The sequence below is a fragment of the Glutamicibacter protophormiae genome, from assembly GCF_014647495.1.
GTDB lineage: Bacteria > Actinomycetota > Actinomycetes > Actinomycetales > Micrococcaceae > Glutamicibacter > Glutamicibacter protophormiae.
The window spans coordinates 113,799-169,522 of the sequence record NZ_BMPH01000008.1 but is presented as its reverse complement, the minus strand read 5'-3'; the positions used below and the strand labels follow the sequence as shown (position 1 = coordinate 169,522).

54 protein-coding genes and 1 pseudogene (1 of these 55 only partly in view) are annotated in these 55,724 nt (G+C 66.5%); 18 read left to right on the top strand and 37 right to left on the bottom strand.

Annotated elements, in window-relative coordinates; genetic code table 11:
• Positions 1–422 carry the 5' portion of an ABC transporter permease subunit gene (locus IEY43_RS11130; RefSeq protein WP_188948668.1) on the bottom strand. Its footprint begins 1,174 nt before the window's first position, so 422 of the gene's 1,596 nt are visible here — the first part of the coding sequence; the start codon lies at positions 420–422; its stop codon lies off the left edge, out of view.
• Between the two features lie 129 nt (positions 423–551).
• The gene (locus IEY43_RS11125; protein ID WP_188948667.1) at positions 552–1,814 is read right to left on the bottom strand and encodes a sugar ABC transporter substrate-binding protein; all 1,263 of its coding nucleotides are present in this window, start codon (positions 1,812–1,814) and stop codon (positions 552–554) included.
• 266 nt (positions 1,815–2,080) lie between these two features.
• Between IEY43_RS11125 and IEY43_RS11120 the strand changes: the two genes are divergently transcribed.
• Both IEY43_RS11120 and IEY43_RS11115 read left to right on the top strand, forming a co-directional pair.
• Positions 2,081–3,760: a glycoside hydrolase family 13 protein gene (locus IEY43_RS11120; protein WP_188948666.1), complete on the top strand. Its 1,680-nt coding sequence runs from the start codon at positions 2,081–2,083 to the stop codon at positions 3,758–3,760.
• A 112-nt stretch (positions 3,761–3,872) separates the two neighbouring features.
• Positions 3,873–4,886: a LacI family DNA-binding transcriptional regulator gene (locus IEY43_RS11115; RefSeq protein WP_188948665.1), complete on the top strand. Its 1,014-nt coding sequence runs from the start codon at positions 3,873–3,875 to the stop codon at positions 4,884–4,886.
• Positions 4,887–5,001: 115 nt separating this feature from the next.
• Here IEY43_RS11115 and IEY43_RS11110 read toward each other — a convergent pair whose 3' ends face one another.
• Positions 5,002–6,378 (bottom strand): MFS transporter, encoded by a 1,377-nt coding sequence (locus IEY43_RS11110; RefSeq protein ID WP_188948664.1) that lies wholly within the window; start codon positions 6,376–6,378, stop codon positions 5,002–5,004.
• A gap of 279 nt (positions 6,379–6,657) precedes the next feature.
• Between IEY43_RS11110 and IEY43_RS11105 the strand changes: the two genes are divergently transcribed.
• Complete coding sequence (locus IEY43_RS11105) at positions 6,658–7,353, top strand: IclR family transcriptional regulator (protein WP_188948663.1); 696 nt, start codon at positions 6,658–6,660, stop codon at positions 7,351–7,353.
• A gap of 93 nt (positions 7,354–7,446) precedes the next feature.
• Here the strand turns inward: IEY43_RS11105 and IEY43_RS11100 are convergent, their stop codons facing one another.
• The 3 genes from IEY43_RS11100 to IEY43_RS11090 form a co-directional block, all read right to left on the bottom strand.
• Complete coding sequence (locus IEY43_RS11100) at positions 7,447–8,676, bottom strand: MFS transporter (protein WP_229777360.1); 1,230 nt, start codon at positions 8,674–8,676, stop codon at positions 7,447–7,449.
• Between the two features lie 158 nt (positions 8,677–8,834).
• Positions 8,835–11,933 carry an AAA family ATPase gene (locus tag IEY43_RS11095; protein ID WP_188948661.1) on the bottom strand — a complete coding sequence of 1,033 codons (3,099 nt, stop codon included), beginning with the start codon at positions 11,931–11,933 and terminating at the stop codon, positions 8,835–8,837.
• Complete coding sequence (locus tag IEY43_RS11090; protein WP_188948660.1) at positions 11,930–13,096, bottom strand: exonuclease SbcCD subunit D; 1,167 nt, start codon at positions 13,094–13,096, stop codon at positions 11,930–11,932. Before IEY43_RS11090 ends, IEY43_RS11095 begins: the two co-directional genes overlap by 4 nt.
• 52 nt (positions 13,097–13,148) lie before the next feature.
• Between IEY43_RS11090 and IEY43_RS11085 the strand changes: the two genes are divergently transcribed.
• Positions 13,149–14,084: a hypothetical protein gene (locus IEY43_RS11085; RefSeq protein ID WP_188948659.1), complete on the top strand. Its 936-nt coding sequence runs from the start codon at positions 13,149–13,151 to the stop codon at positions 14,082–14,084.
• A 71-nt stretch (positions 14,085–14,155) separates the two neighbouring features.
• Here the strand turns inward: IEY43_RS11085 and IEY43_RS11080 are convergent, their stop codons facing one another.
• The gene (locus tag IEY43_RS11080; protein WP_188948658.1) at positions 14,156–14,566 is read right to left on the bottom strand and encodes a hypothetical protein; all 411 of its coding nucleotides are present in this window, start codon (positions 14,564–14,566) and stop codon (positions 14,156–14,158) included.
• Positions 14,567–14,662: 96 nt separating this feature from the next.
• Positions 14,663–15,664 carry a 3'-5' exonuclease gene (locus IEY43_RS11075; RefSeq protein ID WP_188948657.1) on the bottom strand — a complete coding sequence of 334 codons (1,002 nt, stop codon included), beginning with the start codon at positions 15,662–15,664 and terminating at the stop codon, positions 14,663–14,665.
• A 288-nt stretch (positions 15,665–15,952) separates the two neighbouring features.
• On the opposite strand from IEY43_RS11075, the gene IEY43_RS11070 reads away from it, so the two are divergent.
• Genes IEY43_RS11070 through IEY43_RS11055 form a run of 4 tightly spaced genes read left to right on the top strand, consistent with a single transcriptional unit; the run spans position 15,953 to position 20,225 of the window.
• The gene (locus tag IEY43_RS11070; RefSeq protein WP_229777365.1) at positions 15,953–18,103 is read left to right on the top strand and encodes an AAA family ATPase; all 2,151 of its coding nucleotides are present in this window, start codon (positions 15,953–15,955) and stop codon (positions 18,101–18,103) included.
• 27 nt (positions 18,104–18,130) lie between these two features.
• Positions 18,131–19,348 carry an NAD(P)/FAD-dependent oxidoreductase gene (locus IEY43_RS11065; protein WP_188948655.1) on the top strand — a complete coding sequence of 406 codons (1,218 nt, stop codon included), beginning with the start codon at positions 18,131–18,133 and terminating at the stop codon, positions 19,346–19,348.
• Entirely contained in the window at positions 19,312–19,587 is a 276-nt protein-coding gene (locus IEY43_RS11060; protein ID WP_188948654.1) for a hypothetical protein, read from the top strand. Before IEY43_RS11065 ends, IEY43_RS11060 begins: the two co-directional genes overlap by 37 nt.
• A 50-nt stretch (positions 19,588–19,637) precedes the next feature.
• Positions 19,638–20,225 (top strand): hypothetical protein, encoded by a 588-nt coding sequence (locus IEY43_RS11055; protein WP_188948653.1) that lies wholly within the window; start codon positions 19,638–19,640, stop codon positions 20,223–20,225.
• Here the strand turns inward: IEY43_RS11055 and IEY43_RS11050 are convergent.
• From IEY43_RS11050 to IEY43_RS11035, 4 genes are all read right to left on the bottom strand, one after another.
• On the bottom strand, positions 20,222–20,917 hold the full coding sequence (locus IEY43_RS11050) for a hypothetical protein (protein WP_188948652.1): 696 nt from the start codon (positions 20,915–20,917) through the stop codon (positions 20,222–20,224). The genes IEY43_RS11055 and IEY43_RS11050 overlap by 4 nt on opposite strands.
• On the bottom strand, positions 20,914–21,831 hold the full coding sequence (locus tag IEY43_RS11045) for an ABC transporter ATP-binding protein (RefSeq protein ID WP_188948651.1): 918 nt from the start codon (positions 21,829–21,831) through the stop codon (positions 20,914–20,916). Before IEY43_RS11045 ends, IEY43_RS11050 begins: the two co-directional genes overlap by 4 nt.
• A 38-nt stretch (positions 21,832–21,869) precedes the next feature.
• Positions 21,870–22,229, bottom strand: a complete 360-nt coding sequence (locus IEY43_RS11040) for a GntR family transcriptional regulator (protein WP_188948650.1) — start codon at positions 22,227–22,229, stop codon at positions 21,870–21,872.
• A 449-nt stretch (positions 22,230–22,678) separates the two neighbouring features.
• Positions 22,679–22,831: a hypothetical protein gene (locus tag IEY43_RS11035; protein ID WP_188948649.1), complete on the bottom strand. Its 153-nt coding sequence runs from the start codon at positions 22,829–22,831 to the stop codon at positions 22,679–22,681.
• Here IEY43_RS11035 and IEY43_RS11030 point away from each other — a divergent pair.
• Positions 22,819–23,040, top strand: a complete 222-nt coding sequence (locus IEY43_RS11030; protein WP_188948648.1) for a hypothetical protein — start codon at positions 22,819–22,821, stop codon at positions 23,038–23,040. The two genes, IEY43_RS11035 and IEY43_RS11030, sit on opposite strands and share 13 nt — an antisense overlap.
• Positions 23,041–23,341: 301 nt before the next feature.
• On the opposite strand, the gene rdgB is transcribed toward IEY43_RS11030, so the two are convergent.
• The 3 genes from rdgB to IEY43_RS11015 are packed head-to-tail and all read right to left on the bottom strand — an operon-like array spanning position 23,342 to position 25,413.
• A complete protein-coding gene (gene rdgB / locus IEY43_RS11025; RefSeq protein ID WP_188948647.1) occupies positions 23,342–23,977 on the bottom strand; it encodes an RdgB/HAM1 family non-canonical purine NTP pyrophosphatase in 636 nt (211 codons plus the stop codon).
• The gene (rph, locus tag IEY43_RS11020; protein WP_188948646.1) at positions 23,974–24,708 is read right to left on the bottom strand and encodes a ribonuclease PH; all 735 of its coding nucleotides are present in this window, start codon (positions 24,706–24,708) and stop codon (positions 23,974–23,976) included. The genes rdgB and rph overlap by 4 nt, the downstream gene beginning before the upstream one ends.
• Positions 24,709–24,753: 45 nt before the next feature.
• Positions 24,754–25,413 carry a helix-turn-helix transcriptional regulator gene (locus IEY43_RS11015; protein WP_188948645.1) on the bottom strand — a complete coding sequence of 220 codons (660 nt, stop codon included), beginning with the start codon at positions 25,411–25,413 and terminating at the stop codon, positions 24,754–24,756.
• A 90-nt stretch (positions 25,414–25,503) separates the two neighbouring features.
• On the opposite strand from IEY43_RS11015, the gene IEY43_RS11010 reads away from it, so the two are divergent.
• From IEY43_RS11010 to IEY43_RS11000, 3 genes are read left to right on the top strand one after another with little or no spacing between them, the layout of a single operon-like run.
• Positions 25,504–25,974 carry a DoxX family membrane protein gene (locus IEY43_RS11010; protein ID WP_188948644.1) on the top strand — a complete coding sequence of 157 codons (471 nt, stop codon included), beginning with the start codon at positions 25,504–25,506 and terminating at the stop codon, positions 25,972–25,974.
• Positions 25,974–26,636 carry a GTP cyclohydrolase I gene (gene folE, locus IEY43_RS11005; RefSeq protein ID WP_188948643.1) on the top strand — a complete coding sequence of 221 codons (663 nt, stop codon included), beginning with the start codon at positions 25,974–25,976 and terminating at the stop codon, positions 26,634–26,636. The genes IEY43_RS11010 and folE overlap by 1 nt, the downstream gene beginning before the upstream one ends.
• A 56-nt stretch (positions 26,637–26,692) precedes the next feature.
• Entirely contained in the window at positions 26,693–27,925 is a 1,233-nt protein-coding gene (locus IEY43_RS11000; RefSeq protein WP_188948642.1) for an NAD(P)/FAD-dependent oxidoreductase, read from the top strand.
• Between the two features lie 99 nt (positions 27,926–28,024).
• On the opposite strand, the gene IEY43_RS10995 is transcribed toward IEY43_RS11000, so the two are convergent.
• From IEY43_RS10995 to clpS, 6 genes and pseudogenes are all read right to left on the bottom strand, one after another.
• Positions 28,025–28,474, bottom strand: a complete 450-nt coding sequence (locus IEY43_RS10995; protein ID WP_188948641.1) for a PACE efflux transporter — start codon at positions 28,472–28,474, stop codon at positions 28,025–28,027.
• A gap of 231 nt (positions 28,475–28,705) precedes the next feature.
• Positions 28,706–29,320, bottom strand: a complete 615-nt coding sequence (locus IEY43_RS10990; protein ID WP_188948640.1) for a DUF6308 family protein — start codon at positions 29,318–29,320, stop codon at positions 28,706–28,708.
• Between the two features lie 201 nt (positions 29,321–29,521).
• Positions 29,522–30,316 (bottom strand): annotated as a pseudogene (locus IEY43_RS10985) (MBL fold metallo-hydrolase); the annotation flags it as partial.
• Positions 30,313–31,236 (bottom strand): glutamate racemase, encoded by a 924-nt coding sequence (gene murI, locus IEY43_RS10980; RefSeq protein WP_188948638.1) that lies wholly within the window; start codon positions 31,234–31,236, stop codon positions 30,313–30,315. The gene murI and the pseudogene IEY43_RS10985, both read right to left, overlap by 4 nt.
• 5 nt (positions 31,237–31,241) lie before the next feature.
• Positions 31,242–31,820: a DUF2017 domain-containing protein gene (locus IEY43_RS10975; protein ID WP_188948637.1), complete on the bottom strand. Its 579-nt coding sequence runs from the start codon at positions 31,818–31,820 to the stop codon at positions 31,242–31,244.
• Between the two features lie 2 nt (positions 31,821–31,822).
• The gene (gene clpS / locus IEY43_RS10970; RefSeq protein ID WP_188948636.1) at positions 31,823–32,107 is read right to left on the bottom strand and encodes an ATP-dependent Clp protease adapter ClpS; all 285 of its coding nucleotides are present in this window, start codon (positions 32,105–32,107) and stop codon (positions 31,823–31,825) included.
• Between the two features lie 143 nt (positions 32,108–32,250).
• On the opposite strand from clpS, the gene IEY43_RS10965 reads away from it, so the two are divergent.
• Positions 32,251–33,549 carry a nicotinate phosphoribosyltransferase gene (locus IEY43_RS10965; RefSeq protein WP_188948635.1) on the top strand — a complete coding sequence of 433 codons (1,299 nt, stop codon included), beginning with the start codon at positions 32,251–32,253 and terminating at the stop codon, positions 33,547–33,549.
• A gap of 90 nt (positions 33,550–33,639) precedes the next feature.
• Positions 33,640–34,233, top strand: coding sequence for an isochorismatase family protein (locus tag IEY43_RS10960; RefSeq protein WP_188948634.1), 594 nt, complete (start codon positions 33,640–33,642; stop codon positions 34,231–34,233).
• Between the two features lie 181 nt (positions 34,234–34,414).
• Here the strand turns inward: IEY43_RS10960 and IEY43_RS10955 are convergent, their stop codons facing one another.
• Both IEY43_RS10955 and IEY43_RS10950 read right to left on the bottom strand, forming a co-directional pair.
• Positions 34,415–36,181 carry a DEAD/DEAH box helicase gene (locus tag IEY43_RS10955; protein ID WP_188948633.1) on the bottom strand — a complete coding sequence of 589 codons (1,767 nt, stop codon included), beginning with the start codon at positions 36,179–36,181 and terminating at the stop codon, positions 34,415–34,417.
• A gap of 57 nt (positions 36,182–36,238) precedes the next feature.
• Positions 36,239–36,490 carry a DUF3039 domain-containing protein gene (locus IEY43_RS10950; RefSeq protein WP_047118761.1) on the bottom strand — a complete coding sequence of 84 codons (252 nt, stop codon included), beginning with the start codon at positions 36,488–36,490 and terminating at the stop codon, positions 36,239–36,241.
• 298 nt (positions 36,491–36,788) lie between these two features.
• On the opposite strand from IEY43_RS10950, the gene IEY43_RS18350 reads away from it, so the two are divergent.
• Complete coding sequence (locus tag IEY43_RS18350) at positions 36,789–38,825, top strand: HNH endonuclease signature motif containing protein (RefSeq protein WP_188948632.1); 2,037 nt, start codon at positions 36,789–36,791, stop codon at positions 38,823–38,825.
• A gap of 81 nt (positions 38,826–38,906) precedes the next feature.
• Here the strand turns inward: IEY43_RS18350 and IEY43_RS10940 are convergent, their stop codons facing one another.
• The 4 genes from IEY43_RS10940 to IEY43_RS10925 all read right to left on the bottom strand — a co-directional run bounded on the left by IEY43_RS10940 (position 38,907) and on the right by IEY43_RS10925 (position 43,981).
• On the bottom strand, positions 38,907–40,472 hold the full coding sequence (locus IEY43_RS10940) for a transporter (protein ID WP_188948631.1): 1,566 nt from the start codon (positions 40,470–40,472) through the stop codon (positions 38,907–38,909).
• Positions 40,448–41,212 carry an ABC transporter ATP-binding protein gene (locus IEY43_RS10935; protein ID WP_188948630.1) on the bottom strand — a complete coding sequence of 255 codons (765 nt, stop codon included), beginning with the start codon at positions 41,210–41,212 and terminating at the stop codon, positions 40,448–40,450. Before IEY43_RS10935 ends, IEY43_RS10940 begins: the two co-directional genes overlap by 25 nt.
• Before the next feature lie 139 nt (positions 41,213–41,351).
• Entirely contained in the window at positions 41,352–42,263 is a 912-nt protein-coding gene (locus tag IEY43_RS10930) for a co-chaperone YbbN (RefSeq protein WP_188948629.1), read from the bottom strand.
• 2 nt (positions 42,264–42,265) lie between these two features.
• Entirely contained in the window at positions 42,266–43,981 is a 1,716-nt protein-coding gene (locus IEY43_RS10925) for a hypothetical protein (protein ID WP_188948628.1), read from the bottom strand.
• A 161-nt stretch (positions 43,982–44,142) separates the two neighbouring features.
• Between IEY43_RS10925 and IEY43_RS10920 the strand changes: the two genes are divergently transcribed.
• Positions 44,143–45,564 carry an AI-2E family transporter gene (locus tag IEY43_RS10920; RefSeq protein ID WP_188948627.1) on the top strand — a complete coding sequence of 474 codons (1,422 nt, stop codon included), beginning with the start codon at positions 44,143–44,145 and terminating at the stop codon, positions 45,562–45,564.
• Positions 45,565–45,577: 13 nt separating this feature from the next.
• Here IEY43_RS10920 and IEY43_RS10915 read toward each other — a convergent pair whose 3' ends face one another.
• Complete coding sequence (locus IEY43_RS10915; RefSeq protein WP_188948626.1) at positions 45,578–45,958, bottom strand: Rv1322 family protein; 381 nt, start codon at positions 45,956–45,958, stop codon at positions 45,578–45,580.
• Between the two features lie 60 nt (positions 45,959–46,018).
• On the opposite strand from IEY43_RS10915, the gene nucS reads away from it, so the two are divergent.
• The gene (nucS, locus tag IEY43_RS10910) at positions 46,019–46,714 is read left to right on the top strand and encodes an endonuclease NucS (RefSeq protein ID WP_188948625.1); all 696 of its coding nucleotides are present in this window, start codon (positions 46,019–46,021) and stop codon (positions 46,712–46,714) included.
• A 76-nt stretch (positions 46,715–46,790) separates the two neighbouring features.
• Here nucS and IEY43_RS10905 read toward each other — a convergent pair whose 3' ends face one another.
• On the bottom strand, positions 46,791–47,435 hold the full coding sequence (locus tag IEY43_RS10905) for an SPOR domain-containing protein (protein ID WP_188948624.1): 645 nt from the start codon (positions 47,433–47,435) through the stop codon (positions 46,791–46,793).
• A gap of 235 nt (positions 47,436–47,670) precedes the next feature.
• On the opposite strand from IEY43_RS10905, the gene nagA reads away from it, so the two are divergent.
• On the top strand, positions 47,671–48,879 hold the full coding sequence (nagA, locus tag IEY43_RS10900; protein ID WP_188948623.1) for an N-acetylglucosamine-6-phosphate deacetylase: 1,209 nt from the start codon (positions 47,671–47,673) through the stop codon (positions 48,877–48,879).
• Between the two features lie 162 nt (positions 48,880–49,041).
• On the opposite strand, the gene IEY43_RS10895 is transcribed toward nagA, so the two are convergent.
• From IEY43_RS10895 to IEY43_RS10860, 8 genes are all read right to left on the bottom strand, one after another.
• The gene (locus IEY43_RS10895) at positions 49,042–49,470 is read right to left on the bottom strand and encodes a DUF2550 domain-containing protein (protein WP_188948622.1); all 429 of its coding nucleotides are present in this window, start codon (positions 49,468–49,470) and stop codon (positions 49,042–49,044) included.
• An 8-nt stretch (positions 49,471–49,478) separates the two neighbouring features.
• Complete coding sequence (locus IEY43_RS10890; protein WP_188948621.1) at positions 49,479–49,748, bottom strand: F0F1 ATP synthase subunit epsilon; 270 nt, start codon at positions 49,746–49,748, stop codon at positions 49,479–49,481.
• A 2-nt stretch (positions 49,749–49,750) separates the two neighbouring features.
• Positions 49,751–51,199, bottom strand: coding sequence for a F0F1 ATP synthase subunit beta (gene atpD / locus IEY43_RS10885; protein WP_188948620.1), 1,449 nt, complete (start codon positions 51,197–51,199; stop codon positions 49,751–49,753).
• Between the two features lie 33 nt (positions 51,200–51,232).
• Positions 51,233–52,126 carry a F0F1 ATP synthase subunit gamma gene (locus IEY43_RS10880; RefSeq protein WP_188948619.1) on the bottom strand — a complete coding sequence of 298 codons (894 nt, stop codon included), beginning with the start codon at positions 52,124–52,126 and terminating at the stop codon, positions 51,233–51,235.
• Between the two features lie 78 nt (positions 52,127–52,204).
• Positions 52,205–53,842: a F0F1 ATP synthase subunit alpha gene (atpA, locus tag IEY43_RS10875; RefSeq protein WP_188948618.1), complete on the bottom strand. Its 1,638-nt coding sequence runs from the start codon at positions 53,840–53,842 to the stop codon at positions 52,205–52,207.
• A 122-nt stretch (positions 53,843–53,964) separates the two neighbouring features.
• Entirely contained in the window at positions 53,965–54,777 is an 813-nt protein-coding gene (locus tag IEY43_RS10870; RefSeq protein ID WP_188948617.1) for a F0F1 ATP synthase subunit delta, read from the bottom strand.
• Complete coding sequence (locus tag IEY43_RS10865; RefSeq protein WP_188948616.1) at positions 54,777–55,331, bottom strand: F0F1 ATP synthase subunit B; 555 nt, start codon at positions 55,329–55,331, stop codon at positions 54,777–54,779. Before IEY43_RS10865 ends, IEY43_RS10870 begins: the two co-directional genes overlap by 1 nt.
• Positions 55,332–55,411: 80 nt before the next feature.
• A complete protein-coding gene (locus IEY43_RS10860; protein ID WP_013348621.1) occupies positions 55,412–55,624 on the bottom strand; it encodes an ATP synthase subunit C-like protein in 213 nt (70 codons plus the stop codon).
• Between the last annotated feature and the right edge of the window lie 100 nt (positions 55,625–55,724).

The following is a 55,724-nucleotide window of genomic DNA, read 5'->3' as shown; positions in this document are numbered from 1 at the left end:
CGGCTCTGGTTGGACTGGAGCAGCGCCGTGACGGCGTCGTCCTTGTCCGAGTTGTGCCCCGAGCCGTAGTTGGTGAAGGCGATGTAGCCGGTGTAGCCGATGACGAACACCTGGAAGATCAGCAGGAAGATAGTGCCCGGCAGCAGGTACTTGGCCGGCAGCCAGCCCCGCTTGAAATACACGACGTTGATCACCAGCGTGATCACGGCAACCACGGCGGCGATTGCCCAGGCCTCGCGGCCGATGGCGGTGAACAACGCGAAAATGGCGGTGGCGTCCACGATGCCGATCATCGCGATCTTGGCCAGGATCAAGCCGGTGGAGGTTGACGCTGCGGTGGCCAGCCGCTGGGCGGCCGGGGACAGGGCGCCGGCCTGCGCCGTGTCGCCGCTGCGCGGCGGCTTCTGGTGGGTTAGTGACATTTGTGGCTTGTTCCTGGGTCGGAGGTCGGCGAACGCGCGGTGCGAGGAGTGCCGCACCGCAGAGGGCTGGACGCGTCGGAGCGGCGGCTTGCCGCTCCGACGCGTCACGCACGCGGACGTGCTGCGGTGCTACTTTGAGATGGCCTTCTCGATATCGGCGGTCATCTGCTTCCAGCGCTTGGCCGGATCGGCCTTGCCGGAAATGATCTCTGCTTCGGCGACTCCCCAGAATTCCCAAACGGCCGCCATTTCAGGGATATTCGGCATCGGAACCCCGTCTTCGCCGACCGCGCCGAAGGCTGCGATGGTTTCATCGGACTTGGCCGCCTCGAAGGCTTCCTTGTTGGCGGGCGGACGGTTGCCCACTTCGTAGAGCTTGGTCTGGACCTCGGCGCTGCCGATGTAGTTGGTCAGGAACTCCGTTGCCGCCAGCAGGTTTTCGGTCTTGGAGGAAACGAAGAAGCCCTGGACTGCTACGAACGGCTGCGCCTCGTCGCCGCCGGCGCTTGGGATCGGGTCGATGGCCAAGTCGATCTTGGCGTCTTCGACGGCGTCCACATTCCATGGGCCGGTCAGCAGGAATGGCGAATCACCGGAAATGAACTTCTCCTTGGCGATATCCGCATCCACGGAGGTCTTCAACGTGCCGGCCTCGCCCTGGTCGGCAAGCCACTGGGCGAATTCAAGGCCACCCTCGTTGCCGATTCGAAGGTCGCTGGGATCGTAGGCGCCGTTTTCATCGGTTCCGAAAACCGGAGCGTCAAAGGACGTCTGGAATGGGTAGGCGTGGAACGGGTCGCCCAGCTCGGACACCTGGACCAGGAACGGGAAATCGGTGCCCGCCTTCTTGCCCTCGGCGATCATCTCGTCGAATGTCGCCGGGGCCTTGTCGGCCAAATCCTTGTTGCGCAGCAGCGCAAGGTTCTCCGTTGCGTATGGGACACCATAGGTGTTGCCTTCATAGCTCATCGCGTCAATGGCGACGTCCTGGAAGTCCGCGCTCTTGTCGCCCAGCTCGACCGGCTGGACTACGCCGTTGTTGACGAGGTTTCCCAGCCAATCGTGGGCGCCGATGGTGATGTCCGGTCCCTTGCCCGTCGGCACCTGCTTGAGGAAGTCCTCCTGGATCTTGGAGAAGTCCTTGATCACCAGGTCGACCTTGACACCGGATTTGGCCTGGAAATCCGCTGCAGCGTCCTTCAGGACCGGCTCGCGGTTGGCATCGACCCATACGGTCAGCGATCCTGCTTCGGCGGCGGCCGGCGAGGACTGTGCGGGCGTTTCGGAAGGCTGCGGGGCTGAACTGTTCGAACCACCGCAGGCGGTCAGGGAAAGCGCCGCAATTGCGGTCACTGCCCCACCCAGGAGAAGGGAGCGCTTGTTCACCATCATGGGGTGTCCTTTCGTGACAACTTTGTCCAAAGGACCGGGTTGACCGCGATGTACCGCGGTACGGCCCGGTCGGTTCCTTCGAGTGCGAGTGACGACTCGAATGTAAGCGTTTCCAGAGTGGCATAGATCATGCTCTTTGACAAGAAGTTCATGCAAAACGCTTATTTGTTGGCTGGGATTCGCATGAAAGGCCAACCAGAACGATGGGCACTCGGGCAATAATGTAAGCGTTTACATGTAACGAAATTTCGTTTATGGTTACCGTCATGACTGAAATCCGCTCCCTTGCAGAGACCCGAGAGCCCGAGGCCGCAGCCGAGTGGTGGCGTTCCTCGGTGATCTACCAGATCTATCCGCGTTCCTTCGCAGATGCGAACGGCGACGGCATGGGCGACCTGCCCGGAATCACTGCACGGCTGCAATCCTTGGCGGACCTCGGGGTCGACGCGATCTGGCTGTCCCCCTTCTTCACTTCCCCGCAAAAAGACGCAGGCTACGACGTCTCCGACTACTGCGACGTGGATCCGCTGTTCGGAACGCTGGAAGACTACGATGCCATGGTTGCCCGCGCCCACGAGCTGGGGCTGCGCGTCATCGTAGACCTGGTGCCGAACCACTGTTCGGACCAGCACCCATGGTTCCAGCAGGCGCTGGCCACCCCGCCGGGCTCCCCCGAGCGTGATCGTTTCATCTTCCGCGATGCGCCGGAGTCCGGCCTTCCGAACAACTGGGAATCGGTCTTCGGTGGTCCCATGTGGACGCAGACCGCCAACCCGGACGGCACTGCGGGGCAGTACTACCTGCACATTTTCGATTCTTCGCAGCCGGACTTCAACTGGCACAACGAGCAGGTTCGCGAGATGTTCCGCGGCGTGCTGCGGTTCTGGCTTGACCGGGGAACGGACGGTTTCCGGGTGGATGTGGCCCATGGGCTGATCAAATCCGATGGACTGCCGGATTACGCGGTTGACCCGGCCGCCGCGTCGATGGGCGGCACCGAGGAACTCGCCCCGTGGTGGGGGCAGGATGGCGTGCACGAAATCTACCGCGACTGGCGCAGGGTGCTGGATGAATACGATGGCGAACGCGTGCTGTGCGCCGAAGCCTGGGTCAGCCCGCTGTCCCTGATGGCCAAGTGGGTGCGTCCCGACGAAATGCACCAGGCCTTCAATTTCCCGTACTTGTCCTGCGACTTCAACGCCGCCCGGATCCGGGCCACGATCGACGAATCGCTGCGGGAATTCTCGGCCGTCGGTGCGCCGAGCACCTGGGTGCTCTCGAACCACGACGTGGTCCGCCACGCAACCCGACTGGCGCTGACCGAAGACAATCCACAGGGCGAGGGCATCGGCCCGTTGACTCCGAACCTCCCGGACACCGCCATCGGCCTGCGCCGAGCGCGTTCGGCCAGCACGCTGATGCTCGCGCTGCCCGGCGGAGCCTACCTGTACCAAGGCGAGGAACTCGGGCTTCCGGAAGCCGTCGAGCTGCCCGATGAGGCGCGACAGGACCCGACCTGGTTCCGAACGAACGGCGAACGCTATGGCAGGGACGGGTGCCGAGTGCCGATTCCGTGGGAAGCAGGGGTACCTGCCGCGGGCTTCTCCCCCACCGGCGAAAGCTGGTTGCCGCAGCCCGCGGGCTGGGAGGACTACGCCCGCGACGTCCAACGCGCGACCGCCGATTCCACGCTGAACCTCTACACCGCGCTGCTTCGATTGCGCCGCGGCCACGCGCTTGGGGCCGGAACGCTGGCCTGGTTGGAAACCGGGGACCCCGAGGTGCTGGCCTTCAGGAACAACGACGTGGTGGTGGTTTCCAGCTTCGCTGGCTCCGAGCGCGAACTGCCGGCCTGCACCACGGGCCTGGCTGTCCTCGCTTCCAGCGCACCGCAGCCCTCGGGGCGGCAGATCGCCGCCGAATCGACCGTATGGTTCCGCGCCTGAACACCCCAGCAGGTAATCTGGTGAACAGGGCGCGACCGACCTCAGGGGTCCCGTCGCGCCCAGTCACATCCCTATTCACCTTTTCATCCACCACTGCGTCGGAAGGAACTTCGTGGCCGGCATCAAGGATGTAGCCCGAGCAGCGGGCGTCTCCGTGGCGACCGTTTCGCGCGCGCTCTCCGGTCGGGGCAATGTCTCCCCCAGCGCATTGGCCGCCGTCCAGCAGGCAGCCCACGATCTTGGCTATGTGGTTTCTTCCACCGCATCGGGGTTGGCCTCGGGCCGCACCAGGAACATCGGCGTGCTGGTACCGGTCATCAACCACTGGTTCTACGCCAGCGTGCTGGAAGGCATCTGCACGGCCCTGATGCGCGAAGGCTACGACACGACGTTGTACCAGTTGACCAAGGATCCGGACCAGCGGCATCAGATCTTCTCCGATTTCCTGCAGCGCCAGCGTGTCGACGCGGTCATCGCGGTGAACCTGGAGCTCAGCGAAGCCGAATTGGTGGCCCTGCACGCGCTGGACAAGCCGCTGGTCGGGGTGGGCGGTCCGCTGCCGGGGGTCCCGACATTGCAGGTGGATGACGAAGCGGTATCCGCGCTGGGCACCGCGCACCTGCTGTCCTTGGGACACACGCGGGTCGGTTATATCGGGGGTTCATCGGAAACCGATGTGGATTTCCGCGTCCCCTCCCACCGGCGCATCGGCTACGAACACGCGCTGGCAGAGGCCGGGATCGAACTCGATGAGGCACTGTGCGTCAGCGCGGACTTCACGATGGCCCAGGGATACAGCGTCGCCAAGCAGCTGCTGGGGAATCCCGCCGCCCGGCCCACCGCCATCTTCGCCGCCAGCGACGAAATGGCCATCGGTGCCATCCTTGCGGCCAGGGATTTGGGATTGCAGCTGCCCCGCGACCTTTCGGTGGTCGGTGTGGACGACCACGATCTGGCCGAATTCTTCGGGCTGACCACCATCCGGCAGCTTCCGCACGAGCAGGGAGAGCTCGCCGTGGCCATGCTGCTGCGCGCCATCCGCAAGGAGGAACCGGCGCAAGCCCACACCCTGGGCCACGAACTGGTTGTCCGAAGCTCCACCAGCCGTCCGCCAGCCGACCACTAGCTATCCCGGGAAGCAGCAAGCCCCGGTCCCACCGTGCACCAAAGAGGCCAGGCGGCCCGCGTAAATGCGGGTCGCCTGGCCATTTGGACTGCTCCGCCGGGGTCGGCGGCTGAAGCTAGTTCGAGTGGTGCTTGCGCTCCGCCTCGACCTCGGCTTCGCGGGCGGCCGCGGCCACCAGTTCCTCGTCCAGGTCCTCGACGTGAAGGTTGCGTCCGCGGGTCTCGCCGACCCACAGCACGGCAGCCACGGAGATGATGGTCAGCACCATGATGTACACGGCGATGGACAGCGAATTCCCGGTGGCTTCCAGCAGGATCTGCGCCACGGTGGCGGCGAAGGCGCCGCCGAGGATGGCGCCGAGCGCGTAGCCGATCGAGATGCCCGAGTAGCGGATGTGGGCCGGGAACATCTCGGCGTACATGGCCGACTGCGGGCCGTAGGACAGGCCCAGTCCGATGGTCAGCACGAAGACCGCTACGCCGTACAGCATGATGTTGCCGGTGTTCACGAGCATGAACATCGGAATCATCCAGACGAACACCAGCGCGTAGCCGATCACGAAGGTCGCACGGCGGCCGATGACGTCGGACAGCCAGCCGCCGACCAGGGTGAAGATCAGCCAGCCGAAGGAACCGATGGTGGTGGCCAGCAGGACCGGCGCGACCGGCATCTTCAGCACGGAGGTGGTGTAGGAGATGAAGAACGCGATCACCAGGTAGCCGGCGGCGTTGTTGGAGATGAAGATCAGCGCGGCCTGGACGACCTGCTTGAAGTTGGACTGCATCAGCTCCTTGAGCGGAGTGTGCTCCGAGGCCTTGCGCAACGCCATCTGCTTGAAGATCGGGGATTCCTCGACCGCGCGGCGGATCAGGTAGCCGACGATGATCAGCACGACGGACATCAGGAACGGGATGCGCCAGCCCCAGGCCTGGAACTGCTCGGGGCTCATCGAAATGCGCAGGACGTACAGCAGGCCGGTCGCCAGGATCATGCCCAGCGGCACACCAATCTGCGGGAAAGCGCCGAAGTAGCCGCGGCGAGTCTCCGGGGCGTGCTCGACGGCCATCAGGGCAGCGCCGCCCCATTCGCCGCCGGCCGAGAAGCCCTGGATGATGCGCAGCGCCACGAGCATGATCGGTGCGGCGATGCCCACGGCGGCGTAGGTCGGCAGCACACCGATCAGCGCTGTGGCAACACCCATCAGGATGAGGGTCAGAACCAGAATGCGTTTGCGCCCGTACCGGTCACCGAGGTGTCCGGCGACGATGGCGCCCAGGGGGCGGAAGAAGAAGGAAATGCCGATCATGGCGAAGGACAGAATCTGCGCCAGTCCCGGATTCGATTCGCCCAGCGGGGCGAGGAACAGCGGAGTCAGCAGCGTTGCCGTCAGCTGGGCGAAGATGAAGAAGTCGTACCACTCGATCGTGGTGCCCACCAGGGTGCCGGCAAGGACCCGGCGTTCCTCCTTGGTGCGCGAAACGTTCTGAGACATAGTGAATGATCCCTTGATGCGAATTAAGTTACCGACCGTTCGGACAGTTACGTAGACAACACTATAAACGACAAGTGAATCTCCTCACAACATGAAGTGATCCATATTTCACGACTACGAGTTCCGGGTCACGATAAATCCCCCAACGACTCGGGAGATTTCCGCACCATCCGGCAAATCTGTTCTAATAGAGAACACGAGGACCAGAATTCCCATTCGCTTAAACCATCGGTGCCCGGCATCGTTACTGGTCCGCCCCGCGCCAGAATGACTATCGCCATGCCAACTTCCCAGACACTTTCCCGAGGCATTCGCGTGCTGGAAATCGTCGCCGCGTCGCCGACCTATCTGTCGATCGCCGATGTCGCAGCCAAGCTCGACGTGCACCGTTCAATTGCCTACCGCATTATCCGGACGCTGGAAAACCACCGGCTGCTGAGCCGGGACGAAGCCGGGCTGATCCGCCCCGCCTCGGGTCTGGCGGCGCTGGCCCGGTCAGTGCAGCGCGATTTGCAGTCCGCTGCGTTGCCGGAACTGACCAGGCTGGCCAACAATCTGTCCATGACGGCATTCCTCGCCGTATGGGAGCACGATGTATGCACCACGCTGCAGTCGGTGGAACCGTTGCATTCGAGCAACGCCATCGTTCATCGTCCTGGTTCGGTGCACGGCATGGACGTCGGCGCTGCAGGAATCGCCATCCAGTCCATGTACACCAAGGAGCAGTGGCGGGCGCTGGACACCGAGATCGAGTACCGGCCGCAGGCGCGTGAAGCCCGGATCGACGGTTATGCCACGAGCGCCAACGAGGTCATCCAGGGTGTCGCGTCCATCGCGGTGCCGATCCCCAGCCAGCAGACCACCCCGGCCTCGATCGCAGTGGTCTTCGCTGCCAGCACCGTCACTGACCGGAACGGCATTATCCGCGCGTTGAAGGAAGCTGCCCTGAATATCGCCGACGAACTCGGCAACTGAGCACACGGCCCGGCCATGGCGCCGGGGAAAAGCAAACCCGCCGACGGAATCCGGAGAATTCCTTCGGCGGGTTTTCGCTGCAAGCTGCAGGTCCTAGCGAACGCGCCTCAAGGAGGCCGCCCGGGAGGCGAGGACCTTCATGATGAGGCCTGCCAGCAGAATCACGAAGGCTCCCCCGGTGGCGACCCAGAATGCGCCGAGGTAGCCCATCGAGTCGGCCAGCAGGCCGGCCAGGCCGTTGCCGATCGCGGTGCCCACGACGATGCCCGCGGAGAGCATGGTCATCACGGTGGACAGGCGCTGCGGCGGGGCAACCTCGCCGCCCAGGGTCATGACGGTGACGATGACCGGACCGACGGCGAAGCCGGCCACGAACAGGGCCGCCAGCATCCACGGAGTCGAATCGGCCAAGTGCAGCCCGAAGCTGAGCACGCTCAACGCCGCGCCGCAGGCGATCCAGCGGTTGATCTGGCTGAAGCCCTGCGGCCAGGCGGCCACGGAAATCGCGGCAATGGCGCTGGAAACGCCCATGGCGCCGTAGAGCAGGCCGCCCTGGTTCGAATCGCCCTGCGCCCCCGCGAAGGCCAGGGTGCCTGCGGCGGTGGAGCCGAAGACGGTACCCAGCGCGATCATGCTCAGCACCAGCGACCCGATCGCGGCCACCTGTCCTGCGCTGATCTTCACTGTGGCCGCGGAGTGGACGGAGGCTCCGGGCTGCAGGGCGCCGGCGGTGCGGTGCAGCGCGAACAGCGGCACGAGCACGATGGTCAGCGCGGCGGCCAGGTACAGCGGAAGCACCGGGGAGACCAGCGAGGCCAGCAGGCCGACTGCCACCGGGCCAAAGACGAAGCCGAGTTCGTCCAGCATGGATTCCAGGCTCAACGCGGCAGTCAGGGTCTTGGGTTTCTGGTTCGTGCCGCGGGACATGGCGATCCAGCGGACCCTGGACATCGGGCCGACCTGCGGCCCGGTGGCTCCGGCCAGCAGGCACAGGGCGACCAGGGGGCCGACCGCGAGTTCGGCGCCGGAATTGGCGAAGAGCGTGAAGGCGATCAGCAAGATGGTGTGCAGCACCGCGGCGGCCAGCAGCACCGGACGCTGTCCGCGCCGGTCGGCCAGGTAGCCGATGCTGGGTCCGCCCACGGCCGAGCCCAGTCCGACCATGGCCGCGGCCAGGCCGCCCAGCCCGTAGGATCCGGTGTTGGCGGTGACCAAGGTCATCGAACCGATGGTGAGCATGGCCAGCGGAAGGCGGGCCAGGAAGGTCAGCGGAAGGTAGGGCAGTCCCACCATGGGGACCAGCGCCGAATATCCGGATTTCATCGCGGATTCCTCAGCATTTTCGCGCGACAAGATATGTTGGGACAACACAACTCCATGACGAAGTGTGCGTCGTCCCACACCCCCCGACGCACCATCTGCCCAAATATGCCGATTGGCACTATCCTCAACATAGCCAGCCCCGTCGGACATGTCCAGTCCTACATTGACACCAGCGGCTGCACCTCGCGTTCGATGCGCGAACCGTGCTGGGTTTTCACCACCGTGACCCGGTTGGTGATCCGCTGCTTCATTTCCGCCACGTGCGAGACCAGGCCGATGGTCCGGCCGCCGGCCCGCAGGTTCTCCAACGCGCTCATGACCTGTTCCAGCGTCTCGGCGTCCAGCGAGCCGAAGCCCTCGTCCACGAACAGGGTCTGCATGTCCACCGCGCCGGAATGGTGCGAGATGACGTCCGCCAGCCCGAGCGCCAGGGCCAGCGAAGCCATGAAGGTCTCGCCGCCCGAGAGCGTCTGCGTTTCGCGGTGCTTGCCCGTCCAGGCATCCAGCACGCGCAGGCCGAGCCCGGACTTGTTGTTCCCCTGCTTTGAATCGTCGTGGTGCAGCGAGTAGCGCCCGCCGGACATGACAGCCAGGCGTTGGGAGGCCGCCACGGCCACTTCTTCCAGCCGCGCCGCGAGCACGTAGGTGCTCAGTGTCATCTTGTAGAGGTTCTCGCCCCCGCCGCGGATGACGTCGGCCAAGCCGCGAAGCCGCCGGTAGGCCTCGATGACCGGCCCGGAATCCGCGCGCAGCGCTGCCAGGCTGGCCACGGCCTGCTCATGGCGGGCGGCGGTGCTCTGCGCCAGGACTTCCAGCTCGCGCGCCCGCTCGTAGTCGGTGTCCGCCTGGGCCACCGCTTCGGCGGCCAGTTCGAGATCCAGTGCGGTGGGCGGCTGGACGCCCTCGGCGGCCAGCTTCGCAGCGCGGCGGGCGTCCGCGGAGGCTTCCAGCGTGGTGATGGAGCTGGCCCGGTCGGCATCCGCGGCGACCAGCGTGCGCAGTTCGGCGCGTTCGGCCGCCGGAAGCAGTGCGGCTTCGTAGGCTGCGGGATCCGGGAAGCCGGCGGCTTTGCGCTCCTTGTGCCAGGTGTTCTCCGCCTTCAGCGCCGCCGCATCGGCCTCGCGGTAGTGGTACACGGCGTTGTGGCCGCGGGTGTAGGCGCCCACGGCAAGCTTCAGCCGGGCCACCAGCTCTTCCAGGCTGCCCTGCCCCTGGCGGACCTTCTCCAGCTTGGCGTCCAGGTCCTTCAGCTTCCCGGCCAGCGCCGCGGCCGCCTGCGCCGACTTCGCATGCTCCAGCGCGGCCCGGTTGGCCCGGTCCGATTCGGTTTCGATCCGGGTGCGCAGCTGGTCGAGGTTCTTGATCACCGCGGCGATCCTGGCCTGTTCCTTCACGGCAGCCTCCAGCTGACCGGTGCTGGCTTCCAGCCGCCCGGACAGTTCAGCCACCGAATGCCCGTCCGCCGCGTCGCTGGCGGCGGTGAATTTGGTCAGGGCGACATCGCGCTTCGTGGTGGCGGCGGCGAGCTTGGTGCGCTCGGCCGCGACGGCGGCCTCAAGCTGCTGGATCTGCTCGTCCTCGACCAGCTGCGCCCCGGCGTCGGCGCGGGCAGGATTCGGATGCTCGGTGGCGCCGCAGACCAGGCACGCCTGGCCGTCTTCCAGCGCGGCGGCCAAGCGCAGCGCGCTCTGTTCCAGCTGCTCGCGTTGCAGGACCACCAGCGACTTCTCCGCTTCGACAGCTTTCAGGCTTTGTGCGGCGAATGCCGATTCGGCCGTCGCCACGGACTTTTCCAGCTTGTCGCGGGTTTTCGCATGTTCCAGCTGGGTGGACAGCTGTTGGGTGGCTTCACGCAGCCGCAGCACGAGCGCGGCCGCGGATTCCGCATCCAGTTCCTGTTCTTCCAGTTCGACGCGTTCGGAGCGCAGCGAGGCAAGCAGCTGCTCGGCCGCGGTCTTGGAGTCCTGATGCGCTGCGACCTGGGCGGTGAGGTCGTCGAGCGCGGCCGCGAGCCCTGCGCGGTCTGCTTCCTCGGCCAGCGCTTCCTTGGCCAGCGTCAGCTCGGATTCCCGGCCCTTGAGCAGCGCTGACAACCGCTGCTGGGTGTCTTCGTCGGCTTCGCCGGTGAAATCCCAGTCCTTGGCCAGCTTCGCCTGGATCTCGCGCCAGGCCGCGGCGGTGCTCCGGTGCTGCTGCACGGCCTGATCGGCCTGTTCCTTGTAGGCCTTCACCGCAACGGCCTTCGCATCGCGGTCGAGTTTCTCCCCGGCGGCCACGGCGGCCGGATGCTGTTCGGCGTAGGCCGATTTCAGCTGCGCCAGCTCCTGCAGGCGGGCGAACACCCGGACCTGCTCCGCCAGCCCGGCCGAACGCTCGCGCGCGGCTGACAGCTGGCTGCGCAGCCGGGCCGCGGCGGCGGCGAGCCGGTGGTGGGTGTGCTGGATGCGCTGCTGGTAGGCTTCGAATTCCTGCTCCGTGCCGACCGCTTCGGCCGCCGGATTCTCCGTGTCAGCCGCCGCGGCTCCTGCAGGCCCGGCGTCGCCCGGTGCTGGCGCCGGGTCGGGGACCGCATGGGCCGCCAGGAAGCCGGTGGCCTCGACGCGGATCGCCGCCTCGCTGGCGGCCAGGGCGGATTCCAGGGTTTCGGTCTGCTCGCGCTCCTCGGCCAGGCGGGCGGAGAATTCCTCTTCGATGGCGGCGTAGTCGCTGGTGTCGAAGAGGTTGGCCAGCAGGTCCTCGCGGTCCTTGGCCTTGGCGCGCAGGAAGTCGGCGAAGCCGCCCTGCGGCAGCATCACGACCTTGGTGAACTGGTCGCGGTCAAGCCCCAGCAGGCCGCCGAGCACCTGCCCGACCTCGTCGTTGCGGGTGGACAGCTGTTCCCAGGCTCCGCCGGTGAATTCGCGCAGCAGGCTCACGGCCTTCTGCTCGGTGACCTTGTTCTTGCCGCGCTTGGCCGGGCGCATCCAGGCCGGGGAGCGGGTGACCTCGAAGCGGCGGTTGCCGATGGTCAGCTCGCAGACGACCTGCGGTTCAAGTCCCGGGGCGGCATGGTCGGAGCGGATCTGCCGGCTGCCGGTGCGGTTGCCGGGCAGCGAACCGTAGAGCGCATAGCAGATGGCGTCCAGGATGCTGGACTTGCCGGCGCCGGTGGGGCCGTCGAGCAGGAACAGCCCGCCCTCGGCGAGCTCGTCGAAGTCGATGGTCTCGGTCTCCGCGAAGGGGCCGAACGCCTGGATCTGCAGCTTGTGGATTCTCATCGGCTGACCTGTGCCTCTCGGGTGCGCTGGATGACTGACTGGAGGATGCCGCGTTCGGCCTCGTCTGCGGCGCGTTCGCGCACATGCTCGATGAAGTCCTGGACGACCTCCTCGGTGCTGGCGGCCTTGGCCAAGCGTTGCGCGTAGCTGCTGGGCTTTTCCTTGTCTTCCACACCCTGCGGGTCGAAGTTCAGCACCACGGTGTCCGGGAAGCGGCTGCGGATCGACTGCATGGCCTCGGCGGGGCGCTCCGGATCGGTCAGCGTCACCTGGCACCAGGCATCCACCGCGTAACCCAGGTCCGGGTCATCCAGCAGCTGCTGCAGCTCGCCGCGCAGGATCACCAGCCGCTTCGGCACGCCCAGCAGCACCTCCTCGATGCCGGCAATCCCCTGAGGGCCGGTTTCAATGATCCACACACCCTTTTTGTGGTTGGCCTCGGAGAAGGAATAGGCCAGCGGCGAGCCCGAGTAGCGCACGTGCCCGCGCACCTGCTGGCGGCCGTGCAGGTGGCCCAGGGCCGAATAGTCGAAGTGCTCGAAGAGCTCCACCGGGACCACGTCCAGGTTGCCGGTGCTCAGTTCGCGCTCCGAATCGCTGCCCACTCCCCCGGCGGCGAACAGGTGGGCCAGCGATACCGAGACCACCGGGCTGCCTTCGGCGCGCAGCTGCGCGAGGTGCTCGTCGACCCGGGTGATCGCCGCGGCCACGACCGCCTGGTGGGTGGCCTTCTGCACCCCCAGCTGGTCCATGACCATGCGCGGCTCCAGATACGGGATGCCGTAGATTGCCACCTTGTGGTCCTGCGCGTCGAGCACCGCCGGCTGCAGCATGCGCTCCAGATCCGCGATGATGTGCACCCCGGCGGCGTCCAGCAGGTCGGCGCCGAAATTCAGCCGCGAGGCCGAGTCGTGGTTGCCGCTGGTCATGATGATCCGCGCCCCGGTGCCAGCCAGTTCGCGCAGCGCCCAGTTGCACAGCTTCACCGCATCCACGTGGGGCAGCGCCCGGTCGTAGATGTCCCCGGCGATCAGCACCGCATCGATGCTCCGCTCGCGGGTGATGTCGATGATTTCCTGGAGCACCGCACGCTGGGATTCCAGCAGCGAAGCGCCGTGGAAGGTGCGGCCCAAATGCCAGTCTGAGGTGTGAAGCAATCGCATAAAACCCACCTTATGCAAAATCACCGACACAAAGAACATTAGACTGGGAGATGTGAATGAAACCGGTGAAATTGCACTCCTGCCAGAGAACTACTCAGACAAGGTGTTCGCCATCCTGCTCGGCCTGGCCGACGGCGCAACCCACGCCCGCGACGACATCGATCCCGGGGCCACCGAAATCCTCCCGCTCTACCTGGCCGACGGCCTGCTCGAAGCCCTGGAATGGGCCAACGACGGCGTGGCCAGCGACGAAGCGGCCTGCATGTGGCTCGCCGCGCTGCGCGGCTACAACAAGCTGACCGGGTCCTTCCCGGACAACGCCCCGCAGCCGCTGGATCGCTGGATCGACAAGGAATTCGCCCGCGTGGAGATCTTCGAGACGATCCACCCCGGCGACCCGTTGAACCTTGCCGGACTGGATTCCAAGGACATGGGCCAGCCCGGGCGCCCGACCGGCCCCGGCGCGGATTCCGCCGGCGTGCTGCCGCGCGCCGCGATCGCCGCGCTGCTCGGCCGCGTGCCGGTGAGCACCACCGCGACCCTGGCCCGCTCGGCCGCGTTCCTCACCCACGACGCCCAGGCGGCGGAGACCGGCATCGCCGCCGCGAAAATCATCCGCTCCGCCATGGAGCAAGGGGAGGACGCCGCCGCGCAGTGGCCGTCGCTGCTGGAGCCGCTGGAAGGCACCGCCGCGCAGGCGCTGCGCGAGATCGTCGACCGCATCAGCGCCGGCATCGGCCTGTCGCCGGCTGCCGCCTACAACGCCTACTTCGCCGAGAACGAGCCGGAGCAGGCCGAAGATGAATCCGACATCGACGCCGTCCCGGCGGCCTCCGCCGAGGCGGCCCGCGATCCGGAGGTCGACGCCTACGCCGTGGCGCTGCTCTCGGCCATCCACGGCTCGGATGCGGTGGGCGAACGCCCGGCCAGCGCCCTGGACGACATCATCTCCGAGCTGCACGACCGCTGGATGGCGCTGCTCGTCTAGCCCGCGCCCGGCTCGGATCAACGACGCCGCACACCCGAGGGGGTGTGCGGCGTCGTGCTTTCCGGAAGCTCCTACGCGTGTCCGCCGCGCGGATCCGCGGTGTCCGGGCCCGTGGCCGGCGGCATCGGCGCCGCGGTGCGCAGTCCCGGGGCGAAACTCAGGAATGCGGCGGCGGCACCAGCCAGGGCCAGCCACAGCGCGGTGTCGAAGACGGTCTTGGCGACGATCCGGCAGCTTCCCGCGGCGGCGCCCGGGTCCAGCGCCCCGGCGGGCATGCCGCAGGCGGTTCCCCGGATGGAGAGCGGGAAGATCATGGCCAGCGCGGCCGCGCCGGTCAGCAGGACCGCCGCCCCGGCGACGAAGGCGCCGCAGCGGGCCATGCGGGTGCGCCGGGCCAGGAAGACGGCCAGGCAGGCGGCGAAAAGCAGTGCCGCCAGGGACAGGACAATCCCTGCCGGCGGTTCGGTCAGTAAGTCGATCATGCACGGTGTTTCGTTCGGCGGCTCGGTCAGTGCCAACCTACCAGCCGCGCTGCGTCCGGGAGGTGAAGACCAGCGGTATTCCCAGTGAACTGGTACCTAGGCGGTCAGCCCGAACCCGCCGACCATCTGCAGGAATTCGCCCTCGGAGATGATGGAGACGCGCTGGCCCTTGTCGCGCAGGCGCAGCACGTGCTTGGCCTTGTTGGTCAGCCGGCCGGTGGCCAGGTCCTGCGGGACGAAGCCGTCGCCGACCACCAGCGCGGTGGTGGCGCGGGTGACGCGGGAGGCGCACTGGGCGCCGTGCTGGGCGGCCATCTCCTTGGCCTGCGGCCGCGGCAGGCTGAGGTTGCCGGTGAAGACGATGACCTGCCCGTAGAGCGGATGGCTGGGATCGGCGTCCAGGTTCGGCTGCGGGTTGGGGCCTTCCTGCGGCCAGTTGCCGAAGTCGCCCTGCAGGGGCAGCGGATTGCCCGAAGCCAGCCAGCCCTGCGCGTCGCGGGTGGCGCGCGAGAGCGCGTCGCCCGGGCTCCAGGCCTGGGTCAGGCCCAGCCCCACGCGGTAGTGGTCGGCGGTCTGCAGCACCGAGGCGGTGCCGCTGCGCTCGGCCATGTCGATCATCGCCCAGGCGCAGGCCACGGAGTCGGCGAGCGCCTCGTGGTGGTTCTCGATGGGGTGGCCGGCTTCCTCGGCGACGAAGGGCAGCGAGTAGCTGGGCAGGTCGTAGGCCTTGCGGGAGAGCTTGACGGTGCACAGGTGCGCGATTTCCGGCACCGGACGCTCGCTGGCTTCGGAGGCCGCGCGGATCACGCCGGAGTCGAACGCGGAGTTGTGCGCGACAAGCACGTCGGAGCCGACGAAGTCCAGCAGGTCGGGCAGCTTCTCATCCACGCGCGGGGCATCGATGACCATGTCCGCGGTGATGTGGTGGATGGAGACATTGCGCGGGTCGAAGTGGTCGAACCCGGCCGGCGGCTTCATGAGCCACTGCTCGGTCTCCACGATGCGCCCGGAGCGTACCTTGACCAGGCCGACCGAGCAGGCCGAGCCGATAAATCCGTTTGCTGTCTCAAAATCTACTGCAGTGAAGTCCAAAGCCACGCCCTACAGCCTACTCTGCTTTGCCGCGATTGGCTGTGAGGCGCAGCCCATTCCCGGCGGCGGGACCTCCCCGCGGCCCGTCCCGGGGCAGTGGCCCGGCACGGTGGCCAGCGCACCCCGGGGGCGCCGCGAAACAGCCCGCTGGCCTGCCCCTTCTACTATTCTCCAGGCGCCGTACGGACGCTGCCGGCGCGGCGTGGACGGCACTGCGGCAGCAAGGCATCTCACATGCGGCGTGCGGGGCGCGGGAACCTCGACGGCAGCTGGCGCCGGTCGTATCCTGTGCTTATGGACACGCACGCCGGGCGGGACGCGGGAACCTCCGGGATCTTCGCCGCGCTGGAGAAGGCGCGGGAGCGGGGATTCGTCGGCCGCGCCCGGGAACTTGCGGCGTTCGCGGACACCGTGGACGGCGTCTCGGAGGCCAGGGTATTTTTCATCCACGGGCCCGGCGGGATCGGCAAGACCACGCTGCTCGACGCGCTGGCCCGGCGCGCCGCGCGCCGCGGACGGTACTGCCTGCGCCTCGACGCGCGCGACCTGGTCTGCTCCGGCGCGGCCGTGGCCGCCGCGATCGACGAGCGCAGGCGGACCGCCGGGAATCCTCCCCCGGGCGGCGAGGTGCTGTTCATCGACGGCTACGAGCTGCTGGAGCCGCTGGACCGGTGGTTCCGCGAGGAGCTGCTGCCTGCGCGGCCCGCGGGGGCGGTGGCGGTGATCGCCTCGCGCAATGCCCCGTCGATGCGCTGGCGCACGGATCCGGGATGGCGCGGGCTGCTGAAGGTGTTCGAACTGGACGCCTTCGGCCCCGGGAACAGCATGGAGCTGCTGGCCCGGTTGGGCGTCGAACCCGCATCGCGGCGGATCCTGGCCGGCCTGGGGCGCGGCTACCCGCTGGTGCTGGCGATGCTCGCGGATGCCGGGCCGCCCGCGGGACGGCCGGAGCGGCTGGCCGACATGCCGGACCTGGTCTCGCAGCTGTGCCGGATGATCGTCGACGACATCCCCGACGCCGAGCACCGCACGGCGCTGGCGACCTGCGCGCAGGCGACCCGGATGACCGAGGAGCTGCTGCGCCGCACCGTCGGCGCGCGGGCCGCCGAGGCCTGGGATTGGCTGCGCGCCCGGCCTTATGTCAGCAGCGGGCGCACCGGGCTGTTCCTGCATGACGTGGTGTGCGAGCTGTTCGAGGCGGAGTTCCTGCAGCGCTCGCCCGACGACTACGTGGACCTGCACCGCGTCATCCGCGACTACTTCCTGGAGCAGCTGGCTGATCCGGGGCGCCCGGATGCCGACCGGGCGGCCGCCGAGCTGATGCTGCTGCACCGCCGCGGCCCGCTCTCCGACGAGATCGCCGTGCTGCGCCGGGCCGGGCTGCCGCGGATCGAGCGGGCCGCGTACCGGGAGCATGAGCGCATCCTGGAGCTCATCGAGCAGGGCGAGGGCATCGACGTCGCCCAGCTGGCGCGGCAGTGGATCGAGGCGCAGCCCGAAGGGCTGTACCGGGTGCGCTCGGATGAGGGCGTGGAAGGCTTTTCCGTGCAGGTCTACCTGCCCGAGCCGACCGGGATCGGCCTGCGGGACCCGGTGGCAGCCGCCATTGCGCGCACGGTGGCCGAGCGCGCGCCGCTGCGCGACGGGGAGCGGATCAACATCAACCGCTTCGCCGGGGCCAGCGGCGCGTACCAGCGCGATCCCACCCAGCTGCTGGTCAACGGCGTGGCCTGCATCCTGGAATGGTTCAGCCAGCCCGCGGCGTGGTCGTTCATCGTCACCTTCGATCCCGAGCACTACGGCCTGTATTTCGAGTACCTGGGCTTCAGCCCCCTGGTCCGGGTGCGGTACGGCGGGCGTGAGCAGGTGGCCTATGGATGGGATCGGCGGCGCTTTCCGCCGCAGAGCTTCTTCGAGCTGATGGAGAGCAGGGAACTGAGCGGGCAGATCGGTCCCCCGCCGGCGGATCTGCTCAAACCCGAGCCGCTGGCGCGCGGCGCGTTTCTGGAGGCGGTGCGGTCCGCGCTGGCGAACTACCGCAGCCCGGACCGGCTGGCCGGCTCGCCGTTGCTCGACACCCAACTGGTCCAGCCGTTCAGCCGGCAGCCGGTCGAATCGCTGCGCCGCACCTTGCGCGCCGGGGTCCGCGCCGCCTCCGCCGACCGCCGCGGCGCCGAGTCCGGGCGGGTGCTGGAGCGCACCTACCTCAAGGGCGCCCCCTCGCAGGAAGCGGCCGCCGAGCTGCTGGGCCTGCCCTTCGGAACCTGCAACAGGCGCTGGAGCGCGTGGGCGAGGTGCTGTGGGCGGTGGAGATCGGCTCCCGCCGGCTCTGGGAGCTTCCCGGGCTGGAGCCCGAGGCTGCGGAGGAAGAAGCCGCGAACCGGGACAATGGACAGGAATTGGACGGAAAGTGATCTGGCAGCCGGGCGGTTAGGCACCGGATGATGGCCTTCTTCGAAAGGGAGCAAGGCCATGAAAACCACCAATCCACGTGAGATCACCGTCGTGGGCGCCGGGCTGACCGGTTTGACCGCCGCAGTGCTGCTGGCCCGCAGCGGGCACAAGGTCACCGTGCTGGACCGCGACCCGCAGGGTGCCCCGCCGGGGAACGAGCAGGCCTGGGAGCATTGGGCCCGGCCCGGGGTCAGCCAGTTCCGCCAGCCGCATCTGATGCTGCCGCGCTGGCACCAGCAGATGCTGAGCGAGTTCCCCGAGCTGGCCGCCGGGCTGCCCGCGGCCGGAGCCCGGCGGGTGAACATGCTGCACCTGCAGTCGGCCGCGGCCGTGGGCGGCTGGCAGGACGGGGACGAGGCCTTCGACACCCTCACCGCCCGCCGCCCGGTGCTGGAGGCGGCGTTGTGCGCGCTGCTGGTTCGCGGCCAACGGCGGCTGCGGATCCGGCGCGGGGTGGCGGTGCGCGACCTGCTGGTCGAGCGCTCCGGCACGGTCCCTCGGGTGCTCGGGGTGCGCACCACCGCGGGCGAGCTGCGCTCGGATCTCGTCGTCGATGCGGCCGGACGGCACACCCGGCTGCCGCGCTGGGCAGCTCAGGCCGGCGCCGACTCCGCGATGGACAGCGAGGACTCGGGCTTCATCTACTACGGGCGGCACTTCCGCGGCCGCGACGGGCGGGCCCCGCAGGGGGCGAATCCGGTCCTGAGCCATTTCCCCTCGCTGTCCGTGCTGACGCTGCCCTGCGACGCCGGGACCTACTGCCTGGTGCTGGTGGCCGGTTCCCGGGACCGGGCGCTGCGCGGCCTGCGCCATGAACCCCAATGGCTGGCGGCGGTGGCCGCCAATCCGGTGGCGTCCCGCTGGGCGGCGCAGGGCGATCCCATCACCCCGGTGATGCCGATCGCCGGGATCCAGGACGTGCGCCGCAGCTACGTCCGCGACGGGGAGCCGACCGTGCTGGGGCTGCTGCCCGTCGGGGATTCCTCCGCCGCCACGAATCCCTCGCTGGGCCGGGGCGCCGCCATCGGCGCCATCCAGGCCTCGGTGCTGCGCAATGTGCTGGCCGATGGGCCCGGGATGCGCGGGAGCTCGCGCTGGCTTATGAGCGGGCCTGCGCACAGGCCGTCACCCCGTGGGTCGAGGGCGCGCTGCGCTTCGACCGCCACCGGCTGGCGGAAATGCAGGCCGACGCCGACGGCGTGCCCTACGCGCCCGCGGACCAATCGTGGGCGATGACCACCGCCCTGCTGCGCGGCGCCGCGTCCGATCCGGTGCTGGCCCGGGCCTCCAGCCGCATCGGGGCCATGCTGGCCACGCCGCCGGAGATCTTCGCCGACCCCGCCGTCCAGCAGCGGATCGGCCCGCATCTGTCAGCCCCGCGCTACCCGGCGCAGGCGCCGAGCCGCAAGGAGCTGCTGCAGGTGCTCGCCGAAGCACGCGGCAGCCTGGAAACACCCGCCCTGCGGGCATCATGAAACACCCCACCGCAACCAGACCCACCCGCTACATCAGGAGCACACCCATCATGACCCTCGTGATCTCAGATCTCGCCGCCGCCACCTCCGCCTACCTCCACGACGACGTCAAATTCCGCATCGGCGACGTCACCGGAAACCTCAACCCCGGGGAGATCGGTTCCCTGACCCTGCGCTGGACCAACGCGGCGGCCCCCACCGGCGTCCGGCTCAGCAACGTCGTGCTGCACGTGACGGTTGCGCCGGACTCCGTGGCCAAGCTGCGGGTGCCCGGCGGCGCCGCCATCAACCCCCGGACCGAGTTCGATGTGAACAGTCCCCGGCCAGCCGCAAATTCGCTGGTTGATGAGCTGTTCGTCTTCTTCAGCTCCACCGCGGTCGTGGGCGCGGGCCTCGACTCGACGTTGGATGTCGGGGAATCCCAGGAGCTGGAACTGGAATTCGAGGCGCTGGCCCGCGGCACCGCCGCCTTCAGCGGCCACCTGCACGCAGAGCTCGCGTTCGCCGACCTGTTTCCCCGGGGCGCGGGACCGCCGGGACCAGGCAGACCACGGTCAGCTAGCGCACCGGGCGAGGCCAAGGCCCTGCCGCTCGGTCGAGCGGCAGGGCCTTGGCGCGTTCGCCGCCGCGGTTCCTAGACGATGGCCTTGCGCAGGGTCAGGTAGGAGGATCCGGCCAGGACGACCGCAAGGCCCGCGCCGGCGGCGGTCACCCCGGCGGCGGTCCACGCCGCCAGCCAGCGTCCGACCTGCGGCCAGGTTTCGGTCAGGGTGATCAGCGCGACCGCCCCGAGCAGGGCCAGCCCCAGCCCGATGGTGAAGACCAGCACCCCGGTCGTCCTCCAGCGCATGTACAGCGTCGCGGCGAAGAAGCCGAGCATGAACAGCAGGATCATCAGCACGAAGTAGAACAGGATCTGCGTGAGCCAGTTGTTCTCGGCGATCCACTGCAGGGCGAAGAACCGCCCGTCCACACCCCATCCCCCGGTGGCGATCTCGACCAGGCCCATCAGGTAGTAGAACACCGCCAGGATCAGGGCGCAGGCGGAGAACAGCGCCAGCGTGCCCAGGTAGAAGCTGCGCCGGGAAACACTCATCGCCATGGCGAAGGGGAAGGTGAGCGTCAGAGCCTGGATGCCCAGGGCCAGGAAGTACCACATGGGAGCCTGGGCGCCCCCGCCGTAGAGGATGCCTTCGCCCCCGCCGCGGCGCACCAGGTACCAGATGGCCAAGGTGAAGAGGAACGCGCTGGCCAGGATCACCAGCGGAATCCCGATGAACGTCCACTTGTTGATCAGCTGCATGCGTGCGACCTTGATGATGCGGCTCATTTGATGGCCTGCCTCTCGGTAGTCTGTTCCTGGTTCTTCTGGGAGTTCAGCGTGCTGCGGACCACCAGCTGCTGCAGCGAGACCGGGGTCAGTTCCAGCCCCTGCGCCCGCGCCCGGTCGCGCTGTTCTTCCGACAGGCGTGCGCGAATGGAAATGCTGGACAGCGAGCCCAGCGCATCACGGTGGATGACCGGGTAGCCGGCGATGAATTCCTCGACCTTTTGGGCGCCGCCGGTGACGGTGACCGCTGCTCCCTGCAGCTCCTCGGCCTCGGCGTCGATGATGATCCGCCCCTGGTCGATCACGATCACGTGCTCCAGCAGGTTGGCGACCTCGTCGATCAGGTGGCTGGAGAGCACGATGGTGCGCGGGTGCTGCGCGAAGTCCTCGACCAGGCGGTCGTAGAAGATCTGCCGCGCCACCGCATCCAGGCCTAAGTAGGGCTCGTCGAAGAAGGTGATGTCGGCCCGGGAAGCCATGCCGATGATCACTCCGACCGCTGAGAGCTGGCCGCGCGAGAGCTTCTTGATCCGGCGCTTGACCGGGAGGTTGAAGGCCCGGATGAGGTCCTGGGCGAGTTCCTCCTCCCAGTTCCCGAAGAAGAGCGCCGCGGCGTGGAACGCCTGGAAGACCTTGAAGTCATCCGGGTACTTCTGCGATTCGCGGATGAAGCACAAGCGCGCCAGTGTTGGATCATGTTCGAACGGGGCGTGCCCGAAGATCTCCGCGGTCCCGTGATCGGCGAAGTTCTGCCCGGTCAGGATCGACATCAGCGTGGTTTTTCCCGCTCCGTTGCGTCCGAGCAACCCGTAGATCCGGTTCGGGGCCAGGCTGAGGCCGACATTGTCCAGGGCCTTGACGTCTTTGTAGGTCTTGCTCAGCGCCCGGGTGGCGATGGCTGGTGTTTCACTCATGGCTCATTCCTGCCTGTGCTTGTGGGAGGCCGGTGGTGCTAGGTGGCCGAAGTTGATTTGATCATGGAGAGCAGTTCATCCATCTCGATGCCGAGCTTGGCGGCTTCGGCGGTCAGCGGCATGATGAACTGGTTGGCGAAGTGTTCACGGCGGTTGCTGCGCAACCTGGCCGGCGCACCCTGGGCGACGAACATGCCGATGCCCCTTTTCTTGTAGAGCAGCCCTTCTTCGACCAGCCGGTTGATGCCCTTGGCGGCGGTGGCCGGGTTGATCCGGTAAAAGGCTGCGAACTCGTTGGTGGATGGAACCTGCGATTCTTCGGGCAGGGTTCCGGAAATGATGTCGTTTTCGATCAGTTCTGAAATCTGCAGGAAGATCGGCTTGGAATCATCGATCATCTCGGCCCCCCTCCTCACGTGAACCCGCCTCTTGCTTAGTGGGTTCATTACTCATGTAACTAACCATAGAGCCAGACCTTTCCGCTGGCAAGAGCCCACCGGGCACTGATGCAAGGAAATTTCATGCTTCCCACCCAGCACGCAGGATTCGGGCCTCGACATTGCACGGAATGCCGCATGGCCTGTCGACCGGACCGCAGCCCTCCAGTACCCGAATCACCGGACCTGGCCTCCATTCTGGCCCTCTCAAGCGAGTGCCGGAGGCAGCACACTGGCGGCAGGAGAAAGCTGAAGGCTCCCTTTCGAAAACCTGCTTCCAAGGAATGACGCCTACGCCTATCTAGCTGTTTGCGGCCGTGGCCCCGTCGTAGCTGCCCAGGCGCCGGCGGCGAGATCTGGTGGTTTCGCATTTCGGCCTCAGCATCGGCGTCTTCGCCGTCGCGGCCACGCTAGCCGGAAGCGCCGTCCGGCTCGTCCTGCTCCTGGCGGTCATGCTCGTCGCCGATAATTCCCGGGCCCTGCCGCGTTACCACCACCTGGACGTCGCCCTCGACCCAGCGCTGGGCATCAACGAGGGATGGACACGGGCTTGTCCGCAGCACTCGGCGGCGCGAGAATCCACCAGCGCACGGTTCAGCAGCTGAATCTGGTCAACGACAAAACCATCATCAGGGCCCGCTTCTCGGCTGGCGAGCGCTGCCCGGAACCTGATTCCGGGCCCGTCCCGCAGGATTCCCTGCGCTCGCCGGTGCCGAACGCCGGCACCCTGGCCATGGAAAACCACGATGTCATCCCGCAGTACTCCCGATGAGCTGGGCAAGGCCTACCGGCCTTCTCGCTGGAAGCGCCTAACGACATCGTGGAGCTGCAGGCCCGCACCGACTGCAAACACGTCCTCGCGGCAGACCCGGCGCGGGATCAGCGTGAACGCACCCACGGGCGCCAAGCAGATGACCTGGAAGTCTGCAGCGCGTTCCCAGCGAGGCCCAGCGCATCGGCGCCCGCGTCACGGCATCCGGCGCCGGACCGGAGGACTGCGCAAGGAATGGAAAAATCCGCCGTTCCCTCCCGCTGGCGGAAAGGAACGGCGGATGTTCGCGTGGACGCCGGAGCTACCGGGCGGCGAGCGCCTTGGCCACCTCGTCGATGATCACCGGCAGCAGCGCGGCGAACGCGCGGGCGCGGTGCGAGATGGCGTTCTTCTCCGCCGGGGTGTGCTCGGCCATGGTCTTGCCCGAGCCCTCGGGCTCGAAGATCGGGTCGTAGCCGAAGCCGTGGGAACCGGCGCGCTCGGTGCGCAGCACCCCGGCCGAGGTCCCCAGTTCCACGTGCTCGGCGCCGGCCGGGGTGGCCAGGGCGGCGGCGCAGACGAACTGCGCGGCGCGGTGCTCGGGGGCGATGTCACCCAGCTGGGCCAACAGCAGGTCGATGTTCGCCTCGTCGTTGCCGTGCACGCCGGACCAGCGGGCGGAGAAGATGCCCGGGGCCCCGCCCAGCACGTCCACGCTCAGCCCGGAGTCGTCGGCCAGCGCGATCAGCCCGCTGGAGGCGGCGACCTCGCGGGCCTTCTTCAATGCGTTGCCGGCGAAGGTGACCTGGTCCTCGACCGGATCGCTGGCGCCGGCGGTGGCCGCGTCGATCACCTGGGTGTCGACGTCCAGGCCCGGCACCTTGCCGCGCAGCAGCTCGCGCAGTTCGCGCAGCTTGCCGGCGTTGTGCGAGGCCAGAACCAGGACGGGCGCACTCACTGCGCGGCCCGCAGGGTCTCCCGCTGGATCTGCGCGAGCTCGCTGGTTCCGCCCAGGGCCAGGTCCAGCAGCGCGTCCAGCTCGGCGCGCTTGAACGGCACGCCCTCGGCGGTGCCCTGCACCTCGACGAAGTCGCCGGAGCCGGTGACCACGACGTTCATGTCGGTTTCCGCGCGCACGTCTTCCTCATAGGGCAGATCCAGCATCGGGGTGCCGTCGATGATGCCCACCGAGATGGCGGCGACTGAGTCGGTCAGCACCTTGGCGTTCTGCTTCAGGATGCCCTGGGAACGGGCCCACTCGATGGCCTCGGCCAGCGCCACGTAGGCGCCGGTGATCGCGGCGGTGCGGGTGCCGCCGTCGGCCTGCAGCACGTCGCAGTCCAGCACGATGGTGTTCTCGCCCAGCTGCTTGGTGTCCACCACGGCGCGCAGCGAGCGGCCGATCAGGCGGGAGATCTCATGGGTGCGTCCGGACAGCTTGCCCTTGACGGATTCGCGCGAGTTGCGGGTATTGGTGGCGCGCGGGAGCATAGCGTATTCGGCGGTGACCCAGCCGGTGCCCTCGCCCTTCAGCCAGCGCGGCACACCCTCGGTGAACGACGCGGTGCACAGCACCCGCGTGTTGCCGAATTCGATCAGGGCCGAGCCTTCGGCCTGGGCGGACCAGCCGCGGGTGATGGTAATGTCTCGAAGTTGCGCGGCGCCTCGGCCGTCGGCACGTAAAGTCATGCTTCCATCCTATCTATTCGCAGCGCCGCGCCGCGCACGCACGGCCTATGCTTCGGGGTGGATCACCACACAGCAGCGGCCCTCGGCGGGGTTGAGCTCCGCGCGCCGGGCATCGCACCGGCAACCGGTGAGCACCCCGGAAAGCAGCTCCCGGTTCATGGAGCACACCATTTCGGTCTGGTGCCGGGCGACCAGGTGGAACGGGCAGTTGGCCATGGTGATGTCGCCGTTCTCCTCCTGCACCGGTTCGTAGCCCAGCTCGTGCAGCAGGTCCAGCAGATCCTTTCCGGACTCCCCCAGCTCGATCCCTTCGCTGCGCGCGGCGGCCAGCAGTGCACGCAGCACGACGCCGCTGTCGTCGCTCGCGGCCGCGGTGGCCAGCAGGCTTCCGAGCAGCCGGTAGTTGCGCGGGGGCACGTTCAACGACACTTCCTGGTGCGCCGGCGCGTAGAGCTTGGCGGGGCGACCCGCTCCGGGACCGGTTTTCCCTTGCTTCCGCGCATAGCTGATGGCGAGCAGCCCGGCCTCACCCAGGTTGTCCAGGTGGTAGGCGGCCAGCGTGCGGCTGATCCCTGCTGCGGCCGCCGCCTCGTCCCGGCCCACCGGTTTTCCACTGGCGAACACGAAGTCGAAGAGCCGGCGGCGCACAGGGTCCGTCAGCGTTTTGAGCATTTGCTGGGTCATGGGTTGGGGCATCTTCGACATACCTGAATTCTATCAACAATGGATCTTGACAAATAGGGTTAAGAGGAGAATTCTAAGATACACATTCATTAGTTTTAGAGGGTGGTGATCATGAATGCTGCCTACAGCGGACGCCTCCCGGCGTCGCTGGCCCCGGCAACTTTTGGTGCACGGATACTCAGTGATCCGTCGTTCGGTGCGTTCTGGATCTTGCGCATTGGTTTTGTCCTCCTGCCGCTGCTGATGGGGCTGGACAAGTTCTTCAACTTCATGACCTACTGGCCGGACTACCTGGCTCCGTGGGTCGTCTCGCTGCTGCCGTTCTCCGCGGCCACGGCGATGTACCTGGTCGGCGCGGTGGAGATCATCGCGGGCGTTGCGATCGCGGTCAAGCCGCGGTACGCCAGCTACATCGTGGCCCTGTGGCTGCTGGGCATCATCGTGAACCTGCTGCTGCTCAGCGGCATGCTGGATGTCGCCCTGCGCGATGTGGGGCTGCTCGTCGCAGCGCTGGCGCTCTCCCGTCTTGCCGCGGAATTCGATCCGCCCTTCGGCGCGAACCGCCGGAAGGCGCACGCCTGATGACCTCCGTGGACCAGCTCGACGAGGCGTTGGCCGAGGTGGCGGAACTCGATGGGCAGGCTCCTGGCCTGCCCACCCGGGTGCGGGCGCCGCGGCGGGCCGGCGGCATGGACCTCGCCGCCGCCGAGCACGCCGCCGGCGAGTTCCTGCGCGCGCTGGGCATGGATCTGGATGCGGTGCATCTGCAGCGCACCCCGGCCCGCATGGCGCAAGCCTGGGCTCAGATGCTGACCCCGCGCGACTTCACCTTCACGACCTTCCCCAACGAGGAGCACTACGACCAGCTGGTGGTGCTGCGCGACATCCCGGTGCGCTCGATGTGCGAGCACCATCTGCTCCCCTTCACCGGGAGGGCCTGCGTGGGCTACCTGCCCGGCGAGCGCATCTTCGGCCTGTCGAAGCTGGCACGCATCGTGGAGCACTTCGCCTGCCGGCCGCAGACCCAGGAACGCTTGACCGAGCAGATCGCCGATTGGCTGCGCGAGGAACTGGGCCCGCGGGCCGTCGGCGTGGTGATCTCCGCCGAGCATTCGTGCATGAGCCTGCGCGGGGCCAACACCCCCGGCACCAGCACGGTGACCTCCGCGCTGCTAGGGCACCTGCGGGACAACGCCGGAGCCCGGCAGGAATTCCTGTCGTTCTCCGGCCTGATGAACAACTGACACCCCGGCTCGACGGCGCTGGCCTCGGGCGGCATACCCAGTGAAAGGACTATCCAATGAGCACCGATGGACATCTGGTGATCGTCGGCGGAGGCTTGGCCGCCGCAAAGAGCGCCGAGCACCTGCGCCTGCAGGGCTACACCGGGCCGATCACGATCTTCGCCGGCGAGGATCACCTGCCCTATGAGCGCCCGCCGCTCTCCAAGGACTACCTGCAGGGCAAATCCGAGTTCGACCAGGCTCTGGTGCACCCCAAGCAGTGGTACGCGCTCAACCACGTCACCGTCCGCCAGGGCGCCAGCGTCGTGGCGATCGATGCGGTGGGCAAGAAGCTGCGGACCTCCGCCGGGGCCACCGTGGACTGGGACACCATGATCCTCGCCACCGGCTCCGCCCCGCGCCGCCTGCCGCTGCCCGGCACCGACGCGGACAACGTCTACTCCCTGCGCACCGTCGAGGACTCCACCGCGATCCGCGGGCATTTCGGACTCGACCAGCGGCTGGTGCTCATCGGCGGCGGCTGGATCGGGCTGGAGGTTGCCGCCGCGGCCCGCCTGGCCGGGACCCGGGTGACCATCCTCGAAGGGGCCGCGCAGCCGCTGCTGGCGGTGCTCGGCCCGGAAATCTCCCCGCACTTCGCCACCCTGCACACCGATCACGGGGTCGACCTCCGATGCAGCGTGAAAATCGCCGAGGTCGCCACCCGGCACGGCAAGGCCACCGGGGTCCGGCTGGCGGACGGCGAGGTGGTTGAGGCCGATGCGGTGGTCATCGGCATCGGAGTCGCACCGCAAATCGAGCTTGCCCGGGCCGCCGGGCTGAAAACCGAGAACGGCGTGCTGGTTGATTCCACGCTGCAGACCAGCAACCCGGACATCTACGCGGTAGGCGACATCGCGAACCACATCCATCCGGTCCTTGAACGCAGGGTGCGTGTGGAGCACTGGGCCACCGCGCTGAACCAGCCGGCCGCTGTGGCGGCGACCATCACGGGACAGCGCACCGAATACGCGGAGCTGCCCTACTTCTTCAGCGACCAGTACGACCTGGGCATGGAGTACATCGGGTACGCGCCAGCCGGATCCTACGACCGGATCATCGTGCGCGGGGATCCCTCGGTGCGCGAGTTCATGGCGTTCTGGGTGGATGCCCGGAACCGGGTGCTCGCGTGCATGAACGTGAACATCTGGGATGTCATGGACGATTTCAAGGCGCTGATCCTGTCCCGGAAGGGCGTTGATCCTGCCAAGCTCGCCGATCCGTCCGTGCCGCTGGGCGAGCTGCTCTAGCAGGATTGGCAAGCCACCGCCCGGAAAAAGCACTCGGCCATCCGAAGCGTCCCTCCCGGGGCGCCTCGGATGGCCGATGCCATGCCCGGTGCGCGGCGGCTACCGGCTCGTGCAGTGTTCCGCGGAAACCGCGGAAGACTTCGCCGCGGCCCGCGGAACGACCTTGTCGAAGACCCAGGCGAAAACGAAGGTGTAGATCAGGAAGAAGACCAGCAGGCCGGCTTCCAGCATCAGGGCTTCGAGGATCGTGACACCGAGGATCAAAGCCAAAATCGGCACCAGGATCACGACCAACCCGCCTTCGAATCCCAGCGCGTGGGCGATGCGGCGGCGCAGCGTGCGCTGCGTGTTCTCCTGGCGCTGCTCCCACGCTTCGAACATCATGTTGAAGAGGTAGTTCCAGATCAGGGCGACCGCCGAGGAGACGACGGCGACGGTGGATGAATGCCCACCGGAAAAACCGAGAAGCGAAAGGCCGACGGTGGTCGCGATGATGGCGATGAGCTCGTAGCTGAGAACGTAGACGACCCGGCGAAGCGTGGCGGACACGAAAATCTCTCCCAATGAATTGATGCCATAGGAAGTCCTCGATGAGGTTTCGCGTCCATGGTCGGTGGATAATCTGGCAACGGGCGGCGGTAACACCTGCCTGCCCTGCTGATTTAACGCTAGCACGCAACGACTGTCTCAGAACCAACTGGTAATCAAGCTCACCGCCTGCGCGTTAACGCATCGAGCCCGGAACCGGTTGCTGCCGGTTCCGGGCTTCATTGGCGATGACTATTTTGCTTCGGCCATCCAGATCAGGATGTCGGCAAGACGCAAGACTGACAAAGCGCGACCGTCCGGTGTCATCTGCGATGCTGCAAGCGGAGCCAGCCAATCGATCTCATTGCGGATGTCATGCCACAGGGCGCTACGCACGTCCTCGGCGTACCGGACACCGTAGAAAGAACGTACCCGCGAGTCGATGATCGGGACGATCTGGGGCGCGCGGCGGTGAAGGACCTTGGACACGGTGACCGCTGTCCACTGCGGCACCTCCATTGCTGCGTAATTGGCAGCTGCGAGCGGACCGACACATGATTCCAAGGATTCAATATCGCCGAAGGTCTCGAATGCTGGCGCATCCCTCAACGCTTCAAGCGCGTGGTCCAACGCCGCCCGCAACTTTTGGGCGGCCTCGTGCCCCTCGGTAAACAGCGGAATAACTTCAGTGGCGCTGAGCCGGAGGCTCAAGAGATTCGCCATGAGCACGTCAGCCGGCGACAACGATGCCGCGGGATCGCCGAGGACATCGTAGGTATTAAACGCATACCAGTTGCTTGGAGACGTATATTTTTCCAGCGTCTCTTTCGCTGTGACTCGTAATTCCGCGAGACTGCGTGACGTCACGGCCGAATACCACTTTCTTTGAGGGCGCTGGCGACCAGCGCCGGATCCGGATTGCTACTTCTTGCGCTTGAGCAGCGGGAACTTGCGGGTCTTCTCGTACTTGACCACCGGCAGCGTACCGGTTTCCGAGACGATGTAGTCGGTGCCGCGGTCGCCCTTGAACAGCTCGGGGTCCTTGCCGTCCTTCAGGCTTCCGGAGTACACGCCGTAGGTGACGCCGGAAACCGCCACGGCGATGCCGCGGTCGTAGGTTCCCTTGGCTTCCTCGACGACCTTGTTGATGTCGGTCCACACCGGGATATGGGTCAGCAGCATGCGTTCGGCCTGCGCGGCGGTCGCCATCTCGCCGGCGCGCTTGCCGGTCAGGTGCACGCCGTCGATCGCGTCGTCGCGTCCCTCCTCGAAAGCCGCCTCGCAGAGGAACATGTCCGCCTTGTAGGCGGCGTCGACCAGCCCCTGGCAGGTGTCGGTGTCCCCCGAATAGGTGAGCACGGTGGTCATGATCTCGCCCTCGGGGGTCGGCTCGCGGGCCTCGACCCGCAGCGCATACGCCTCCTCGATCGGGTGGCGCACCGGGTACGGGGTGATCGTGAACGGGCCCAGGTGCACCGGCTTGAGCGGCTCCCAGACCTGGAAGTTGTAGTCCTGGTGCATGGTGTCGCCCTCGGGCAGCCCGTAGGCGGTCTCGATGCGGTTGGCCGTGTCGGCCGGGCCGTGCACCAGCATCTTCTCGCGGCCCCAGCCGGTCGGATCCCAGCGGATCGCCACGTGCAGGCCGCACAAGTCCATGCAGTGATCCGGGTGCAGATGGGAAATCATGATCCCGTCGATGTCCTTCAGATCGGTGTAGCGCTGCAGGACGCCGAGCGCGCCGGACCCCAGATCAAGCAGGATCTTCCAGTCGCGCGTGCCATCAAAGGCCGACACCAGGTAACAGGACGCGGGAGAGCCCGGCCCCGGGAACGACCCGGTGCATCCAATGATGGTCAACTTCATTCGGTTCTCGCTTTCGACGCGGCGATCATCTGCGGGGTAATCCGCGCGATGGCTCCGGTCGGATAGTGGGCGGCCACATGGTCCACATGGCGCACCTGCAAGACCTCGGGGCCGAGGAAGCGGCGTGCCAGTACCCCAAAACTATCAGCGTTGCCCGTCGCAAGGAATTCGTGACGCGCCGCCTGCCCGTCCTCGCGGACCAGCGAATGCTTGGTCAGCGCCCTGAACGCATCCTTCGCCGTCTCCTCCGCGGAGGAGACCAGGGTGACCGAATCCCCCATCACATAGGAGATCACGCCGGTGAGCAGCGGATAGTGCGTGCAGCCAAGGATCAGCGTGTCCACGCCCTTGTCCTGCAGCGGGGCCAGGTATTCCTCGGCGATGCCCAGCAGCTCCGGGCCGGCGGTGATGCCGGATTCGACGAACTCCACGAAACGCGGGCAGGCCACGGAGGTCACTTCCAGGTTCGGGGCGGCGGCGAAGGCGTCCTCGTAGGCGCGCGAGCCCACGGTGGCCTGGGTGCCGATGATGCCGATCTTGCCGTTCTTGGTGCCGGCCACCGCGCGGCGTACGGCCGGCTGGATGACCTCGACCACGGGGATGCCGTAGCGGGCGGTATAACGCTCGCGGGCGTCGCGCAGCACCGCGGCGGACGCCGAATTGCAGGCGATCACCAGCAGCTTCACCCCGGAATCCACCAGTTCGTCCATGACGCCCAGCGCGTTCGCGCGCACCTGGGCAATGGGCAGCGGGCCGTAGGGAGAGTTCTTGGTGTCCCCGACGTAGATCAGCGACTCCCCCGGCAGCTGGTCGATGATGGCGCGTGCGACGGTCAGCCCGCCCACGCCGGAGTCGAAGATTCCGATGGGGGTGTTTGCATCCGGTGCGGAGACCTGTCCGGTGGCGAAAAAGGAATTCACGTGTCCTAGTACTCCGCATTCATCAGCGCGTGCATCAGTGTGTCCTGCACCCAGGAAACCAGGTTGTAGACCAGCCCCAGGTATTCCTCCGGGGTGGTCACGTCCTTGGCGTCGTTGATCTGCGAGATGCGCTCGGAGTCGGCTTCGCTGCGGATCTCCAGCCGTTCGGAGAGCACCAGGCGCACGTCGTTCAGCGCCTGGGCGAATCGCCGGGCGCCGGCGGGGTCCAGCACGATCTTGTCGGTTTCCAGCAGGAACTGCGCCTCGCGCAGCCGGTCGATCTTCTCCCCGATCAAGTCCGACTCGGTCAGCCGGCGGTGCTCCCGCGCGACCTGCGGGTCGTCGCTGGCATCCGGCAGCAGCCGGGCCAGGGCCGGGTCGCCGATCGGCGGCAGCTCCAGGTCCGCTGGGCGCATGCCGGTCAGCGCATAGAGCGGGTCGAGGCCCTCGGGCAGCCGGTGCAGCTCGGCGCGCTCTTCGAGCATGTGGATGATGTCTGCGAACAGGTCGCGCAGCAGCTTGCGCTCCGCCGAATGCAGCGAGCCGGTGATGCCCCGCGAACCGTACTTGAAGGCTTTCGCCACGCCTAGGCCTCCTGGGTCATGGTGGCCTGCAGCCCGAATCCGTGCATGGCCTGCACGTCGGACTCGATCGCCTCGCGCGCGCCGCTGCGCACGGTGCAGAATCCGTCGTGGTGCACCTGGAGCATCAGCGTCTCAGCCTTTTCCGGGCTGAAACCGAAGTACGAGCGGAACACGTAGGACACGTAGCTCATCAGGTTGACGGGGTCGTTCCACACGATCAGGCGCCAGGCCTTCTCCGTGGTTTCCCGGATTTCAGGAGAGGAAAGTACATCGGGCATTGCGGTCATGCCAACCATTTTACGCCCGGTTCCTGAGCACGGCGCAGCCCGGCCCGAATCACGGCCAAGCTGCGACCCGTTATACAGTAAAAGCTGGTTCACCTCCGCGGAGGCGACCGAAGCCAGAGCACACACACGATTCAGGAGCGTTCATGCGCACCAGCCTCTTCACCGACCACTACGAGCTGACCATGCTTCAGGCCGCCCTGGCCTCCGGCGCGGCGCACCGCCCGAGCGTGTTTGAAGCCTTCTCCCGACGGTTGCCCGAAGGACGCCGCTACGGCGTGGTCGGCGGCACCGGACGCCTGCTCGAAGGGCTGGCCGACTTCCACTTCGGCGACGACGAGCTGAAGTTCCTCTCCGACAACCGGGTCGTGAACGCCGAAACGCTGAAGTACCTTGAGGACTTCACCTTCACCGGCACCATCACCGGCTACGCCGAGGGCGAGCTGTACTTCCCGAACTCGCCGCTGCTCATGGTCGAATCATCCTTCGCCGAGGCCTGCGTGATCGAGACCTACCTGCTGTCGGTGATGAACCACGACTCGGCCATCGCCTCCGCCGCCTCGCGCATGATCGCCTCCGCCGCGAACCGCCCGTGCATCGAGATGGGCTCGCGCCGCACCCACGAGGAGTCCGCGGTCGCCGCGGCCCGCGCCGCAATCATCGCCGGCTTCGACTCCACCTCCAATCTAGAGGCCGGCGCCCGCTACGGGCTGAAGACCGTGGGTACTTCCGCGCACTCCTTCACCCTGCTGCACGACACCGAACGCGCCGCCTTCGAGGCGCAGGTCGCCTCGCTGGGCCGCGACACCATCCTGCTGGTGGACACCTACGACGTGGAAACCGGGGTGCGCACCGCGGTGGAGGTGGCGGGCCCCCAGCTGGGCGGCGTGCGACTGGACTCCGGCGACCTGGTCCAGCAGGCCGGCTGGGTGCGCACCCTGCTGGACGACTTGGGCAACTGGAACACCAAGATCACCGTCACCTCGGACCTCGACGAATACGCCATCGCGGCGCTGGCCAGCGCCCCGGTGGACTCCTATGGCGTGGGCACGGCGCTGGTCACCGGTTCCGGCCACCCGACTGCCTCCATGGTCTACAAGCTGGTCTCCCGGCAGGACGACGCCGGGCAGTGGATCCCCGTGGCCAAGGCCGCCGCGAACAAGGCCAGCGTGGGCGGGCGCAAGTACGCGGTGCGCGAACTGAACGAGCGCGGCCGCGCCGTCGCCGAGGTCGTGTCCACCACCGAGTACACCACCGGCGGTCCCGAGCGCGACCTGATGGTCCCGCTGGTGATCAACGGCGAGATCGACCGCTCCTTCATCGGCGCGCAAGGCGTGGCCAAGGCCGCGGCGCGCCACCGCGGCTCCATCCAGGAAATGCCCGGCGAGGCCCGCAAGCTGCAGCGCGGCGAACCGGTCATCCCCACCATCATGGTGCGCAGCTAACCCGCACCCGCCGCCCACCGCGCTCACAGCGGCGGGCGGTACGATCCCTATCACCCGAGCGTATTACCGCCACGCCCCAAGGAGGCTGCCATGAACCGCGCCCTGCTGATCATCGACGTGCAACCGGACTTCTGCGAAGGAGGTGCGCTGGCCGTGGCCGGGGGCAACCTGGTCGCCGCGGGCATCGCCGGGGACGTGCGCTCGCGCCGCGAGAGCTACGCCGCGATCGCCACCACCCAGGACTGGCACATCGATCCCGGGACCCACTTCTCCCAGACGCCGGACTTCGTCGACTCCTGGCCGGTGCACTGCGTGGCCGGGACCGCCGGCGCGGCCCTGCACCCGCAGGTCGCCGGGCTCGACGTGGACGCGCACTTCGCCAAGGGCCGCTTCGCCGCGGCCTACTCGGGCTTCGAGGCGCGCCGGATCGACCCGGCCGCCGACCTGGCGGACGAATCCGGCGCGCTGCTGGGCGACTGGCTCAAGCGCCGCGGCATCGAGGCCGTGGACGTGGTGGGCCTGGCCGCCGACCACTGCGTGCGCGCCACCGCGCTGGACGCGGCAGCGGCGGGGTTCGCCACCACCGTGCTCGCCCCGCTGACCGCCGCGGTCTCCCCGCAGAACATGCCGGCGGTGAACGAGCAGCTGCGCGCCGCCGGCGTCACGGTGCTGACCCTGGGCTAATTTTCCCCGTCCCCGTCAATGTGACAGGCCGCCTCCGGTTTCCCGGCGGCGGCCTGTCGTCGTGCCGCCGGGCGCCGTGCCGCGGCGCGGCGCTGCACCCGGACGGCGATGGAAGTTTTCCGGCCGGCCTAGCAGGAAGTATGCCACTTAACCAGCAGGCCGCGCGGCCGGCGGCGGAGGCTTATTTGCGGCCGACGAACCAGTCGGAGAGCTTGTCCAGGCGCGCCTGCAGCTGGTCGGCGGTGGCCTGCGGCACGGCCGGGCCGCCGCACACGGTGCGCAGCTTGGTGTGGATCTGCGCGTGCGGGGTTCCGGTGCGCGCGGACCAGGCGGAGACGTTCTTGGACAGCTTGGTGCGCAGGTCCATCATCCGCCGGTGGTCGGAGACCGGGGCCGGCTTGGTGGCGCCGCGGCTGATCTGCTTGTTCTGCTGCGCGCGCAGCAGCTCGGAGACCTGTTCGGTGTCCAGCAGCCCGGGAATGCCAAGGAAACCCAGCTCCTCGTCGCTGCCGATGTCCGCGCCGGTGCCGAACTCGCCGCCGTCGAACAGCACGCGGTCGAAGGAGGCCTGCGAGTTCAGCGCCTCGAACTTGTTGCGCGTGAGCTCGTCGCTGGCCTTGTCCTCCTTGTTGGCCGCCTCCAGCAGCGCGTCGTCCAGGCCGTCCTCGACCTTCTCGCCCTCGCGGTCCAGCGCGTGGTCGCGCTCGACCTCCATCTCGTTGGCCAGCGCCATCAGCACCGGCACGGAGGGCAGGAACACGCTGGCGACCTCGCCGCGCTTGCGGCTTCGCACGAAGCGGCCCACGGCCTGCGCGAAGAACAGCGGCGTGGAGGTGGAGGTGGCGTACACGCCCACGCACAGCCGCGGCACGTCAACGCCTTCGGAGACCATGCGCACCGCGACCATCCAGCGCGCCTCGGACGCGGAGAATTCGTCGATCTTCTCCGAGGCCTTCGGGTCGTCGGAGAGGATCGTGGTGACCTTTTCCCCGCAGATGGCCTCCAGCTGGGCGGCGTAGCCGCGCGCGTCCTCGTGGTCGGTGGCGATGACCAGGCCGCCGGCGTCCTTCACGGTGCGCCGCACCTCGGACAGGCGCCGGTCGGCGGCCTGCAGCACCGAGGGGATCCAGTCGCCGTGCGGGTCCAGCGCGGTGCGCCAGGCATGCGCGGTGACGTCCTTGGTGAACCCCTCGCCGAGGTTCGCCTCCATCTCCTCGCCGCCGGCGGTGCGCCAGCGCATGTTGCCCGAATAGGCCATGAACAGCACCGGGCGCACCACGTGGTCCGCCAGTGCGTTGCCGTAGCCGTAGGTGTAGTCGGCCTTGGAGCGGCGGATGCCGTCGCCCTCGTCGACGTACTGCACAAAGGGAATCGGGGCGGCGTCGGAACGGAACGGGGTGCCGGTCAGCGCCAGGCGCCGGGCCGCGGGCTCGAAGGCCTCGCGGATGCCGTCGCCCCAGCTGAGCGCATCGCCGGCGTGGTGGACCTCGTCCATGATCACCAGGGTGCGCGCGTTCTCGGTTTTCGCGCGGTGCACCGCTGGCTTCAGCGCAACCTGCGCGTAGGTCACGACCACACCCAGGTAGTGCGATCCGTGGCGCCCGTCGGAATTCTTGTAGTTCGGGTCCAGCGAGATGCCCACGCGTGCCGCCGCATCCGCCCACTGCTTCTTCAGGTGGTCGGTGGGCGCGACGACGATCATGCGGTTGATCTTGCCGGAGTCGATCAGCACCTTGGCCAGGCGCAGCGCGAACGTGGTCTTGCCCGCGCCGGGCGTCGCCACTGCCATGTAGTCCCTGGGCTCGGCCTCGAAGTACTTGGCCAGCGCCTCGGCCTGCCAGGCGCGAAGCTTCGGCCCGGTGCCCCAGGCCGCCCGCTCCGGATACGCTACCGGTAGCTTGTCTTCCAGTGGAAGCTTGTCACCAAAGTCAAAAAGTGCCTGCGTCATTTACCCTTTTCCCGGCCGCGTGCAGAAGTTGTAGGAAGTGCGAACGTGGTGCGCGCACTACCCCATCAAGGATTCGTAGATTTCCTTGCACTCCGGGCACACCGGGAACTTCTTCGGATCTCGGCCTGGGGTCCAGACCTTGCCGCACAGGGCGATCACCGGCTCGCCGGACAGCGCCGACTCCATGATCTTGTCCTTCTGCACATAGTGCGCAAAACGCTCGTGATCGCCGGCCTCGACGCTCTGGGTCGTCTCGGTGCGTTCGATCGTTGCCGTACCGCCGCGGGTTTCTTCAGACTGTTCCACCATGCCATCCAGTCTAGTACGTAGGACGCTTTCATGGGGCGCACAGGCATGGGAGGTTGTCCACATCGAAGCCATTTCCGCCGCCGCGCGGCACGGCATCCGAGCACGGTTCCCGCCGGCCACCAGCCGTTTTCCCGATGTTCGGCCACGCCGCCCGCGCGCCGCGGCCGCCCTGTCCCGCCTCCAGCGCCGTGTCCTACACTGCACGGATGCAGGGGCCAGAAAAATTCTTTTCGGGCACTTCTCCACAGCTCGCGTCCGACCGCACCCCACCGCCGCCCCATAGCGGTTCACTGGATCCATGGACACCACCGCCCTGGCCCAAGGCCTCACTACCCTGCAGCACGTACTGGCGCAAGTACGCCCCGCACCCGGTGACGCCCTGCCCGAGCTGTCCGGCACCGCGGTCCGCGCCCTGGGCACCAGCCTGCTGGACACCCTCGCCGCCCTGCGCGAAACCCTGGCCACCACCACCGACCCCCGCCTGGCCCTGGAACTGGCGGCCACCGCCCAGCAACTCGGCTTCGAAGCGACCCGCATGGATTTGGTCGCGGCCGAACGCGCGACCGCCACCGCCGCCCACACCCTGGCCCAAACCGAGCTGGACGCCTTGCGCGAACACCCCGCCGACACCACCGCCGCCCCGGTGCGCGCCACCGGCCGGTGCTGCTACCGCAACCCCGAAGAACTCCTGGCCTCCTGGACGCGCACCCCCTACTGGCACACCCACCGGCTCGTGCTGGACTCGATGGATCTGGTCGGGCGCAAGGACCTCACCGGCGCCTGGGTTCCCCCGCGGTTCGAGCACCTGTCCGCGCTGCTCTTCGAGTCCGGGGTGGACCCGTCCGTGGTGCGGCAGGCCAGCCGGAAGCTGGCCAAGGTCGAACCCGAGGACCGCACCTTCGAAGGCACACCCACCGCCGTGACCCTGAAACACGCCGACGGGCGCAGCGTGGAGGAACACGCCGCCGTGCTGCTGGGCCAGGAGCTGATCCCGTTCGCGGCGGTGAAGAAGATCGCCACCTTGATCCTGGAGGCGATCAACCGGTCCGGCCCGGTGCCGCCAGCCGCGTTGCGGCGCGGGGTGTTCAAGCTGCCGATCCGCAGCCCGCACTTCCGCGAGTTCCTGGTGCGCACCTCCACCGCGGAGGGCGCGTGGGTGGATGCGTTGATCGCGGCGGCGAACAAGGCCAGCACGCAGGCCGGGCAGGCCGCGCGCACGAACCCGGACTCGGCGAACCCGAACGCGACCCCGTCCCCGGGGCCGGACTCGGGCGGGCCGGTGGCCGGGGCCTCGTTTTTCAAGGACCCGACCGAGAACCCCAACCAGCCCAGTGGGCAGGTACCGGACCGGCACACCGAATCCACCGGCAGCACCAGCACCGAAACCTTCGGCAGCGCCAACGCCGCGGACACCAGCGGCGCGCCCGCCGGGGCCGAGGCCACCGGGGCTGGGGCTACCGGGGCCGGTCCCGACGGGGAAGGCGGCTGGTCCATCCAGGACCTGCTGCCCGAAGGATCCGAGCAGCTGCGCTGGGACGAGGACGAGCTGTTCATCCCCGAAGCCACCCCGCCCGAACGCGCGTTGAACGCGTTGCTGGAGATCCTGCTGGACGCCAGCGGCGACGACCCGCCCGGACCCACCGGGGACGGGGATCCGGGCCAGGGGTCCCTCTTCGATCCCGACCCCGAGAACACCGGCGAGGACGGCACCGACATCGGCGGCTGGCCCGAGGACGGGGACGAGCGCTCCACCGGCCAGCCCGAAGGCTCCCCGCAGCCCGAGGCGTCCGCATCCGGGTCCCCGCCCCGGGGCAAGCGCAAGCGGCTGCGTCCGGTGGTCATCGCCCACCTGCAACTGGCCGACCTGCAAGACCTGGCGTCCTCGACGGCGCAGACCGCGCACGGGGTGGATTTGCCGCCGGCCGCGCTGCGGCAGCTGTTGTGCCAGGCGGATCTGATCCCGGCGGTGTTCAACAGTGACGGGGTGCTGCTGGACTTCGGGCGCACCCGGCGGTTCGTTCCCGAGGTGCTGCAGCGTGCGGTGCTGGCCCGGGACCGGTACTGTCTGGTGCCCGGATGCACCGCGGCGGTGGAGCAGCTGGAGTTCCACCACACCGATCCGTTCGCGTTGGGCGGGGAAACCAAGTTGGACAAGATCGCTCCGGGGTGCAAGAACCACCACATCGAGTTCGACCATGAGGTGGTCAAGATCGTGTGGGTGAGGGGCCTGCCGTGGGTGCTGCTGCCCAGGGACCGGGATCCGGCGCAGCGGTTGCGCAGGAATTACAGTCCGCCGGGCGTCCCGACCAGCATCCCGCTGACCGACACGGAGTGAAACCACCGGATGGGTTGCCTTCGCGCAAAAAAGTGGGACTGCCAATCGAAAATTCGATTGGCAGTCCCACAGTGCGCGCAGCTATCGGTTGATCATGACCGCCTGCATGAGTTCCGGCTGGCGGCGTTCAAACCACTTGCCACCCAGGATCACACCGCCGAGCAGCAGGCCGATGCCCAAGGCCAGTCCCACGCCCAAGGCGATGAATCCGGCGTTCGGCGACTGGTTGACCCAGGCAAAAACGTACGGAATCACGACGGGAATCAGCAGCACCGCCATGACTCCCATGGTGCCCAGCTGGGTCAGCGCGATACGCAGGCCGTTGCCCGGAGGCGTCTTCATCGGGTTCTCCCCCGGCAGCGGCACCGCATAGGTGTAGCGGGCCGATGCCACCGAGGCGACACCCAGCGCGATCAGGAACGCCGCCAGCGTCAGTCCCAGATCCCCCGGAAGCCTCCACAACTGATCCGAAAGGATCGCCGGCAGCGTCGCCGCGAGCAGCAGCGGGACGATGCCGATGGTGAAGCAGGCCGCCACACGTCCGGCGCGGTCGGCGCGGCCCGAGACCCCGGTCAGCACATGCAGCGCGAACGCGGTGTTGTCGTAGGAGACGTCCGCGGAGATCGAGAAGCCCAGTAGGATGCCGATCAACGGGCCCAGCAGGAACATCATCGTGTAGTCCCCCGACTGGCGGCCGGCGAACCAGAAAATCAGCGGCAGCATCGGCACCATGAGCACGCCGATCGCGTAGCGTGGATCCTTCAGCCAGTAGACCAGCGCCCTGGCCATCACCGCGCCGGTGGGAGTGGCCGGCACGATCTTGAATACCCCCAGGCCGCGGGCCGTGGCTGCGCGCTGCTGCGGCGGCGGCGCAACGGTCGCGGCTCCGGTGGCCCGCACCAGCAGCAGGTACAGTCCCGCAAGATAGATCACGCCTAGTGCGGCGCACAGCGTCAGCTGCGCATAGTTCCCGGCGGCCAGCGCCCCCGGCAGCGCGGCGAACGCGCCAAACGGGGTGTAGGCGAGCACCTCGGAGATCGGATTGACCCAGTCGCTGATGTTCTCCGCGGCGGAAATCACGGAGGACAGCAGCGGGCCCACCGACACCAGCAACAGGAAAAGCAGTGCGAAGGTCAGTTCGCGGAAGCGGCGCTTGGCGCGCAGCGCGGTGGCCATAATCGTCAGATACTGGCACAGCAGCACCGCCATCACCGCGGTGGCGACCGCGGACACCATCGCCACGGCAAGCACCGCCGGCTCCAGCCGCCACATCATCGAAGCACCCAGCAGGCCGAGCACCGTCAGGATCGCGGGCACCGAGATGAACCCGGCCAGGACCAACGCGGGGGCCAGCACCTTGGTAGGGATCCCGAAGTGCACAAAGCGGGCCGGCTCCAGCGTCAGGTCCACGCCGGTCAGCAGCGGCGGGATGACCGCCCAGCCCAGCACCACGGCGGAGCCAATGATCACGGTCAGCTGCCCCGGGAACGGGTTCTCGGCGGCGGTAGCCCAGCTTGCGGCGGAGAGCAGCGTGATCATGCCCAGCGCATACAGGCCGCCGATGATCACGCCGACCAGCTGCCCGACGGAGCGCTTGAAGCCGTTGCCCAGCAGGCGGAGTTTCAGTTTGAGGATGTGCGCAACCACGACAGCCCCTCATTCGTACCGCGTCCGCCGACCAGGTCCACGAAACGCTCCTCCAGGGACTTGCCGGCGCGGACTTCCTCGACGGTTCCCCGGGCCTTGAGCACTCCCTCGGCAATCACCGCGACGTGCGTGCACATGCGCTGGACCAGGTCCATCACGTGCGAGGAAACGATGACGGTACCGCCCAGCTGGACGTAGCCGTTCAGGATGTCGCGGATATTCGCCGCGGAAACCGGGTCGACGGCTTCGAACGGCTCGTCGAGCACCAACAGGTTCGGCGAATGGATCATTGCGGTGGCCAGCGAAATCTTCTTGGTCATGCCCGCGGAGTAGTCGACGACGAGCTTGTCGCCGTCCTGCACCAGGTCCATGACCCGCAGCAGGTCTTCGGTGCGTACGGCGACTTCCTCGCGGTCCATGCCGCGCAGCAGGCCAGAATAGGTCACCAGCTGGCGGCCGGTGAGCCGGTCGAACTGCCGCACGCCGTCGGCCAGCACACCCAGGGTGGCCTTGGCGGCGTGCGGATCGGCCCAGATGTCGATCCCGTTGACCAGAACTGATCCCGCATCCGGACGCAGCAGCCCGGTGGCCATGGAGAGCATCGTGGTTTTTCCGGCGCCGTTGGGCCCGACCAATCCGTAGAAGGAGCCCGCGGGAACCTGCAGGCTGACGTTGTCCACCGCAATCTTGGCCCCGAACTGCTTGGCCAGGGAGCGGATATCTAGTGCGATCGGATTCATGCCTCGAGCCTAGCAACGTCCCAAGTCATCAAGCATCATCCTTTCGAATTAATCCGCAATAAACGCAGGGCGCCGGCGCCCCGCGAGATTACCTCTCGAGGTGCACCGGCGCCCTGGGCGGTGGCGTGGAAGCGCGCTGCTAGAAGAGCACGCGGGCCAGCTTCTGGCGCGAGGCGGCCACGCGCGGATCGTTCGTGCCGATCACCGCGTAGAGCTCGATCAGCCGGCGCCGCACGCGTTCGCGATCCTCATCGGCCAGCCGCGACACCAGCGAGACCAGTCGGGAGAACGCGTCCTCCACGTGGCCGCCGACGATGTCCAGGTCCGCGACGTTCAGCTGCGCGTTCAGGTCATCGGGGTTCGATGCCGCCTCCGCGCGGGCCTGGTTCAAATCCATGTTCTGCGTGCGCGACAGCAGGCGCACCTGGTACAGGCCGACCTGGGCTTCGTGGTCGTTCGGCTTTTCGTTCAGGGCCTGCAGGTAGGCGGCCTCGGCGGCGGCGTAATCGCCCTCCTCGATCGCATCCACGGCCTTCTGGTGCAGCGGCGGCAGGGCAGGCTCCGCGGCGGCGCCGGCGAACGGCGGCACGGTGCCGCCCAGGCCCTGCTGTGCGGCAAGCTGCTCCAGCTGGCCGAAGACCTGCTCGATCTGCTCCTCGCCGGCCGGTCCCTGGAACAGCGGCACCGGCTGGCCGTTGACCAGCGCGACCACCAACGGGATCTGCTGCGCCTGGAATGCCTGGGCGATCTGCGGACGCGCCTCGGCGTCCACCAGACCGAGCACGAACGTGCCGCCGCGGGCGTCGACGAGCTTGCGCAGCGAGGCGTCCAGCTCGGTCGAGGCCGGCACGCGCGGGGAACCAAGCGATACGATCGCCGGGACCCGCTGGGACAGGGCAACGAACTGCTGGAATGCAGCCTCGTCCAGCTCCATGGTCCAGGTTGCGCCGGCTTCCGGCGCGGTCGCATCGGTGGCCTGCAGGCGGTGCGAGGACAGCGCACTGAGGTCCACGGCGCCGCGGGACGATGGGATCGTTGGCTCTTCGCTCACGGTTACTTCACTTCCTTCACGTTCAGCAGCACTACCTCGGCCGCAATCAGCTGAATCTTATCCTCCGAGCCCTCGGCCGGAAGGTAGAACATGACCGGTTCGGCGTAATTGATTTCCACGTCGCCGGTGGAGCTGGCCTTGCCCAGCAGCTTCTTGGTCAGCTCGTCGGTGCCCTCCAGCGGATCGGCGTCCTCGGTGCGTTCGAACACGGCGCGCTGGTTCAGCTTGCCGGTCACGATCGCGCCGCCGTCCGGGGTGGAGACCACGCGGGTGTCGCCCTCGGTCACGGTGCGCGCATACTTGACCTTCGCCTCGTTCGCGTTCTGCGACTCGGTCTTCTGGCCCGCGTGGATGGCCTTGATGAACTCGGACTCGGCGAACTTGTCCTTGCTCTTCGACTTCTCGTTGGTCAGCACGTCGGCCAGGGCCTTCAGTGCGTCCTTGGGCGTCTGCTGCAGGCCCTTGGCATTCGCGTCCAGCTGCTTGATCGACGGGTCGCCGACGGCGATGCCCGGGAAGCTGGCGCCGGGCAGCATCTGCTCGGCGAAGATCACCTGGTAGTTGTCGCGGGCGGTGGCCTGCACCAGGGTCAGCGCCTGCGGCAGGGTCTCGGCGTCCGAGTCCTTCGCGGTCACCACGGTGATCACGCGCGGGAAGCTCGCGTCCGAGGTGTTCGGCACGGCGGCCGAACGGACCACGGAGGTGTTCAGGGTCAGCGGCTTGGCGACCTTGATGTCGTCGTTCAGGATGTCGTAGCGGCTGGAACGGATGTACTTGAACGCGCCGGCGGCGCGGGATTCAAGCAGCTTCGCGTCGCGCTTCTCATCCGCGTTGCCGATCTGCTTCTGCACGTCTCCCAGAATGCGGGTCAGCTGCTCTTCGGTGACGACGGGGAAGGCGCTCGACTCCGGTTCGTCCGAGGCCGACTGTTCGGCGGACCCGCTGGCCTGGTCGGTGGCGCTCGGCGAAGCGCTGTCGGTGGCGTTCTGGGTCGGCGACGGCGAGGCGTCTTCGGAGGGTGCCATCGGCAGGGCGGCGCCGGAAACCGCCAGCGCGAGGACGGCGACGGCGGCCACTGAGTTCTGGGTGGTGCTCTTTGCCGTGGCCGGTGCGTCGGCGCCAGGCTTTGCGGTGCGCATCACCAGCAGCGCCAGCCCGAAGACCAGCAGCAGCGAGCCGGCAATGATCAGCGGCAGCGCGAACGGCATGGCTTCATCGTTGGCGTAGGTGACGGAGATGTCCACCGGAGCGGCGTCCTTGCCGCCGGCGGCCAGCAGCAGCGACCAGCCGCCTGAGTCCGGGGCGGTCCAGCGGTAGGTCATGGTGCCCTGCGCGGTCTGCGAGTCGAAGAAGATGTCGGCGTTCTTCGGATCCGGAGCGGTGGCGTCGCCCTCGACGTAGTTGGCCTGCATCTGGTGGTTTTCGGTGTCGATGCCGGTGACGGCTGCGTGCGCGGTCTTGCCCACCCAAGCTTCGACGTCGTAGCTGCGTCCCAGCGACGCGGTGAATTCGCCTTCGCCGGTGATGACCAGCTCGACCGGGGCGAGCTTTTCGGAGTTGACGCTGGATTCAATCAGCGTCAGCGGGGCCTTGCCTTCGAATTGCGGCATGGCAGCGGTCACCGTTTCGGGCGGAGCCCAAAAGGTCTTCTGTCCGATGCCGACGACCAGGGCCGCAGCCCCTAGCAGCATCGCGATCACGGAGATTACTTTTCGCACGATTTCACCTATTCACCTACGTCTCACGGCTGTACTATCCCCAGTCTAACGAGTCCGGTGCCCGCATGGTTCCTCGCACTACCTGTGAACTGGCTCAATCACCCAAGTCCGCGGTGTCTTTGGGCACACCGAAAAGCAGTTTGCGCGGTAAGCTCGGTGCCATGCAGTCAGATCAGCCGCACGAGCCAAACGAGCCAGCTCCGGCCACCGGGCCGCTTCCCTCCCCGGCGGGGGAACCGGACACGCGGCAGAACCCGCCGCCGGCTGATCCGCTGCACCACCATGCCCGCCGCCAGCATCGCGACCAAGGCGCGGAATTCACCGTCGACGATCCCGCGCCGGATACCGCGTCGACGCCCCGGGTTTCCGGGGCGCAGCCCGCCGCGCCGCGGGTCGGGCCCCACTCGCCGGCCAAGGCCCCCGCCAATGCCGAAAAGGCTTCGCTGCGGCGCAGGCTTTCCCGCCGGCTCGCCGCCATTTTGCACACCCCGCGCCGTGATGCATTGGGCGAGCTGGCCCACGACGACCAGGAGGTTCCGGATCCGATCCCGGCACTGCACCCGATCGCCCTGGGCTTCCTGGGCACGATCGGAGTGGGCCTGGCCATGGGCGGATACTACGTGCTGACCAACGTCGGCGCGCTCATCACCTGGATCGCGATCGCGCTGTTCATTGCACTGGGATTGGACCCGGTCGTGCGCTGGATGGTCTCCAAGGGGCTGAGCCGCCCGCTGGCGGTGACCGCCACGATGTTCGGCATCCTGGCGCTCTTCGGCGGGTTCATGGCGCTCATCATCCCGACGCTGGTCACGCAAATCACCTCGTTCATCACCGATGCGCCGACCATCATCAACAACTTCCTGAACAGCGAGTGGCTGGTGCAGATCGACCGCCAGTACGCGTTGACGCAGCGGCTCGACGACGAGGTCAACCGCTTCTTCGGCGATTCCGGCGCGATCACGAACGTGTTCGGCGGCGTCCTGGGCGTCTCGCAGACCGTCGCCCAGTCGATGTTCGGCATCCTGATCGTGCTGGTGCTGGCGATCTACTTCCTCGCCTCGCTGCCCACCATCATGGCCTTCGGGCTGCGCCTGGCTCCGCGCTCCAAGCGCGAACGCGCCGGCGAGCTGGCGGTGCGCATCACCAGTTCGGTCGGCAACTACGTGATGGGGCAGGCCACCGTCGCGTTCCTCAACTCGCTGGTGGCGCTGCTGCTGATGACGATCCTGGAGGTTCCGTTCGCGGCGCTGCTCACCCTGCTGGTGGCGGTGCTGGCGTTCATCCCGCTGGTCGGCGGGGTCATCGCCGGCATCCTGGTCACCCTGGTGACGTTGTCGCTGGGATGGCAGACGGCGCTGATCTACTCGCTGTGCTACTTCGGCTACCTGCAGCTGGAAGCCTACTTCGTCTCACCGCGCATCATGCGCCGGGCGGTGGCGGTGCCGGGTGCCGTCGCGGTGATCTCCGTAATCGCCGGCGGCACCCTGGCCGGGGTGACCGGGGCGCTGATGGCCATCCCGGTCGCCGCCAGCGCAATGATCCTGCTGCGCGAGGTGTTCATCGCCCGCCAGGATCGGCTCTAGCCAATCACCGCGGCTAGTACTTGTAGGAACGGGTTTCCCAGCAGCGCGGATGCCAGTGGCGCCGGGCGGTGGCCGCGGCGTCGTCGCCCGACCAGTGGTCCGCGCGCCAGGCCACCACATGCGCCACGCCCACGGTGATCTGCCGATGGCAGCCCGGGCAGGTGTAGGTCTTCTGGGCGTTCAGCGGGGAAATCTTGCGCACATGCCACTGCCCGTCCGGGGCGTCCTGCAGCATGACCACCCCGTAGCGGGCGCGCTGCATCCAATCCTCCTCGCGACGCGCCGAGCCGAAATCCCCGTCGGCATCGTCCTCGTAGCGCCATCCGCCGCCGGAGGAACCCCGGGAATTGCCTCGGGGTTTGGATGTGCGGCGGGGGCGGTTGGAACGTGGCATGTCTCTAATCATGCCGTATTCCGGCAGCGCCCATCGCACACAGCTAGTAGAGTGTGTCAGGTGCGTTTAGTGGTTGCGAAGTGTTCAGTAGATTACGAGGGCCGTCTGCGGGCCCACCTCCCATTGGCTACCCGCCTGATCATGGTGAAGGCCGACGGCTCGGTGCTCATCCATTCCGACGGGGGCAGCTACAAGCCCCTGAACTGGATGAACCCGCCGCTGACCCTGCGGGAAGGCTCCCCCGACGAGGATGCCGCAGCCTTGGGCTCGGTCAATACCTGGACCGTGGCCAGCACCAAAAGCGATGACCGCCTGACCATCCAGTTCCACGCGATCGAGCATGATTCCGCCCACGAGCTGGGCACCGACCCGGGCCTGATCAAGGACGGCGTGGAAGCCGACCTGCAGCGCCTGCTGGCAGAGCAGATCGAGCTGCTGGGCACCGGGCACAAGCTGATCCGCCGCGAGTACATGACCGCGATCGGCCCGGTGGACATCCTGGCGCGCGACGGCGAAGGCGCCACGGTGGCCGTCGAGCTCAAGCGCCGCGGCGACATCGACGGCGTGGAACAGCTGACCCGCTATCTGGAGCTGCTCAACCGCGATCCCCTGCTCAAGCCGGTTTCCGGGGTGTTCGCCGCCCAGCAGATCAAGCCGCAGGCCCGCACGCTGGCCGAGGACCGCGGCATCCGCTGCCTCACCCTCGATTACGACGCAATGCGCGGAGTCGATGACTCGGAGGGCCGTCTCTTCTGAGCGCTTTTACCTGATCACTTTTTGTTCGGCGAACCCAGTTCTGCACGCCCGGAAGCCAAGCGCTCCGCAGATTTCACTACTTTAGCGGTACCCCTTCGCAATTAACCCTCGTGGAGTCTCCGTTGACAGCTAGACGCCTTATATAGGGGTCGATGAACTTAGCCTCAGTTGCCTGACACCTGTCGCGTGCTTCATCCATGGTGCTGAAAGGCCCATAAAAAACGGTGTATAGCAATGTATGGTTGGAAGAAATTTGAGCAAGAGACTTACAACTTCCTCTTGTTAATACGTAGTGACTTGTAGGGAAATACTCAAGCGCCTCGCTAACGTCAGCGTCATAGGTTGACGGGTTCTTGTTATTCCGCAAAACTACGATGTACCGGTCATCGCACGGAAGTACTGTCGCTGGCGTGCCGATCCCTAGGTCAGCAGATCCCCCAGCCAGCACATCCGACCCGCTCAATTCGCTGACTCCCTTTGTTCCATTGTCTTGATCAATTTTCGAGGGACTTGTTGAAGGCGGGGGCAATGCGACAGAGGTTTCATCACTTTTTGGAGATTCTTGACCGACACCGGGAATTCTGTGCGGGTCAACGATTCCCATGTCCACCAGCGCCGGACCGATCGCGGCCACAAGGCTCAAAGCGGCAACGCCAAGCCCCAGCACGGTTAGGATATAATTTCGGTCCCAGCCTTCGCCGTTGTTCGTTCGCTTGCTCATGGTGAAAGAATGGCACCGCTAAATTGCCATGCCAAGGGTCTCGATCAACATTCTTAGCAGCCCAAAATAGGCTTACACAACAACAAGACAAATCATTTTATTGTCGATAAGCACTCATCAATATGTGGGTCGGAGAGACTTGGGAATTTCTCAGAGCCAGAAAGCAGCTGCCCAAATCCATGCTTCCGAACGGTGCATTCGTGTCACAGCAACCAACTGTGTCTAAGCTAGGAGCATGACTGCTTCGCGCTTAGTACTGTTCGCCACCCTGGTCTCCGACGGAATGAAGGTCACCGATGGCGCGCTGGCCATCGAAGATGACCGCATCGCCTTCGCCGGCAACCGCGACGACTTCCTCGCCAAGGAAGACGCCGATCAATTCGCCGTGCATCCGGTCCCGGAAGGCGCCGTCCTGATTCCCGGCCTGATCGACCTGCATTGCCACGGGGCGATGGGCGCCGATTTCGCCGCCCCGGAGCACCAGTCGGTCACCGAGGCCCTGGACTACCTCCACAAGGCCGGCACCACCACCCTGCTGGCTTCGCTGGTTACCGCAGATCGCGGCGCGATGGTCGAGGCCGCCGAAATCCTCGCAGAATTCGCCGAAGCAGGCCTGATTGCCGGCATCCACGCCGAAGGGCCCTTCCTCTCCGAGGCCCGTTGCGGCGCCCAGGACCCGCGCTTCCTCTCCGATCCGCAGCCGGAGTTCGTCGACGAGCTGTTCGCCGCCTCCCGCGGCCAGCTGCGCACCATGACCTACGCCCCGGAGCTGGAGGGCAGCGAGGAGCTGATCAGCCAGCTGGTCTCCTACGGCGTGGTCCCGTCGCTGGGCCACACCAACGCCACGGCGGCGCAGACCTCCGATTCCCTGCTCTTCGCCCGCGAGCAGCTGCGCAGCGCCGGCGTGGACGGATTCACGGAGAAGCCGACGGTGACCCACCTGTTCAACGGCATGCCGCCGCTGCACCACCGCGAGCCCGGCCCCGTGGCCGCCTGCCTGGAGACCGCCCAGCGCGGCGACGCCTACATCGAGCTGATCGGCGACGGGGTGCACCTCTCCCCCGACACGGTGCGCCTGATGTTCAACCTCGTGCGTGCCCGCAGCATCCTGCTGGTCAGCGACTCCATGGCCGCCACCGGCCTGGCCGACGGAAGCTACTCGCTCGGCCCGCAAGACGTCACCGTCGCCGACGGCCAGGCGCGCCTGGCCAAGGACGGCTCGCTGGCCGGCGGCACCGCAACGTTGCTGCAGATCGTGCGCGAAACCGTTGCCGCCGGCATTCCGCTGGTGCAGGCGGTCTACGCTGCCACGGTGAATCCCGCTTCGCTGATCGGGCTGGCCGACGAGGTCGGGTCGCTGCACTACGGCTTCGCCGCCGACGTGCTGGTGCTGGACTCGCAGCTGCAACTGGTCGAAACTTTCCGCAAGGGCCAACTGCTCTAGCCTGTTCCCTGCATCAGGCCCGCCGCTTCGCAATCAGCTTGCGATACGGCGGGCCTTTGCCATCTGTCTCCAGGACCGCTGACGGCATAAAAAAATCCCGCCTCCGGACGGCCGTTCCACGAAGGGAACGGCCGCGCGGAGGCGGGATCAAAAAGTTCTTGTCTAGATCTGCCAGGAGCCGGCAATCGGCCCCGCTTCAAGCCAGGACGAGAACCCGGTGTAGTCCCGGTAGTCCATGGCCAGCAGCAGGGGTTCGCCGTTGCGCGTCAGCTGGACGATCACGAAGCCCGGCGGAATCCGCAAGGCCTCCTGCTCGTCGGCGCGACGCCACCCCGTGACATCCAGCCCGCGGCGTTCGACCACGAAGCTGGGGATCGGCGAGACAGAGAAAAACCGCAACAGATCTACATGTCCGCCGCCGTAGCGGCCGATCACCATCATCCACTTGCCCTTGGGCGTGAGGATGGAGGCGTCGAAGGTGCCCAGCGTGCGCCGCAACTGAATGCGACGCACGGCCATGGCGCCAAAGAACATCACGATGCCGGCTAGAACCAGCAGCGCTATGAGAACTGGTGCGGTAATCTCAATCAATTCATCGCCTACGCTGCGTTGTTAAGAACAGCGTTGTCGGCAACGATCACGACGCGATCCGAGTCAACAGAGAAGAATCCCCCGTCGATCTGGACCGAGAAGCGGGACTCGGAAATCGGTTCGATTTCCAGATCCCCAGCGGCAAGCACCGACAGCATCGGAACGTGACCGGGCAGAACTCCGATCTCGCCGTCTACCGAACGAGCCTTGACCAGCTTCGCCGGGCCCGACCACACGAAGTGGTCGGCCGCAACGATTTCGACCTGAAGTTCGGCCATGGTTACTTGCTGGCCTTCTGGATTTCAGCCCACTGGCGCTCTACGTCGTCCAAACCACCGACGTTGAAGAACGCCTGCTCTGCGATGTGGTCCAAGTCGCCATCGCAGATGGCGGTGAAGCCCTCGATGGTGTCCTTGATGGAAACGGTCGAACCGTCAACACCGGTGAACTGCTTTGCGGTGTAGGTGTTCTGCGACAGGAACTGCTGGATACGACGTGCACGTGCCACGACGACCTTGTCCTCTTCGCCCAGTTCGTCGATGCCAAGGATCGCGATGATGTCCTGCAGTTCCTTGTTCTTCTGCAGGATGGCCTTCACGCGGATGGCCGTATCATAGTGAGCCTGACCGATGTACTGCGGATCCAGGATTCGCGAGGTCGAGGTCAACGGATCGATGGCCGGGTACAGACCGCGCGACGCGATTTCACGCGACAGCTCGGTGGTTGCATCCAGGTGGGCGAAGGTTGCTGCCGGAGCCGGGTCGGTGTAGTCATCGGCCGGGACGTAGACTGCCTGCATCGAGGTGATCGAGCGGCCCTTCGTCGAGGTGATGCGTTCCTGCAGCAGGCCCATTTCATCGGCAAGGTTCGGCTGGTAACCCACGGCGGAAGGCATGCGGCCCAGCAGGGTCGACACCTCGGAACCGGCCTGGGTGAAGCGGAAGATGTTGTCGATGAAGAGCAGCACGTCCTGGTTCTGCACATCGCGGAAGTACTCCGCCATGGTCAGAGCCGACAGTGCCACGCGCAGACGGGTGCCTGGTGGCTCATCCATCTGGCCGAACACCAAGGCGGTGTCCTTCAGGACGTTGGCCTCGTCCATTTCGACCCAGAGGTCGTTACCTTCACGGGTGCGCTCGCCCACGCCGGCGAATACCGAGGTACCACCGAAGTTACGTGCAACACGGGTGATCATTTCCTGGATCAGCACGGTCTTACCCACGCCTGCACCACCGAACAGACCGATCTTGCCACCCTTGATGTAAGGGGTCAGAAGGTCGATCGACTTGATGCCGGTTTCCAGCATCTCGGTCGAGCCCTCAAGATCAGAGAACTTCGGTGCCTGGCGGTGGATTGGCCAGCGCTCGGTGACCTGGATCTCCGAGTTATCAACGTCCAGGGCGTCGCCCAGCACGTTGAAGATGTGGCCCTTGACGCCGTCGCCAACAGGGACGGAGATCGAAGCGCCGGTGTCCTTCACGGCCGCACCGCGGACCAGGCCGTCGGTGGCCTGCAGCGATACTGCGCGAACCAGGCCGTCACCGAGGTGCTGGCTGGTTTCGAAGGTGATGGTCTTGGTTACACCGTTGAGGGTCAGCTCAGCGGTGAGTGCGTTGTAGATAGCAGGCAGTGCATCGGCAGGGAACTCGACGTCCACGACCGGGCCAATCACGCGGGCAATACGACCGGTGGCCCCTGCGGTAACCTGCTCGTTGAGTTGGGCAGTCATCTTTCTCACTTCTTGTCTGGTAGGAGGATTCGGCTAGTCGTTCAGCGCGTCTGCGCCGGCGACGATTTCCGAAAGCTCCTGGGTGATTTCAGCCTGACGGGCGTTGTTACGCAGTCGCGTGTACTTCTTGATCAACTCGCCGGCGTTGTCGCCCGCGGCCTTCATCGCGCGCTGGCGGGCAGCGAGCTCGGAGGCTGCGGCCTGCAGCTGGGCGTTGAACAGACGCGAATCGATGTAACGCGGCAGCAGTGCGTCAAGCACTTCCTCCGGCGACGGCTCGAATTCGTACAGTGGCAACAGCTCGTCGGTTGGAGTCTCGGTTTCACCCTCGACAACCTCCAACGGCAACAGACGGATAACCGTCGGTTCCTGCGTGACCATCGACTTGAACTGGGTGTAAACAACGTGGATCTCGTCCACGCCACCCTGCTCGTAATCGTTAGCGAAGTCCTCAAGGAGGATTTCGCGCAGCTCGCGTGCGGTTTCAAATTGCGGGGAATCGGTGTTCCCGGTCCACACTCGGGCGTACTCGCGCGAACGGAAATCGAAGTAAGCCTGGGCCTTGCGGCCGACCAAGTAGGTCTTGACTTCCTTGCCATCTCCGTGCAGGAGTTCCACGAGGTGCTCTGCCTGCTTCAGAACGCTGGCGGAGTAGGACCCGGCGAGTCCGCGGTCCGAGGTCATCACCAGCACCGCGGCCCGGCGAACATTCGCCGGTTCCGTGGTCAGCGGGTGTTCAACATCGGCCTGGGACGCGACGGCGGTAACTGCACGGGTGATCGCATTGGCGTACGGCAGCGAAGCCGAAACACGGCTACGTGCCTTGCCGATGCGGGATGCAGCGATCAGTTCCATCGCCTTGAAGATCTTGCGCATCGACGAGGTCGAGGCAATCTTCTGGCGGTAGACCCGAATCTGGGCTCCCATGTGTGTCCTTTCCTTATTCCCAACGTTTGGGGTGCGGCGCCGTCTCCGGCGCCGTACCCCTAAACGTCAAGGAAATTGTCAGCGCTTCTGCTTGACGATCTGTTCCTGGTCGACGGACTCGGCATCCAGAGCGTCGTGCTCTTCGTGACCTGCGGCAACCAGCTGGTCGTCGCCCTGGCCGAAGAATCCGGCCTTGAAGTCAGCAATGGCTGCCTTCATGGCCTCGACGGTCTCGTCTTCCAGCTTGCCGGTCTGTGCCAGAACGGTCAGGACCTCGGTGCGGTGACGCAGGTAGTCGATGAACTCGCGCTCGAAGCGAAGCACGTCTTCCACCGGGACATCGTCCAGGTAGCCGTTGGTGCCGGCCCACACGGAGACAACCTGGTCCTCGACGGCGTACGGCTGGTACTGGCCCTGCTTCAGCAGTTCCATCAGACGTGCGCCACGGGTCAGCTGCTGCTTGGAAGCGGCATCCAGGTCCGAAGCGAACATGGCGAAGGCCTGCATGTCGCGGTACTGAGCCAGTTCAAGCTTCAGGGTACCGGAGACCTTCTTCATGGCCTTCACCTGGGCGGCGCCACCAACGCGGGAAACAGAGACACCCACGTCGACAGCTGGACGCTGGTTGGCGTTGAACAGGTCCGACTGCAGGAAGATCTGGCCGTCGGTGATCGAGATGACGTTGGTCGGGATGAAGGCCGAGACGTCGTTCGCCTTGGTTTCGATGATCGGCAGACCGGTCATCGAACCTGCGCCCAGCTCGTCCGAAACCTTGGCGCAACGCTCAAGCAGACGGGAGTGCAGGTAGAAGACGTCGCCCGGGTAGGCTTCGCGTCCTGGCGGACGGCGTAGCAGCAGCGACACGGCGCGGTAGGCTTCAGCCTGCTTCGACAGGTCATCGAACACGATCAGAACGTGCTTGCCACCGTACATCCAGTGCTGGCCGATGGCTGAGCCTGCGTAGGGTGCCAGGTACTTGAAGCCTGCAGGGTCGGATGCTGGGGAGGCCACGATGGTCGTGTACTCCAGAGCGCCCTGGTCTTCGAGGGTCTGGCGCACGGCTGCGATGGTCGAAGCCTTCTGGCCCACTGCAACGTAGATGCAGCGAACCTGCTTGGTCTGGTCGCCGGTGGCCCAGTTGGCGCGCTGGTTCAGAATGGCGTCGACTGCAATTGCGGTCTTGCCGGTCTGGCGGTCGCCAATGATCAGCTGACGCTGGCCACGGCCGATCGGGATCATGGCGTCGATAGCCTTGATGCCGGTCTGCAGCGGTTCGTGAACCGACTTACGCTCGGTCACGCCTGGTGCCTGGAGTTCCAGTGCACGGCGGCCCTCGGACTCGATTGGGCCCAGGTTGTCCATTGGCTCACCCAGCGGGTCAACCACGCGGCCCATGAAGCCGTCGCCTACTGGAACCGAGAGAATCTCGCCAGTGCGTTCGACCTTCTGGCCCTCTTCGATGCCGGTGAAGTCACCGAGCACCACGACGCCGATTTCACGGGTATCGAGGTTCTGGGCCAGGCCCAGGGTGCCGTCTTCGAACTTCAGCAGCTCGTTGGCCATGACGGAAGGAAGACCTTCCACCTTGGCGATGCCGTCGCTTGCTGCGACAACGCGTCCCACCTCGGTGCGCTCTGCCTTACCCGGTTCGTAGGAAGATGCGAACTCGTTTAGGGCATTACGGACGTCGTCGGCATTGATGGTCAAATCGGCCATCTGCAGTCCCTGCTCTCCTAAATTGTGATCCACCGTAAATCAGTGGTGAATCGATGTGAATGAAGTCTGTGTTGGTCCCGGCGAGCCAGAACTTAGCCAGGGGCTAGCCCCTGGACGAAGTTCTAGCTGGCCAGGGCGCGGCGCAATTCGGCCACACGAGATGCCACGGAAGCGTCGACAACCTCGTCGCCCACCTTGACTACCAGTCCGCCGATCAGCGACGGGTCGGTAGTGACATTGAGCTTCAGCTGGCGACCGTAAACCTTGTTCAAGCTGATCTCCAGACGCTGCAACTGGGCTTCGGAGAGCTGCACAGTGCTGGTCACCGAGGCGATCCAACGCTGCTGGCGCTTGGCCACGAGCTCGACGAAACGCTCAATCAGAGCACTAGGCTTCAGCCCGCGAGGGGCCGAAACTGCCTGGGAGATCAACACCTGCGCGGTCCGCGACGCGTTGGGCACGAGTTTGAGCGCCAGAGCGCTCTTTGCCTCGGCTGGGGCCTGCGCATCATCCAACGCACGCTGCAGTTCGTGGTTTGAACGAACTACCTCGATGAAGGAGAACAGATCCTGCTCCAGCTTGTCCAGCCCCGAAGCGCCGTCCTGCTGCTCGGCCACTGCGGTCAGCGCAGTGACAGCCAGCGTTTCGAGCGCATCGCTAATGTCGCGTTCCGAGCTCCAGCGGGTGGAAGCCAGCTGAGCGACGATGGACTCGGCGTCGGCCGAAACCTTTCCGCGCAGCAGCTGTGCCAGCAGGCCTGCCTTCTCGGCAGCTTCACGGGCCGGATCAGTCAATGCTCGGCGAAGACCGGCATTTGCATCCAGTACTTCCAGGACCGCGAACAGTTCCTTCGGCAGCTCCAAAGATGCCAGTGCCAGCTTGGGTTCCAGGAACTCCAAAGCCTTTGCCAATGACTCGCTCGATACACTTGCCATTAGTTCGATGCACCTGCGTTCTGCTGAGCTTCCAAATCGTTCAGGAACTGATCAACCACGCGCTGTGCACGGGCATCGTCCTTCAGAGCTTCGTCAACAATCTTGCTTGCAAGCTCGGTGGCCAAAGTGCCCACGTCGGTGCGAAGCGACGACAGAGCGGCGGTGCGCTCGGCCTGGATCTGACGCTGAGCCTGTTCGCTGATGCGAGTAGCCTCATCGGTTGCCTTGGTCTTCAGATCTTCGAGGATCTGAGCACCTTCGCTGCGAGCTTCCTCGCGGATGCGGTTAGCCTCGGTGCGGGCTTCCAGAAGCTGGGCCTTGTACTGTGCCAAGGTCTCCTCTGCTTCCTTCTGCGCTGCCTCGGCCTTCTCCAGGCCACCTTCGATCGCGGTGACGCGATCTTCGTAGGACTGCTCGAACTTCGGAGCAATCACCTTGATGACGATGAACAGAAGGACCGCGAAACCAACACCCGTGACGAGAATTTCCCACGGGTTTGGCAACAACGGGTTTGCCGATTCGCTCGCAGCGAGGATGAAGTCAGTGCTGTTCATTCTCACTATTCCTTATCTACTAGTTTCCGCTTGTGTGTATGCCTCGCGATAGTGGCGAGGCCACTACAGTTGCGAAAAGACTAGGCGCCGATGACGAAAGCGAAAACCAGGCCCAGGATGGCCAGTGCTTCTGCAAGGGCGAAGCCCAGCATTGCGATTGGCTGCAGGATGCGCTGTGCTTCTGGCTGACGAGCAACACCGTTGATGTAGGCAGCGAAGATCAGGCCAACGCCGATAGCCGAACCGATAGCAGCCAGGCCGTAGCCGATCATATTCAGGGAGCCGTGCAACATGTGATTATGTTCCTTTCAAGATACCGAGCTTCGTGCCGGTAGGTTGTGAGGTATTCCTTGAGTAGCCCAAGGAAGATCTGTTTGGTTGGAAGAAGTGGAG

What these genes read in the sequence shown, in the direction of transcription:
- IEY43_RS11000 (WP_188948642.1), top strand. Translation starts at nt 26,693, where the DNA reads ATGAGCACCGATGGACATCTGGTGATCGTCGGCGGAGGCTTGGCCGCC.
- rph (WP_188948646.1), bottom strand. Translation starts at nt 24,708, where the DNA reads ATGACTTTACGTGCCGACGGCCGAGGCGCCGCGCAACTTCGAGACATT.
- IEY43_RS10865 (WP_188948616.1), bottom strand. Translation starts at nt 55,331, where the DNA reads ATGAACAGCACTGACTTCATCCTCGCTGCGAGCGAATCGGCAAACCCG.
- IEY43_RS11120 (WP_188948666.1), top strand. Translation starts at nt 2,081, where the DNA reads ATGACTGAAATCCGCTCCCTTGCAGAGACCCGAGAGCCCGAGGCCGCA.
- IEY43_RS11090 (WP_188948660.1), bottom strand. Translation starts at nt 13,096, where the DNA reads ATGCGATTGCTTCACACCTCAGACTGGCATTTGGGCCGCACCTTCCAC.
- IEY43_RS11010 (WP_188948644.1), top strand. Translation starts at nt 25,504, where the DNA reads ATGAATGCTGCCTACAGCGGACGCCTCCCGGCGTCGCTGGCCCCGGCA.
- IEY43_RS11125 (WP_188948667.1), bottom strand. Translation starts at nt 1,814, where the DNA reads ATGATGGTGAACAAGCGCTCCCTTCTCCTGGGTGGGGCAGTGACCGCA.
- IEY43_RS11040 (WP_188948650.1), bottom strand. Translation starts at nt 22,229, where the DNA reads ATGATCGATGATTCCAAGCCGATCTTCCTGCAGATTTCAGAACTGATC.
- IEY43_RS10860 (WP_013348621.1), bottom strand. Translation starts at nt 55,624, where the DNA reads ATGTTGCACGGCTCCCTGAATATGATCGGCTACGGCCTGGCTGCTATC.
- IEY43_RS11110 (WP_188948664.1), bottom strand. Translation starts at nt 6,378, where the DNA reads ATGTCTCAGAACGTTTCGCGCACCAAGGAGGAACGCCGGGTCCTTGCC.
- IEY43_RS11045 (WP_188948651.1), bottom strand. Translation starts at nt 21,831, where the DNA reads ATGAGTGAAACACCAGCCATCGCCACCCGGGCGCTGAGCAAGACCTAC.
- IEY43_RS10890 (WP_188948621.1), bottom strand. Translation starts at nt 49,748, where the DNA reads ATGGCCGAACTTCAGGTCGAAATCGTTGCGGCCGACCACTTCGTGTGG.
- IEY43_RS11050 (WP_188948652.1), bottom strand. Translation starts at nt 20,917, where the DNA reads ATGAGCCGCATCATCAAGGTCGCACGCATGCAGCTGATCAACAAGTGG.
- IEY43_RS11080 (WP_188948658.1), bottom strand. Translation starts at nt 14,566, where the DNA reads ATGATCGACTTACTGACCGAACCGCCGGCAGGGATTGTCCTGTCCCTG.
- IEY43_RS10905 (WP_188948624.1), bottom strand. Translation starts at nt 47,435, where the DNA reads ATGAGCAAGCGAACGAACAACGGCGAAGGCTGGGACCGAAATTATATC.
- IEY43_RS10950 (WP_047118761.1), bottom strand. Translation starts at nt 36,490, where the DNA reads ATGGTGGAACAGTCTGAAGAAACCCGCGGCGGTACGGCAACGATCGAA.
- clpS (WP_188948636.1), bottom strand. Translation starts at nt 32,107, where the DNA reads ATGACCGCAATGCCCGATGTACTTTCCTCTCCTGAAATCCGGGAAACC.
- IEY43_RS10965 (WP_188948635.1), top strand. Translation starts at nt 32,251, where the DNA reads ATGCGCACCAGCCTCTTCACCGACCACTACGAGCTGACCATGCTTCAG.
- folE (WP_188948643.1), top strand. Translation starts at nt 25,974, where the DNA reads ATGACCTCCGTGGACCAGCTCGACGAGGCGTTGGCCGAGGTGGCGGAA.
- atpA (WP_188948618.1), bottom strand. Translation starts at nt 53,842, where the DNA reads ATGGCCGATTTGACCATCAATGCCGACGACGTCCGTAATGCCCTAAAC.
- IEY43_RS11100 (WP_229777360.1), bottom strand. Translation starts at nt 8,676, where the DNA reads ATGAAATCCGGATATTCGGCGCTGGTCCCCATGGTGGGACTGCCCTAC.
- IEY43_RS10880 (WP_188948619.1), bottom strand. Translation starts at nt 52,126, where the DNA reads ATGGGAGCCCAGATTCGGGTCTACCGCCAGAAGATTGCCTCGACCTCG.
- IEY43_RS10915 (WP_188948626.1), bottom strand. Translation starts at nt 45,958, where the DNA reads ATGCCACGTTCCAACCGCCCCCGCCGCACATCCAAACCCCGAGGCAAT.
- IEY43_RS11070 (WP_229777365.1), top strand. Translation starts at nt 15,953, where the DNA reads ATGGACACGCACGCCGGGCGGGACGCGGGAACCTCCGGGATCTTCGCC.
- nagA (WP_188948623.1), top strand. Translation starts at nt 47,671, where the DNA reads ATGACTGCTTCGCGCTTAGTACTGTTCGCCACCCTGGTCTCCGACGGA.
- IEY43_RS11105 (WP_188948663.1), top strand. Translation starts at nt 6,658, where the DNA reads ATGCCAACTTCCCAGACACTTTCCCGAGGCATTCGCGTGCTGGAAATC.
- IEY43_RS18350 (WP_188948632.1), top strand. Translation starts at nt 36,789, where the DNA reads ATGGACACCACCGCCCTGGCCCAAGGCCTCACTACCCTGCAGCACGTA.
- atpD (WP_188948620.1), bottom strand. Translation starts at nt 51,199, where the DNA reads ATGACTGCCCAACTCAACGAGCAGGTTACCGCAGGGGCCACCGGTCGT.
- IEY43_RS10920 (WP_188948627.1), top strand. Translation starts at nt 44,143, where the DNA reads ATGCAGTCAGATCAGCCGCACGAGCCAAACGAGCCAGCTCCGGCCACC.
- IEY43_RS10955 (WP_188948633.1), bottom strand. Translation starts at nt 36,181, where the DNA reads ATGACGCAGGCACTTTTTGACTTTGGTGACAAGCTTCCACTGGAAGAC.
- IEY43_RS11055 (WP_188948653.1), top strand. Translation starts at nt 19,638, where the DNA reads ATGACCCTCGTGATCTCAGATCTCGCCGCCGCCACCTCCGCCTACCTC.
- IEY43_RS11015 (WP_188948645.1), bottom strand. Translation starts at nt 25,413, where the DNA reads ATGTCGAAGATGCCCCAACCCATGACCCAGCAAATGCTCAAAACGCTG.
- IEY43_RS11065 (WP_188948655.1), top strand. Translation starts at nt 18,131, where the DNA reads ATGAAAACCACCAATCCACGTGAGATCACCGTCGTGGGCGCCGGGCTG.
- IEY43_RS10935 (WP_188948630.1), bottom strand. Translation starts at nt 41,212, where the DNA reads ATGAATCCGATCGCACTAGATATCCGCTCCCTGGCCAAGCAGTTCGGG.
- IEY43_RS10870 (WP_188948617.1), bottom strand. Translation starts at nt 54,777, where the DNA reads ATGGCAAGTGTATCGAGCGAGTCATTGGCAAAGGCTTTGGAGTTCCTG.
- IEY43_RS10960 (WP_188948634.1), top strand. Translation starts at nt 33,640, where the DNA reads ATGAACCGCGCCCTGCTGATCATCGACGTGCAACCGGACTTCTGCGAA.
- IEY43_RS11095 (WP_188948661.1), bottom strand. Translation starts at nt 11,933, where the DNA reads ATGAGAATCCACAAGCTGCAGATCCAGGCGTTCGGCCCCTTCGCGGAG.